The following is a 56,745-nucleotide window of genomic DNA, read 5'->3' as shown; positions in this document are numbered from 1 at the left end:
TGCTGAGAGTGATATACGCCCCGTCAGCAATCACATCGAATTTAGCGCCGCCGACGAAGAGCACAGCGATATCAATGGTTGGAAAACGGTCCGCGATTTCGCGCACGATATCGAGCTCGGAGTTGTCACCGCTGATGTACACCGTCGGCATGCCCTCCGCTTCGAGAACAAAGCCGATGACCGGACCAAGCGCGTCCCACACGCCCTCCGGGCCATGATGCGCCGGCACTGCCGTGATCTTCATCTGCCTGCCATCGGGAAGCGCCACGGTATGAACGTCGTAGTCGCTGATCCCCAGGACGTTGGGGCCAAAGCTCTCCGCGGCCTCCGTCGTTGTGAGGGCAAGCGGCACCATCGTGAGAAAACCCCGACCGGCCACGTCCAGATTGTCGATGTGCTCGTGGGAAGCGAGAGCCAGGTCAACTTGACCAAGCTCCTCGGGGGTGGCGCTCGGGCCGAGCTTCTTGGTAACGGGCCCGGCAATTGGGTGGTGGTAGACCTGGGGAGAATCAAAGGTCGGGTCAGTGATCATCCGGTAGCCGGCGATCTCGAGGAGCAGGGTCGGTCCTCCAACGAGGGTTACTTTGACGTCGTCCATAATTTCAGTCCTATCGGTTGGTGCGCCTGATTACGAGAAGTTCAGCTTTTGCTCATCATCTGAGCCGTGATGTCTTCCGCCCCGTGCAGGACGTAGACGAGCTTGCCCTCATCGTCGAACGCCGGGGCGTTCAGGGGCTGGAACCAGCGGGGCTCGAAAATTCCGTCCGAGTTCTCAATGTCATAGCGAACAGGCGGAAGAATGTCGATTTCTCCGGTCTCGACAACACGCTCGATGGAGCTTCGCAGAATCTCTGTTCCCTTCGCATCAGGGTTGTCCGGGTTGTCCGGAAAAGCGTCAAGGATATCCATGCCGACGATTCCCTCACGGCTCTTTCCCGTAGATGCAAGGAACGAGTCAGTGGCGGCGACAATCGTCCTGTCAGGGGCGACGATGATGTATTGGTTCGGCAGACTTTCGAAGATTCTCTGGAAGTCGGGGTTACGTGCATCTGAGGATGACACTTTCGGTTCCTTTCCTGATAAGCGACGTTTTCGCGTCTCGTAATGCCATTGGAGCAGCTGGCCGCGCCCCTAACTAGTGCAAGACATGGACCGGAACGTCCAGTTGCCTCGACCACGAAGCCGCGGGTGACCGTCAGCCTGGGCCATCTACGGCGAGGTGTCCCAGGCCAACTAGAGGCCGAAGGCGGTTCCGTGACCGTGTTCGAACACGAGGTTGGTCTGGGTGCCTGCGACGGCAGGATTCGAAGACAAGTGGTCCAGCACGAATTGACGGATGTGCTCAGTGTTTTTGGCCGTGATGTGGATCAAGAAATCGTCGGCACCGCCCAGTACGAAGAACTGCTTAATTTCGGGAAGGTCCCGCAACTCGTTACCGAAGGCGTTCATGAGGTGACGGGCACCAGGCCTAAGCCGCACGCTCACCAGGGCCTGGAGAGGCAAACCCATGGCTTCGGGTGCGACTTCGACGGTGAACCGCTTGATCACCCCCGACTCCTTGAGCGCCTTAAGGCGCGCAAGACAGGTTGACGGCGCAAGCCCCAGGGCTTCCGACAACGACTGATTGGTACGCCTCGAATTCTTGGACAACAGACCCAGAAGCCTCTGGTCGACTTCGTCCAGAGTCACCTGCTGCAGTTTCTGCGGGTCGGACACCATGTAACGCTCCTCACAACGCAGGAAGTGGCCAATAACTCCTATTTTGCCGCAGATTCTGCACGCAAAGTTGGATGTTTCGCAGTTTCTGTCATTCTTTTGCTCACAAACGTCAATCCCCTCAGAAAGCGTGAGCATGATCATCTCCGTCCCCAAGGAAATCAAGAACAACGAGTTCCGCGTGGCCATCACGGCTGCCGGCGTGCATGAATTCAAAGCAAACGGCCACGACGTGCTCGTGGAAACCGGTGCCGGCGCCGGTTCCGGCATTAGCGATCAGGAGTACGCACTCGCCGGAGCTGAGATCGTTCAGACTGCAGACGAGGTCTGGGCCCGAGCCGACATGGTGATGAAGGTTAAGGAACCCGTGGCGTCCGAATACCGCCACTTCCGCGAGGGACTGCTCCTTTTCACCTACCTTCACCTTGCCGCGGAGCCGGCACTCACTCAGGCGCTTGTCGACTCCGGCGTCACGGCCATCGCTTATGAGACGGTCCAGGAAGGCCGGGCGCTGCCGCTGCTCGCACCCATGTCCGAAGTGGCCGGCCGGCTCTCCGTTCAGGTCGGCGCGACCTCCCTTATGGCGCCCGCCGGCGGCAAAGGCGTGCTGCTCGGCGGCGTACCCGGCGTCCGCCCCGCGAAAGTGGTGGTCCTCGGTGCAGGTGTTGCCGGCACCAACGCCGCCGCCATGGCGCTGGGCCTCGGTGCCGACGTCACCATCCTGGACATCAACATCAACCGCCTGCGCGAACTCGACGCCCAGTACCAGGGCCGGCTCAAAACCGTGGCGTCGAACTCGTACGAGATCGAAAAGTCAGTGATCGATGCTGATCTCGTCATCGGCTCCGTTCTGATTCCGGGAGCGAAGGCTCCCAAGCTCGTCACCAACGACCTCGTGGCCCGGATGAAGCCCGGCTCGGTCCTGGTGGACATCGCGGTGGACCAGGGCGGCTGCTTCGAGGACACGCACCCCACCACGCATCAGGAACCCACGTACAAGGTTCACGAGACGATCTTCTACTGCGTGGCCAACATGCCCGGCGCTGTCCCGAACACCTCCACCTACGCGCTGACCAACGTCACGCTCCGCTACGCGGTTGCTTTGGCCAACTACGGCGTCAAGGGTGCTTTCGACCGGCTCCCCGCTTTGGCGGGCGGTCTGAACGTGGCGGCGGGAAAGGTCACCCACAAGTCTGTCAGCGATGCCCATGGACATGACCTCGCCGACTGGCAGGACCTCGTAACGGTTTAAAACAACGGCTGTGCCTGCCCGAGAGAAGGCAGGCACAGCCCGCTCCGCTCCATAGGAAGGGGACAGCATCAAATGGCATTTCACCTGCAACCCAAATGGCAGCCGCTGGTTGGCCAACTGGTCATCGTGAAACTTCTGGATAAGGAGATCCGCCGCGGAGTTGTCGATGCAGTAACCGACGATGATCAAATCCTGTGGCTCGACAGTGACGGCGCCGAGCCCCGCCGTCTCTTTCACCGGGCAGACGGTTTCAGGGTATGGGTCGACTATAGATGGGAAACCGACAGGGCCAGCCTCTGCCCTGGCTTCCAGCATGCTGCTGCACCATGAGGTGCGAACACTCCGCTGCGCCTGGACGCGTACAGCTTCCGGAACAGCTGCATGACGATAATGACTTAGCAAGAGCGATTACTCGGCTGCGCTCTGAAACAGTCCAGGATGAAGCGTCAGGCGTTCTTGTCACCTGGCACGGCCCCTGGTCCTACACCCTTGAGCTCAGCCACCAGATTCCTCCTGGACTCGTCTACGAGTGCGTCGCCCCTGAACAACTGAACTTCTCAGACTGATTCAGGACTCGTCTGACTGATCGAGCCCATCAGCGCCCCTCCCCTGGCGTTGGCGCGCCGACGGCGCCTCCAGCAGGCTGTCAACCTCAATGACGAGCCGACCGCGGTGTCCATCGTCCCCTCACGGATGGGCGCCAGGCACACAGCCGGCGCGAACGCTGTGCCAGCGGTACATGTCGATCATCTGTGCCGGCGCGAAAATGGTGGAAGAGGCGGTAAGCCGCTCCCATTCCTGGTGTGTCGGGAGCGGGACCCCGCCGGCCGTGTGCAACCTGGCAACGCGAAGGAACCCATGATGTCCGAACCTACTGTGGAAAGAGCAGATCTCGGCATGGCCTGGGCGGTGAAAGAGAGCTTTGTACAGTACGTGCAGTCTATGCGCGATGGACGCATACTCGTGCGCGAGGGTGCTGCCGTGACAAATACCCGGCAGTTCTATTTCCCGTTCAGAAGCCTGGATCATTCTGACGGGCACAACTTTGTGCTCCAGTTCGGTGGAGAGGCCCGCTTCCTCGCCCATCACGGGCTTATGTCGGTCTCGATTTGCAACCCAAAAATAATAGTCGGGCCCGACGGGGCATGCTTGTCCATCGAACAAGGAAACGAGATTGTGCACCTCGCCCATCTCGACTTGCCGGCGGTGTCCGTGGAAGACGGCATCAATATGTGGGCAAATGTCCCGGTAGCTCTGACCAGCGCAGGAGCGGCTGTTTTCGCAGATAGCTATTCAGCCGGAGAAACACTGGCTCCGCTGACCATGAGGGCACCATCCTTTGTGGAGGTATCCTGAACCCGTTCTGGGGTGAACTGGCGGTACCAGCTGGGACAAGGTCCTGGGCCTAGACATGAAGACGCCGTGCTTTGCCCCCGCTCCGTGCTGGTGGATCCGGGCACGAGGTACTGGCAAGGACCTGTTCCTGCCCGCAGACTCAATGAGTCCAGGGGCAGGAATCGCTGCATTGGCTAGTGTCCAACGTCCACCCCGCGGCCGCAGCGCCACCACGCACTGTTGGTTACTGAGTAGCCACCGTTGCCGTGGTTCGGACCAGGTGGGCGAAGCGTCGCGCCATCGCCTCGGTATGCTCCCTCACGATCTGGTCTTGTTTCTCGAATGCTTTCATTCCGCGGCCGGCCCGCTCCACGGCAACCGTGTCATTCTCATTGACTAGGGACAACCACTGGCGGTAGACCACCGGCGAGATCTCCGGGTGAAACTGAACTCCCCATGACATCTCGCCTACTCGAAAAGCCTGATGCGGATACTGGGCCGTCATCCCGAGCCATACTGCTGACGGCGGGAGTTGGTCGATCATGTCCCCATGCATGGCGCCTGCGAAGAAGGGATCCGGCAATCCGGCCATCAAGGGATCCTCGGCAGCATCGGGCCGTAATGCCACCTCGACGACCCCCGCTTCGAGGCCTTGGTCTCCTCTGGCCACGGTCCCGCCGAACGTCTGTGCCATCAACTGAGCTCCAAGGCAGATCCCTAGTGTCGGTTTCCTCTGGGTGGCGGCGGCCGCCATGAGGCGCCGGATGTCGGTAAGCCAGTGATAGGCATGGTCGTCCAATGAGCTCATGTCTCCGCCAAGAACCACCAGGGCGTCCTCCTGAATCACGTCCGGGATCACGTCACCACTGAAAGGCTGGATAATTCTGGTGGTTATTCCCTCATCGTGCAGCCAAACACCGAGCCGGTCCAGTGGGCAGTGGAAATCTGGCTGTATGACGAGTGCCTGCAGGGTACCGGTACCTCGGGGCAGGTTTGGCTGATTGGTCATTCTCGAATTCCTTATCGGGCGGTCAGGGTTTCAGCATGCGAAACCTGGGTTGTGAAGGGACGGTGGCATCCTGTGTGGTTAAGCCGGACACCGAAGCCCCATGGCCTTTAGTCCCCGGACCCAGGCGGACAACTTCAACGTAGCGAACAGCATGGCCGGGGTCGCAGTGCCGGTTGCACATTAAGATCCGAATGTGTGTGCCACAGCCTGGTGATCTTGGGATCATCCGAATATTTCCTCAGCGGACCCCGGCCGCTGTTGCCGTCATTGAAGAACAGTGCGGTGGCCTTCGCGCATAGCCAGTCGCGCAGCGATGCCCGTGGGCAGCCAGTCGCCGGCTTCTTCGAATGAATGACCGATGAGCTGCTCTACGCGCTGGAGCCGTTGCCGGAGTGTGTTGCGGTGGATGTGCAGCTTGGAGACCGTGTCGGCAATGGATCCTTTATTGGACAGGAGCATGGCGACGGTTTCGGCCAGCTGGGTTCCATTTTCCGCGTCGTAGCGCATGAGGGACCTGAGTTCGGCGAGCACGTCCCTGATCTCTGCAGACATCCCCTCCCCAACAAGGGGCAGTTCCTGCAGGTGTTCTATGTCGCTGAAAGAGGTGACCCGTCTCCCGGATGTCCTGCCTACCAGTTCTGTCCAGGCCAGTGCGGTTTCGGCGTCTGAGAGCGCTGGATGCAGAGAGGCGACGTCCCGCGCCAGGGGACCTACGCCGGCGAAAGCTGAGACGCCACGGTGTTCGTCGAGGTCAGAAAGAGTCGTCTCCAGCTTCGCCTTGATCTCTTCTCCGGAGCCGGAAGGGGTATCGATAAAGAGCAGGCTGAGGGGGCCTTCCGTGAAGACCAGGGATCGGGGGCCGGCCAGTTCCTGAAGGTAGGGGGCGATGCGTCTGGACACCGCGTCAGAGTCGAATTTCAGCCGTTTCACTCGCACCAGGACCGGCAGAGTGCGGCCCTTTGACCAGCCTGATTCCTCGAGAATGCGGGCGAATGTGCTCGTGCCGACGCTTCGGAGCAGGCGTGAAGCATGGGATGAGCCGACGGACTCCAGTTCTACTGCTTCAAAGAGGGCGGCCAGCTGAGAGCAAATGGCGCTGAGCCGATCGAGCTCTCTGGTGGAATAGCGGCGTGGACGATAGCACGTGACGATGCCCCGGGTGCTCGTCAGGCCAAAGGAGACAGATATCCGCTCGTGTCCGGCGAAGTTGGATTCAATGAATTCGGACGTTGCTGTTCGTGAGTGAGTGGTTCTAACTACGATTCCGCTTCGCTCGCCCTTGTCCATTGCGATGGCGGTGGGCGGCGATGTGGCTGCACCTCGCCCGAAATATTCAATGACGCAGCCGTCGGAGCTCATGTGCTTAAGAATCGCCTGGGTGGCCACTTGGGCGCATTGCAGGACGGAAGTGGCGGAGTTGATCGGGAAATCGACAAGGAAGTGCGCTGCTGCGGATTGGCGCCGCAAGTCATCAACTGTCTCAGCCTGCAGCAGGCCGCTGGCAAGCAGCACTCCCACCTCGTCAGCAATCAGCTTTGACTCCCAGGTGAAGGTTTCCTCCTCATATGACCAGAGGCTGAACACGCCAAGGAGGGTCCCGGTCGGTGCCACGATCGGGACAACCAGCATCGAATTGAAATCGTCTTCCTGCAGTTCGCTGATGCTGGCGAACCTCGGGTCCTGCTGAATGTTCTTGTTTAGGACAACCGACTGTTTGGTGAGCCCTGCCCAGCCAGTTACACCTTCGCCGAGGCGAAGGGTGATTCGTCCCATTTGCTGGCTTTGCACTCCAGGGGTGCCTGCGCGCATGACAAGGACTTGTTCCTGTTCATCCCACAGGTAGACGAAAACCCCTGCTGAGTTTGTTGCCCTGGCTACCAAGTCCACTGCTCTTTGAGCAAGCGCGAGTGGATCGGGTCCTTCCATCATGAGCTGCGTGAGCTCGGACAGGGTGTCTGCGCGAAGCTCTGCTATTTGGAGTTTGTGGCGATAGCCAGCGGGCAGGACCTCACTCGGTTGCGGGGCCGCAGGCTCAGCAGGGGGTTTCATCGTTTCAGCTTAGAAGGCTCATGCCCATGGAGGCCCGGCTGAACTGCCTTGGCGCGTTGACGCCGATCCAAGCCACGTCCTCCGCCGCAGATCCAATCCGGTACAAGGCGGCGTTGCGTTCCTCCGCAGCGTATACCTGTACAAGTTCACCTGCCGGCGGAAGCATTCCGTGCACCTGTACCTTTCGGCCGAACTGCTCCGTCCACCCGTACGGAGCCTGTTCCAGTTCGCTGGAGTCGAAGCCTGCAAAGTATTCAGCCAAGGCTGCGCCATGACGTTGGGCCTGGGTCCAACTCTCGAACCGCCGAAAGGTTCCGTCCTCAGCCCGCCGGGCCGAAACGTCTCCGATAGCGAAGATCCCGTCGGCGATTTCACCACTGGTCAGCAGGGCTTTCCCGTCCGCAGTGCAACGGACTCCGTTGGAAATGTCGAGCTCGCTGTAGGTCAGCCATTCGGTGTGGGGGCGTGCGCCGACAGCGCTGATAACCAGGTCCGCGTGCAGGTCCAGGCCGCTGACCCGGACCGTCCACTGCGCATCCGTTTTCTGAATGGATTCCACAGCAACCCCAAAATGAGTTACGACACCGGCCTGATGCATCCATGCCTTCGCTTCCTCACCCAGATGTCCTGAAAAGAAGCGCTGCATTGGTTGCGGAGCCAAATCCACTACCGTGACGGCAAGCCCACGCTGGGCGAGTGTAGATGCCAGTTCCGCACCAATGGTTCCGGCGCCGATGATGATCGCACTGGAAGCTCCTGCATCCACGGCGCTGCGCAGGGCAAGGGCGTCCTGCGCGGTTCTTAGGCTGAGAACGCCCGCTGGCTCGTTCGGCAGCCGGATTGAGCCGGCTCCTGTGGAGATGACGACGGCGTCAGCGGCTACTTCTCCGAGCTTGTCCGTCAGGACAGTCCGCTTGTCGGTGAGCAGCCCGATGGCCTTTGCCTTGAGGATCGGCGTAGCCTCCGGCCACCACTCGGCCGGTTCGACGGGACCGGTGCCAAGAAGGAATTGCTTGGACAGCGGGGGCCGGTCGTAGGGCGCGTTCGGGTCTGAATCAATGACGATAAATTCGCCTGCAAAGCCCAGCTCGCGGCTGCGTTCAATCAGCATCGCCGAAGCAACCGAAGCGCCAATGACCGCAACCCGGTCTGGCAGATGTGTCACGATGCCGAAACCTCTGATGCTTTCTCGCCGGCCTCGGCCGTTTCCCGTTCAAGGATCGCCCGTTCGGGGCAGTTCCGGATGGCCTTGCGGACGTTGGGTTCATCGCCGCTGTTTTCGCGGCCAGGAATAACGTGCGCGTAGCCTTCCTCGTCGATCTCAAAGGTTTCGGGTGCCAGAGCCCAGCACCGGGCGTGGCCTTGGCAACGCCCTCCGTCGACCCAAAGTTCTCCCATGGTGATCAAGCTCCAATCTTGAGGGTAAGCGGGCCGACGCCGTGCCACGGTTCGTCGTCGTTTGCCCGTTCGAAGTGAGGGACAGCCTTCAGGAATTCCTCCATGGCGATAACCATTTCGGCGCGGCCAAGGTTCGAGCCGAGGCACCGGTGGATCCCTCCGCCGAAGGCCAGGTGGCGGTTGTCTTCACGGTCGATCTTGATGTCGTTGGGTTCTTCGTAGACCTCCGGGTCACGGTTGCCCGCGCCGAAGACGAGCACAACGCGTTCGCCAGCCTTGATTTCCTGGCCCCGGACAACTGTGTCCTTCTTCGCGGTGCGGGCCATGGCCTGGACCGGGGAGAGGGTCCGCAGGAATTCTTCGGCTGCGGTGGGGATCAGGTCCGGGTCTTCCCGCAACTGCTGCTGGGCCTGCGGGTTGCCGGCCAGGTACCAGAGGGCGGAACGGATCGCCCAGGCGGTCGTGTCGAGCCCGGCCAGGAAGAGGAGGTAGCAGTACGACAGCAGCTCTTCCCGCGTGAGCTTCCGGCCTTTTACTTCCGCTTTCAGGAGCTGGGTGATCAGGTCATTGCTGGCGTCCGCTTCCGGTCCGGCCTTTTCCCGTTCGTCGAGAAGGCGGTCGAAGTAGTCGTTGAGTTCGCGTCCGGCCGCGTATGCGGTTTCCGGATGCGCGGTCCGCTCATAGATGATTTCGTCGATCCACCGGTCGAAGATTGGCCAGTCCTGTTCCGGATATCCGGCCAGGCGGCTGAAGATAATGGTCGGCATCGGGCGGGCAAGCTTTGCCGAGACATCAACGACGTCTCCGGCTGTGAGGACTTCCTGGCACAGCTGCTGGGCGGTCTCCCGCATTCCGGGTGTCAGCTTTGAGATGTTCATGGGGGTGAACATCGGCAGCAGGATTTTGCGGAAGTCAGCGTGGGTCGGGGGATCGATGTCGATAGGAATGAGGGGGACGTCAGTGCCGAACGCCGGGAGGAGCATTGAGGGTCCGACAGCGAAGGTGTCGGGGTCCTGCTCGGCGTTGAAGATATCTTCGCTCTTGGTGATGTACCAAAAGCCTCCATACTTGTTACTGTGCCCGACAGGTCCGTTGGCTAGGATGTCCTGGTATTCGTCGAAAATGTTGTCGAGCGACCGTCCGTGGAAGTCAAAGTCTGACTTGTTGTGGCTGAGTCCCCGCTCAGTTTCTGTGCTCATGAGAATTGCTCCTGAAGTGGTTTCTGTGACTGTGCGTACGCTGCGGCCTTCTCCACGAGATCGACGAAGAGGGCCTTCTGGGCTTCGTGGTAGTCGACCATGTGCTCGGGATGCCATTGGACTCCGATGAGGCGGGCATCGTCGGCTTCAATTGCTTCGATAACGTCGCCTTCCCGTCCCACGACACGAAGGCCTGTTCCGAGCTTTCCCAAGCCCTGGTGGTGGTAGCTGTTCACGGGAATGGTCAGGTCTTTGGCGATCCGGGCAAGTTCGGAACCGGGCTCCAGTTGTACCTGGTGCCATGGTTCATGAGAGGGATGGTCCTGCCAGTGCCCCCTGTCCGGGCTTACTTCCTGGACGAGGTTTCCGCCTCGAATAACGTTGACTAGCTGCATCCCCCGGCAAGTGGCCAGGATGGGCAGGCCGCGGAGCATGGCCTCGTTGTAAAGCTCGATTTCGAAGTCGTCCCTGATGTCGCACACGTCATAGACCGTCTCGGCCGGGTCCTCCCCATACAGCCGGGGGCTGATGTCACCGCCGCCGGTGAGGATCAGCCCGTCGAATCCTTCAAGCGCCGCATCGGGGATCGTTGCCGTGGACGGAAGAATGGCGGGACGGCCGCCTGCGGCAAGCACGCCGTTGGCGTAGGCCATGTTCTGGACCGTTGAAGGCATCGGGCCAAAGGCGGTATCGACGGTCTGCCGGGCCGCGGAAATGGCAATAAGGGGCGCCCGCATGTCAGTAAACCAGCCAACCGCCGTCGACGTGGATGGTGGTACCGGTCACCCAGCTGGCCTCGTCGCTGGCCAGGAACGCGACTGCGTTGGCAACGTCGGAGGGCCGTCCGATTCGTCCGAGCGGCGTGCGGTCGAGCAGGAACTTCACGGCGTCCTGGTTCTCCAGCACGGACTTGGTGAATGGGGTCTCGATGAAGCCGGGGGCGACAGCGTTGACGCGGATTTTGGAAGCTGCGGTTTCGATGGCCAAAGCCTTCGTGAACATAAGAAGTGCACCCTTGGATGCGTTGTAGTGGACCTGGGGGTGTCCGCTGCTGGCGATGACGATGTGGGCCTCGACAGAGGTGATGTTGACGATGGCACTGGTTGAATCGTCGCCCCGGGCGGCAGCGCCCTTCTCCAGCAGCGGCCGTGCGGCCTGGCTGACCAGGAACGGTCCGGTGGAGTTCACGGCGAAGACCTGGTCCCATTCCGCTACGCTCACGTCGTCGAAGTTGCTGCCCTTGACGATTCCTGCGTTGTTGACGAGGGTGTCGAGCCGGCCGAATTTTGCGTCGATCTCGGCCATGCCGCTGCGGACCGAGGCTTCGTCGGCGACGTCCATAACAACAGGCACCATTTCCGGGTGCTGGCCGATCAGACGTTCGAGCGCGGCCTCGTCACGGTCCAGGGCTACGACGGTGGCGCCCTCCTTGAGGAGCTTTTCTGCGATGGCAAGGCCGTTTCCGGACGCGGCTCCGGTGACTGCAGCTATCTTTCCGGGGTGAGTGGTCATTGGGTGCTTCTTTCTGAGTATTTAAAAAATGGAAATGGAGCTCTTAGCGCTGCACTCTGCGCTAGATGCGTTCCAGGTAACGTGCGATCTCGAAGTCGGTGACGCTGGTCTGAAGCTTGCGGAGCTCCCAGCGCCTCGTCTGGACGTAGTGGGTCACGAAGGTTTCGCCGAAGTACGCCTTGGCGACCTCGCTTTTTTCGAACTGTTCGATGGCCTGGTCGAGTGTTCCGGGCAGCTGCTTTACCTGGTGTCCTTCCTCCAGGGCGTAGGCGTTTCCTTCCACCCGCTTCGGGGCGGTCAGTTCCTGCTCCACGCCGTGCAGGCCGGCAGCGATGTTAGCGGCGATGACCAGGTAAGGATTGGCGTCAGCGCCCGGTACCCGGTTTTCAATGCGTGCGGCGCTGCTCTTTGACGGGATGGACCTGATGGCGACCGTTCGGTTGTCCAGGCCCCAGGTGGCGCTGGATCCGGCCCACTGCCCGCCTTCGGTCCGCTTGTAAGAGTTGATGGTGGGCAGGTAGAGGGCCGTGAGCTCCGGTGCCGTCTCGACGACGCCGGCCAGGTAGTTGTATCCGATGGCGCTCAGTTCGCCGGGCTCCTCGGCATTGGCGAAGGCGGACTTGCCCGACTGCGGATCCCAAAGGCTCTGGTGCATGTGCCCGGAGGAGCCGGCCCACTCCGGGTTGATCTTGGCCATGAATGATGCCGTGTAGCCGGCCTCAGCTGCAACCTCCTTGACGGTTGCCTTTAGCCGGAGGGCGTTGTCCGCGGCTGCGAGAGCATCCGAATAGTGGATGTTCATCTCGAACTGGCCCGGACCGTTTTCACTGTTGCTGGCCTCGATGAAAATGCCCTGCTCAGACAGGCGGCGTCGGATCTCACCGATGAGGAACTCGGTGCCTGTGTCCCTGACGAGGCTGTAGGTGTGACTGCCCGCCGTGATGGGGGTCAGGTCGCGCCAGTCCTTGGCGGCAAGGTCCGTCGGGGTGCCTTTGAGCAGGTAGAACTCGAACTCGTAGGCGCAGACTGGCGAGTATCCAAGGTCTTCGGCTTTCTGCACGACTCGCTTGAGAATGCTCCGGGGACAGATTGCCGCAGGCTCGCCCGACATCTCGTAGGCGTCGCAAATGACGGAAGCCACGCCGGGTTCCCCCGGAACGACCTTCAGGGTACTGAGATCGGGGAGGAGCGTCACGTCAGGGTAACCCGTGTCCCACCCCGTGTAGCTGAGATCAGAAATGATTTCGTCCTGAATGTCCCAGCCGAAGATGATGTTGCAGATATTCGTTCCGCGCTCAGCGACGCTTTCCAGGAAGTACCTGGCAGGGATGCGCTTGCCGCGCCATACGCCGTCCAGGTCCACGACGCCCACTTTGAACGTTTTGATGTCGTTGTCGGAGACGAACTTTTGCAGTTCGTCATGCGCTGACGCGGCTGAGGATTGATCCTGCATGTCGATGGCCTCGAGTTCGTGGAGGTCCTCCGGGACCTGTGTGATGGGATTCACTATGTACCTCTTATCCTCATTGATATTGGTTACTAAAAACACTAAGAGCGGGGTCCTTTTGGCGTATGTGCAAGGTGCACATCATGATTGCCGGCTACATGCATTCGGTAAGCCAGGTCACATTCCTGTGCGGTAGGCAGGCCAAGGCTTTTCCGTGTTCTGCCCAGTACCCAGGACACGAAAGCCATGGTGCTGGGCAGGTCGAGCGGGGCCTAGTAGACGTCCTTGACGTAACGCCCTTCGCTCTTCAGGGACTGCAGGTAATCGTGCGCCTTTTCGGGGGTCATTGCGCCGTGGCTTCTGAGCACCGCCAGCAGGGCTTCGTCGATGTCAGGTGCTATTTGTTTGCCGCCGCACACATAGACCGAGGCTCCACCCGATAGCCAGGCAAAGATGTCTTCTCCTTCTTCGCGGATCCGGTCCTGGACATAGACCTTGCCCTGTTGATCCCGGGAGAAAGCCACGCTGAGGCGGTTCAGCACGCCGTTGCTTTGCAGTTCTTCCATTTCCTCCTGATAAAGCCAGGAAGGCTTTTCATGGCGGTCCCCGAAGAACAGCCAGTTTCGTCCCCGGGCTTGTGAGACTTCGCGGTCACGGAGGAAGCCACGGAACGGGGCAACTCCGACGCCCGGACCGACCATGATCACGTCAGCTGAGTTGTCGTGGGGCAGGTGGAACTCGTGCGCCGGCAGCGGGAAGACTTTTATGGTTGTCTTGGTCTGCGCGGCGGACTGGAGGAATCCGCTGCATGCACCCGAGTGCCGGCGGCCGGCGGTCTCGTATTGCACAGTGGAGACCGTCAAGTGGACGCGGTCGCCGTCAGCGAGGGGACTGGAGGCAATGGAGTACGACCGGTGCTGCAGGGGCCTCAGCATTGAGAGGAACTCGCCGGGATCGACATCCGTTGTCCGGGTTTCCTGCAGCACGTCCAGCATGTCCCGTCCCCACAGCCAGTCTTCCAGCGCATTGCGGTCACCGGACTCGACCAGGTTCCGCACGGGATGATCCGGGGCGAGATTTTCGACGAGCCAGGCCACGATGCCCAGATGGGGCAGCCGAAGCTCATAGTCGTTTTGAAGCGTCTCGCGTACGGTCTTGCCGTCTTCACCGAATACCTCGCTGCCCGCGAGGCCAAGGAATCCGAGGAGGTCTTCCACGAGTTCGATGGAGTTGGTGGGGATTACGGCAAGTGAGTCACCTGGCCGGTAGTTGCGGCTGTCGCCGCTGACCTCAAGCTCATAGTGCCAGACCTCTTTTTCGGACTCTGGAGCGCTGAGGAGGCGGGCCTCGACGACGGTGGCAGTGTCAGGTTCCCGGCGAGTGCCTTTAGGCTGCTCGGCGGGGTTTGCTCCTGGAACAGTGGAGTCTTCCGGGTTGTTGTCTCGCTTCTTGGGAACAACTGTCTTGAAGGTCTCAAGCATGCCCCTGATCCACTTGCCTGACGTCAGGTCATAGTCGACATCGCAGTCGAGGCGGTCAAGGATTCTCTTGCCGCCGAGTTCGCCAAGGCGCTCGTCAAGATCGCTGCCGGCTTTGCAGAAGTCTTCGTACATGGAGTCGCCAATGGCAAGGACTGCGAAGGGAACGTCCTTGAAGAGGTCTGAACCGGCGCTTTGAAGCTGGTCCCAAAACGGTTGCGCATTGTCCGGCATGTGGCCGTTGTCGTGTGTGGCGGTAACGATCAACAGGCGGTCCTTGCGTGCCGCATCTTGCGGGGTCAGCATGTCCAGGCTCATAAGCTCGGCTGCGTAACCCTGGCCGTTTGCCTTGTCCACGATCTTGGACGCAAGGAACTCAGCGTTCCCGGTCTGGCTGCCGTAGAGGACGCTGAGGGTCTGCACGGCGGTACCTGTCTCACTGGATACTTCGGATGAGGTGCCTTGGTTGGTCCGAACCAGCTCCCCTGTGTCAGTTGTCACGGTTCTGTCCTTACAAATACGGTCTTGAGTTCGGTGTATGCCTCGATGGCAGCCTGGCCCAGTCCGCGGCCGATGCCTGACTGTTTGAAGCCGCCATAAGGTGTCTGGATTCGAATGGATGAGTTTGAGTTGACCGACAGAGTCCCGGACTCAAGTGCCCGCGCCGTCCGCAGGGCCTGTCCGACATCGTTGGTCCAGATGGAGCCGCTCAGGCCGTAAATTGAGCTGTTGGCCAGCGCGATGGCTTCCTCTTCGGTGTCGAAGGGAATCACCGAGGCGATGGGGCCGAAAATTTCATCGGTTGCCACCCGGCTCTTGGGGTCCGGGGCGATGACGATTCTGGGCGCCATCCAGAAGCCGGGGCCATCCGGTGCTTCACCGGCGGTGACGACGTTGAGACCGTTTTCGAGGAAGCTGGAAACGGTGTCGCGGTGGGCAGCCGATACCAGAGGTCCCAGATTGGTCTTGCCGTCCAGCGGGTTACCGATTTTCAGTGCACGCGTAGTCTCGATGAATCCCTCAACGAACTCGTCGAAGATTCCCCGCTGCACGAGAAAGCGGCTGCGTGCACAGCAGTCCTGGCCCGTGTTGTCGAAGACCGACATCGGGGCTGCCTGCAGACACTTGGCGAGGTCAACGTCGTTGTAGACGATACTGGCGGACTTCCCGCCGAGCTCAAGAGAAACCCTTTTCATCGTCGTTGAAGCCGCCTGGACGATGGACCGGCCGACCTCGGTGGAACCAGTAAAACTTATCTTGCTAACATCCGGGTGTTCAGCGAGGGCATTGCCGATCCGGGCGCCCGAACCAGTGAGAACCTGAAGCGCGTCCCCGACGACGCCCAGTTCCTTCACGATCTCACCAAATCGGACAGTTGACAGGGGGGTAAGGGCCGCGGGTTTCACAATTACCGAATTACCGCTGGCCAGAGCCGGGGCGATACTCCAGGATGCGATAGGCAGAGGGAAGTTCCACGGGGCAATTACGGCCACAACACCCAGCGGCTCGCGGAAAGTCATGCTGACGCCGCCGTCGACCGGAATGGTGTCCCCGAGGATCTTGTCCACCGTTCCGGCGTAGTACTTGAAGCACTCGGCGACACCAAGAACTTCCTGTCGGGCCGCCGCCAATGGCTTACCAACGTCGGTGGATTCGAGCAAGGCCAGTTCGTCGCTGTGAGCGATGACAGCATCGGCAATAGCCCAGAGGGCATCACGGCGTTCAGCCAGTGGCTTGCGGATCCAGGCGCGCTGGGCGGCCCCTGCGCGTTCGACCGCTGCATTTACGTCCGGCAGGTCGTAGGCGGGCACCTCGCCTATCTGTTCTTCTGTAGCGGGGTTGTAGACCGAAATAACGCTGCTCATAATCGGGTGCTCCTTCAGGAGAAGTGGGGTTCATCGAAAATTTCCTAGTCCCGTATGGACTCTGGGAAGCTCCGTTAGTTCCGACAATGCCTGAGGAAACTGCGGCCAGCGAGTGCTGGGAGCACCACGATAAGTAGCTGTATGTGCGCGGTGCACATTCCATAAACTCCTCGTTCATAGGACCGCGTCCATTCTTTTGCCAGCGAATAGCTGTGCATCAAGACCATGCGCAGGACGGATGTATGTGCAGGCTCAACACCGCAAACTCTGGGGCAACTCCTACGCTGTAATCCAACTCACAGTGACGTTCGGCAAGGGGGCCGGCCCGATTGTGGGTTCCGCGATGCCGCTCAATTCCGCCTTGTCGAAGGCATCGCGATGACACTCAGCTTCTACGTCCAGGAGGGACGAATGGCAACTAAAGATGTTAAATTTGAGCCGGTGGATGCGGGACCCAACGGAATCTTGAGCCCAGACCGCTTGCTCAGCAGGGGCCTGGGAGTCCGGTCGATTGTGTTCATGGTTGTGGCGGGAGCTGCGCCCATGACAGCTGTCGTGGCTGGCTGGCCTGTTGTCGTTTCTGCATCGGGAAGCACGGGCGGTCCGCTGTTCTTCCTTATCGCGACCGCTATTCTGTTTCTGTTTGCCGTTGGTTTTACGAGGATGACGCCCTTTGTAAAAAATGCTGGAGCGTTCTATTCCTACATCCAAACGGGGCTGGGCCGAGGTGTTGGCATGGGGGCTGCCACCTTTGCGCTCGGAACATACTTGCTGCTGTTTCTTGCGCTGTGTTCATACCTGGGGTCAGCGGCCCAGACCACGGTTCACGATCTGGGCGGTCCGGAACTTCCTTGGTGGCTGTGCAGTCTGGTGCTGATGGCAACCTGCGGTGCTCTTGCGTACCGGGACGTCGAGCTATCCGCCAAGGTGCTGGGCGTGGTCCTGGTCATCGAAACAGTCGTTCTGCTGGCAGTAAACATCGGGGTGATTGTCCACGGCGGCGCGGAAGGGTTGAGTGCTGACTCGCTGTCCCCCGCGCGTTTGGGTGAAGGTGTCCCGCCTCTGGGCGTCATGTTTGCCTTCTTCTCATTCATCGGCTTTGAGGCCACCGCCGTCTTCCGGAACGAAGCACGTGACCCCGACCGCACTATCCCGCGGGCAACCTATATCGCCGTTATCGGCGTCGGCATCTTCTACACTTTCACTGCCTGGGCACTCCAGGCGGGAGTCGGAAGCAGCCAGATAGTCGAAGTCGCGACGAACGACCCCACCAGCATTGTTGTAGGGCTCGCGGGACAGTACGTGTCCCCGCTCCTTGCCACCCTGCTCCAGGTTTTCCTCATCACCAGCCTTTTCGCCTGCATCCTCACCTTCCAGAACGTACTGACCCGGTACCTCTTTACCCTTGGTACGCAAGGTGTTCTTCCGTCTGGACTTGGTGCAATCCACCCACGTCACCACGCTCCATCCAGGGCAGCCTTGATCGTCTCGGTAGTTGCGATAGCACTGCTTGGTGTCGAGGCGATCATCGGGCTCGACCCGGTAACGCAGGCCTACACCTGGTTCTCAGGCTCGGCCACATTGGGCATCGTTGTTCTGATGGCTCTCACGTCACTCGCGGTGATCGTGTTCTTCCGGAGGAATGCACACAACAAGAAGGTCTGGGGCACGTTGCTGGCCCCCGCGCTTGCCCTTCTCGGACTCGGGGGAATTGTCTTTCTGGTCCTTCAGAACTTCGGGCTTCTCGTCGGCGGCGACTTGGCGGCGGGAATACTGTTGACGCTCATGGCTGCACTCTTCCTGGGCGGCGTGACTACCGCGCTGGTTATGCGATCCAAGCGGCCGGCGACGTATGCCGCACTGATCCCGGCAGGTTCCAGCAGCGAAGAAAGTTCCGCAGGGATTTAGGAACAAAGACTCATCTCCGTAGCCGCCGTCGCACGAGCCTTCTTGGGAACGACGGTAATGGTGGCCGGCTGCGCAAGGCGCGGCCGGCCACTCGCGCCCATGGACAAAAGATCTTCCAGAGATTTCCCTACCCGTCACTGCAGATAGTGAGCTGCGAGAGCAGCTGCCGATATTTAGGAGCTTCCCATTTCCGACAGCGCACTGTTGAAGCAAATCATCGACAAGAAGTACCCGACAGTTGCCTACGGCGAAGGCATCTTCCTGTATGACACGGAAGGGCGCCAGTACCTGGATGGTTCAAGCGGCGCCATGACCGCCAGCATTGGTCACGGCGTGGACGAAATTGCGGAGGCGGTGAAAGAACAGTGCCGCCGCGTAGCTTTTACGTATAGAACCCAGTTCACCAACCTGCCCGCTGAAGAACTCGCCCGCCGGCTCACCGACATCGCTCCCGGGGACCTCGATATGGCGTTTTTCGTTAATAGCGGGTCCGAAGCATCCGAATACGCCATCCGCACCGCAGTGAGCTACTGGCGCGAAAGGGGGCTCCCAGGCAAAGTCAAAATCCTTGGCAGGACCATCAGCTATCACGGCATGACAATGGGCGCCCTGTCGATGTCCGGGCATGCAGCACGCCGCCCCGATTACGGATCCTTGCTCCATGCGTTCTCCTTCGCCCCGCCGGCCTACGCCTACCGCTTCGCCCTGCCAGGCGAGAGCGAGGAAGTGTACGCTGCGCGGGCTGCGAAAGCCTTCGAAGACGCCATTCAGAACGAGGACCCCGGCACAGTCGCGGCAGTCATGGTCGAACCAATCGTAGGAGCCGCCGGCGGGGTCCTGACGCCGCCGGCCGGCTACTTCGCCCGCCTTCGCGACATTTGTGATCGGCTGGACGTGCTGCTGATCATCGATGAGGTCATCACGGGAATGGGGCGCACGGGCGACTGGTTCGCGAGTTCCTACGAGGACGTCGTGCCGGACCTTCTTCTTATCGGCAAAGGAATGAGTGCCGGATACTCCCCTGTTGCTGGCGTCCTGCTGCGGAGCCACATCGTCGAGGCGCTCAGAGAGGGCAGCGGCGTCGCTCCGTTCGGGCACACCTTCTCGGGGAACCCACTGGGGGCAGCGACCTGCCTGGCGGTCCTGGACTTCATGGAACGCGAGGATATCCTCGCGAACGTCCGGCAACGGGGGAAGCAGCTTGAAGAGGGTCTGCTCTCCCTGACAACAAGGTACCGCTGCATCGCCGACGTCCGTGGGCGGGGCCTGCTTTGGGGCTTCGAGTTCGTTATGGACCAGGAAAGCAAGCAGGCACCCGATCCTGCGCTGGGAGCGGCTGGCCTATTCGTCGATGAATGCCTGGACCAAGGGCTCATTGTCTACCCTGCCGGGATCGCCCCGCTGAACAATGCCGTGATTCTGTCCCCGCCCTTGGTGATCACCGAAGAGGAGACACGGGAACTGCTGGTGAAGCTGGAAAAAGCCCTCCGCGCCATGGAACGTCACGTTAAGCGCTGGGCCGCTGTAGGTGAGAACCGGCATGGATCCCGAGTTGGAACCGGAAGCTGACACTGATCCCGGCCGTTCCAACGTCCGCGCTGGTCAGGTTGCACATAGTGGTCGTAAAGGCTGTTCCGTCCACACACTTTTGAAACTCGACCAGGGCTGAAGATGGTCGAAGCGACCCATCTGCCAGCACCTCAACCACCAAGGAAGCCAAGTGACTACACCGATTCTTGCCGCCGTGCTGGAAAAGCCCGGAGCCCCTCTTCAGATCCGCGAACTGCTGCTTGATGACCCGGAGGACAATGAGGTTCTCATCCGGACCGAGCGAGTGGGCCTTTGCCATAGCGATCTGCACTATCTGAAGGGTCGCTGGATATCTCCCTGCCGGTGGTCCTCGGGCATGAAGTCGCAGGCATTGTCGAGCGCGTCGGTTCTGCAGTCACAAGAATTAAGACTGGTGAAAGGGTCGTGGCAACGGTCACCCCCTCCTGCGGGGCATGCCGCAACTGCATAAGCGGGCGCCCGACCCAGTGCGAACGAGTCGACTCGATGCGTGAGCGGCAGCGACCCAGGCTGCTCTCACCTGATGGATCAAGCGTTGAGTCGCTCGGCGGTATAGGCGCTTTTGCAGAGGCCTTCCTCGTGAAGGAGGCATCCGTTGCAGTGGTCGGCTCGGATCTGCCTCCCCAGGTGGCGTGTCTTCTCGGTTGCTGCATTAGTACAGGAGTCTGCGCGATTATTCACGGCGCAAAGGTAGGGCCAGAGGATACTGTTGCCGTAATCGGTTGCGGCGGTGTCGGAATAGCGGCCATTCAAGGTGCCAGGCTGGCTGGGGCACGACGAATCATTGCCATTGACGCTGTGCCGGCGAAGCTGGAGCTCGCCCGTAACTTCGGTGCCACGGACACTGTTGTCTCATCATCCGACCCGACAGAAACACTCATCCAGGTCCGATCACTTCTCCCCCAAGGTGTCAGCCATGCAATCGAGGCGGTGGGCCGCAGCCAGACAGCGGAACTCGCCTTTTCGCTCCTGCGCCCGAACGGAACTGCCACCATCCTCGGTCTCATGCCCACAGGGTCCGAACTGCGTATCCCCGCAGATGCACTCGTATACGGCGACCGACACCTGCAAGGCGCCTACATGGGAGCGAACAGGTTCCTCAGCGACGTCGACATGTTCACGGACCACTACCTGAACAACCGACTGGATCTCGATGCAATGGTCACCAAGGAACTGCCCTTCGAACGTATCAACGAGGGATTCGAAGCGATGTCGGAAGCCTCGACGATCCGAGTTGTGCTGAACATGACCGACAGGCAACTGTGATCCGGACAACTTTGAAGACCGTTTGGCAGCTGACTGTCAGGCCGATCACGATCTGATCTTGCGCCACGGCCAGCGCCGGAACGAAAGCTGCGCACTGTGGCGCTGCAAATCCTCCCGAACATAAACGGTCAAACGTCAATGCCCAGCCCCTGCCGTCGCTGGTCCTGGACGACAAAGACAACAACGAAAACCAGAGGAGCACCTTGAATGACTGCTGAAGGACTAGCACAACTGACCGCTAACACCCCCGACCTTGTCGAGCAACGCTCCTTTGTCGATGGCGCATGGCTGCAGCTCGACGAAAACGGCCGCTACCTTACCAACCCAAATACGGGCGAACCCCGGCAGCCGATGCGAAAGACCGGAAAGGCTGACGTCGAGTGCGCACTCGCCGCAGCGGCGACACTGCACGAGTCCGGGAAACTTGAAGACATCAAACTCCGGGACCGTCTTGAGCTCCTGACGAAGGTAGCCGCATCTCTGGATGCCCAGAGCGAAGAAATCGCGCTGCAGGACAGCATCAACACGGGAGTCCCTATCCGGACCACTCGCCTGATTGCAGGTGCACTTGGGGACAGAGTCCGGGGAACTATCGCTGAAGCGGAGCAGCTTGGCGAGTCGGAGACCCTTGACGGCGGTGACCGGTCTGTGGTCATCCTGCGCAAGCCCCTCGGCCCGGCCCTCATCGTTGGCCCCTGGAATGCTCCAACCTTCACCGTGGTAGGCAAGGTAGCGGCAGCAATGGCGGCTGGTTGCCCGGTCATCCTCAAACCCTCTGAGAACGCCCCCGGCGGTTGCCAGCTCTTCGCCGAATCGATCGTCGCCGCCATGACTGAACTCGACTACCCAAGCGCCGCGTTTCAACTGGTTCATGGGAATTCGGAGACAGGATCACTGCTGACCTCGGATCCCCGCATCGAGGCTCTTTCGTTTACAGGGGGCGACTCGGCAGGCCGAACGGTTGCGAAGGCTGCGGCGTCCAATCTGGCTGTCATGCAGATGGAGCTCGGATCCAACAATCCCGTGATCATTCTGGACGATGCCGATGTCAGCTCGGCGGCACAGTCCATTGTGCAGGGCATGACCCGTCTCAATGGCCAGTGGTGCGAGGCTCCCGGCAAGGTACTGGTTGACGAGTCGATTCACGACCGTTTCGTTGAAGCTATGAAGTTCGAACTCAGTAAGCTTCGGGTCGGAAATGCCTTGGATGAGACAACGCAAGTGGGCCCCCTGGCGTTTGAGCGACAGCGTGATGGTTTGAAAGCCGCAGTGAATCGACTCCTCGAACTGGGGGGAACGCTGGTCACTGGCGGCGACCTACCCGATCTTGACGGCTGGTTCCTGGCACCGGGGATGATCGTCGGATGTCCCGCCGGAGCCGCCACGGAAGAACTCTTCGGGCCACTGGTCACGGTACATCCCGTGCATTCCGTTGAAGAGGCGCTTAGCCATGCAAACGGACCGGCAACCGGTCTTGATGCCTACGTATTCGGCGGTGACGAAACACGGGCCATCGACGTGGCATCCCGTATTCGTGCCGGGGAGGTCCGCATCAACGGCACGTTCATGAGCGACCTGGCCGGCAATTCGCGGCAGAGTTTCTGGGGTACCAGCGGTATTGGAGGCCACGGTCCCCAGTACGGCGTTCGCTTCTTTACCGGCGACCGCGTGGTTGGCGTGGACAGGACGGATTTCCCGCTCTAGGCGCCATATGCGACCCCAACAAGCGTAAGCGAGGCCCTGCGAGACCTGCGACAAACATCCCGGAACGTGACGCGTGCCTAAGACGGGGGCCTCCGCGTCCTCTCGGGCAAGCAGCAGGCCAGGGCCTGGCAACATGAGACGAGAAAGTCCTTCAATGACAGATACTTCAACGACAGGTACGGTGCGGTTTTCGCCGCTGAGTTTCCTTGAGGGCGCCGCAGCGGCGATCCCGGCCTTTGGAAGCGACCTGGTCGATTTCCGTAGGGAAATGCACGCCGATCCTGAAGTCGGCCTGTATCTGCCCCGCAGCCAAGCCCGGGTCCTTGAGGCACTCAAGGGACTCGACCTCGAAATAAGCCTGGGGAAAGCGGCCTCGTCCGTGGTTGCGGTACTCCGGGGCGGGGCCACCCAGTCCCCCGTTGGGAGCCGTCCTGCTGTACTGCTTAGAGGGGACATGGACGCCCTTCCTGTGGCAGAAAAAACGGGTATACCCTTTGCCTCGACCAATGGCGCAATGCATGCCTGCGGTCATGACCTGCATACAGCGGGCCTGATTGGTGCCGCCCGCCTGCTCTCGTCCGTACGTGACAACCTGACCGGCGACGTCATCTTCATGTTCCAACCGGGGGAGGAAGGACATGACGGGGCCCGCATCATGCTGGAGGAAGGCGTTCTTAACGCAGCCGGCAGGCGACCGGATGCTGCCTACGCCCTGCATGTCGTTTCAGACATGCCGTCAGGCGTGTTCACCACCCGGGCCGGTTCCTACATGGCAGCCTTCGGAGATCTGTCCGTCAAGGTTATCGGGCGTGGTGGGCACGGTTCGCGCCCCTTCCAGACTCTGGACCCCATACAAGTAGCTGCTGAAATGCTTGGCGCGCTACAGACGTACATCACCCGGCGATTCAACGTTTTTGATCCCGTGGTCCTGTCCGTGGGCCAATTCCATGGCGGTTCCGCCTCTAACGTCATACCTGATTCGGCGGAATTCAGGGCAAGCGTCAGATCTTTCAGCCCCGGTGTCGAAGCACGGCTCGCACAGGAGTTGCCGGATCTCGTCCGGCAACTGGCGGCCGCTCATCAACTGACAGCCGACGCAACGTTCACTCCAGTTATGCCGGCCACCGTCAATCACGACAGTGACGCGGAACTCTGGGGCAGGACCGCCCGGACGTTCTTCGGAGAGCACCGGTTCGTGCCCAGCCCGTCCCCCAGGACCGGCTCTGACGATTTCTCCCGTGTCCTCGTGGAGGTCCCCGGAGCGTACGGGCACCTCGGAGCAGGGTCTCCAGATATCGACCCCATGGAGTGGGCTCCCATGCACTCACCCAGGGCAGTGTTTGACGACAGTATCCTCGTCGATCAGGCACAATTCATGGCGGGTGTGGCGCTTGGAAAGCTCCAGGAGTTGGAGGTGCGGGGAAGGCTCGGAGGGCCTCCCGAACGGCCACACCTCACTTGAAGCAGTGGACCTAGCAGTACCGGTCTCGACGCCCATGGATGGCACTTCACCACTATCAGGTTGCCGAAGCTCCGGACCTGACGCTCCAGGATCAAACAGATCCTCAATTCTTTGTAGGACAAGCCTCCCTAGAACTTAACCACATGTGCGGGTTGGAGGCGATTGCGATTTCTGACGACTCGACTGCTTAAGGGATACCCCTGGAACTAGTTGAGCGATAACTACGGCCGGCGCCGCCGGTCAACCAAGCTGAAGGAGGATTTGTGTCCCACCCTGAGCATCTCTTGATTTCGAACGTTGCGCTCCCAGTGATGGGAATAAACCTGAGCCAGAGACCAACACCTCCGCTTTCCATCGAGGTTACTGTAAGGCGGCCCCAAAACAGGGACGAAAAACTAAGCCGTGCAGTCAGCAACCTGATACCGGTCGCTTTGGAACGCAGGCAAGGAATCCTCGTCATTCAACGTGATTACGGCGAGTACACCGTTCGAGTCGACCCCGAAGTTCCATGCGGCACGACTCTCGAATCCCGTCGTCCCGACTCCGCAAGGCAACAACAAAAGCCCACCCTGGATCCCACAGACTTTCAGATTAGAGAACCTGAAGCTGTATACCTTGTCCTTTGAGATACACCCGAACCTGACGTCAGGCAGCAAGGAAAAGAACGTCAGAATAGGGTCGGAAGGCGGTTCCTGCACATGCTCCCCGAACAATCTCAGATTCAAACCTGACAACCAGCGCTGCTGTTCAGCTTGCGCGGGCGGGTGACTGGCAGATATGCAACAGCCTGTTGCCCGATTGTCCAGAGAGTGTCTGGACGATCAGTTCCGCTGCCCACAGCCGGGGACAATCCTCATGGGTTACCCACCGCTACTACTGCCGAGGGAGCTCCCCAATGGCTCCCGATTCCAGCCGTGGATAACCCGGATTGCCCCCAACTGTGGATAGCTCGCAGGGGCACGCGTCTAGCGGAAATTGCTGATTTGAGCCCGGCGCAGCGGCATCAGGCAAACGAAACCGCCCGCTGATCAACACAAGACAGCAGGTCGCGGACTGCCGCTAGGCAGGCAGTGCCCGCACGTCGGGGAACCAACCCGTTGGAGCCTTTTTTGGTTCCAGGTGTTCAGGGTCCCGGTGTTCTTTCATGTCGCAGTTGTAGAACGGCCCTTGGGGATCCAGGAGCACCCGCATGTGGTGGTCCGCGTGGTCTTTCCACCAGACGCTCATGCCGGTCGCTGGATCCAACCGTAGGTGCTCCCAAGCTCTCCAGAGCGCTGCTACACGGGAGACTGCCTCCGGATGGAAATACCATTCGATGCACCACTTGGCCGATTTTCCTGTGACGCTGCGAACATAGGTGGGCAGCAGCTGCTCATGGAGGAATTCTTCGGCGGATCCGTAGACGAGCTCCGGTGTCCTCTCCGCATCCTGGGCCTCCGTAGCTGGTGGGAGTGTGTCCGTGTCGTACAGGTCGAAGTCATTCGCCATGAGACCAGGTCCTTCCTACTTTGTAACCCAGGGGTTAGCCACCGGCTCCGCGGGCGCCGAAAGGGCCGGCTCTTCGGGGCGCGGGCTGTATTTCTTGATGGAGGTCTCCACGGCAACCTTGTGGGGTCCGGTGTACCAGGGCATGGTCCGCACCAGGGTGGCGGGCGCACCGGAGGCGAGCACCACTGCGCGGCCGCGGTCCAGCTCGGCGAGGTTGGAGACGTCGAAGATTCGTTCCTTGGCTTCCTGTCGGGAGCGGCTGGAACCGGACTTACCCGAGGATGTAGAGACGTTGATGTAGCTGTAGTCCCCGATCAGGTCGGACAGGGCGCGGAGGAATCCTTCTTCGGCGACGCCGCCGCCGTAGACCTTGATGTTCGCTGCTGACCAGATTTTCCGCATGTTCGCCTCTCCCCACAGCTCCACGCCTTGGGACCAGGACTGCAGGATGCCCATGACGATCAGGCCTTTGGAGCCGTAGTGGCTGAACTGGTCCGGCAGCCCGGCCCACCGGACAACGTTGGCCAGCTCGTCGAGAGCGAACAAGGCCGGCTTGGGAAGCCGGCCGCCGTTGCGTTCGGCGCGTTCCTCCATTGCCTCGGCAATCGCCACGGTCAGGGCCGTGGTCAGAGGGGCGGCGGATCCGGCACCTTCCTTGGAGAGGATGTAGATGGTCTCCTGTGACGCGGCGAAGGCGTGCGGGTTGAACTGGCGGCGGGTATCCGTGGCCACGGTCACCCCGCCCGTGGGGGCGACCCACCGCAGCGTGTTCCGGCTTTTGAGGCACTGAATCATTTTCTCGGCGGTACCGAAGATGCCGTCACGCTGCTTGTCAGCCAGCTCCAGCGTGGATTCCAGTCCCTTGTACTGCAGCTCGTAGTCGTACTGCTTGAGGATGTTGATCGGTTCCCGGTTCACCTGCTCGGTCACCCACAGATACACCTGCGTTATCGGTAGCTCCCCGAGAGCGGCGGCGAGGAAGTAGGAGGACAGAATGTCCTCTGCCTTGGGGTCGAAGTAGGCGTCAGGCTTTGACCCAGGCACGCGGGAGCCCACGGAGAAATGCTGCGTGAGCTTGTAGGCCTTCTCTTCGTCGGTGACGTACGATAGCGGGTTCCACCACCAGTCCGGCTCTTCCTGGGCGATCTTCTGCGGATCGAACACCCACACCGGCGCGGTGCGCTCACGGACTCCACGGGTACCGTCCACGACGTCGCGCTTATTCGACGTCGACACCACCGCACCGGGTGCGTCCAGGATGGCCGGCATGACCCGTGAGGTTGATTTACCGGTCCGAGGCCCCCAGATGTCGAGGCTGAGGTCTTCCCAGGACTGAATGAACTTCTGCCCTGTGGAGACGACCTTGCCGACGACGATGCCTGGCGTGTCCGTCACGCCCAGACGCTCAGCGGTCGCTTTTGCTCCCTTCTCGGAGAACGCGGCCAACGCCTTGCCGCGGCCCAGGTAGCGTGCGGCCTTGTCGACCCGGGCACGCTTGGACGCACCTTGCCGCCACGCCACGAGCACGACGATGGCCAACGCCAGGACGAGCCCGGCCATGACGCAGACAACGATGGTGGCTTCCGTGGGCCACGGCACGCGGCCTTTGATCAGACCTGCGATCAGATCGATCGGGTGCGCCGGCGGGGCGGCGATGCCAGCCATCCACGAGCCGACGTGCAGGGCGGCGTAGGTGCCGCCGACGAAGACGACGAGGAAGCCGATGGCCAGCCAGACCAGCAGGGCATCACCGACGCCGATTCCTTTGCGGTTGGGTGCGCTCATTCTGATGCTCCTTCACTGTGCAGGGCCGGGGCCGCCGGTTCAAGCAGGGCTTTGGCTGTGGTGCTCCATTTGGCATTGGTGTCGTTGATGCCTTCGGGGCCTTTCTCCAGGGATGTGAGTCCGACCTGGACGGGGATTCCGGGACGGCCGCCGACCTTGATGAGGAACTTTCCCCGGCCCGGGGGCTCAGCATCGACGCCGCGGGAGTCCCACGCGGGCGGGTCCTGCCAGCCGATTAGCTTTTGTTGCTCCTGGCGCGAGAGCGGGATGGCGGAGGTCAACTGGGGCATTTCCGAGGCGGGCAGGCCGCCGCAGATCACCATGCCGGAGCGTTCGACGAATCCGCGGGCTTTCATCCGGTCCTCTTCGGCCGGTAAAGCCAGCAGGTCGGACATGGTGTGGGAGATCATGATCTGTCCGACGCCGACGGAGCGGTTGAGCCGGGTCAGGGCGTCCACCCGGTCCACCATGCCTTTCCCGGCCCGCAGGGCCCGCCACAGTTCGTCCAGGACGACGAAGTAGTTCCTGCGCGGTTCAAGCCCGGCGTCGGCCAGGGCATTGGCGACGTTGACGGTGCCGAAGCCGTAGGACCAGCACGCCAGCAGTACCGCGGCCTGCAGGTCCGTTTCGGTCTCATCAATGCTGGAGACGTCAAAGACCACGGCACGGTCGCGCACCATCGGCTCGGAGGTTTGCCGGGAGAAGATTTCCCCGAGCTTCCCGCCTCCGGTCAGACCCAACAGGGTGGCCTCCAAGGCGCGGGTCTCCCTCAGGTAGACAGACTTGTCTCCCCGGTCCAGGGCGACCTGACGCAGCTCATCCGGTGCGGACACGATCACGTCCAGCAGGTCCTTCAGCACCGGAACTCCGTCAAAGCGCTCATCGAGGACCCGCAGGGCGCGGTCCAGGATCGTCTGTTCCTGGTCGGTGGGCGGGCTGTTCCGGCTGATCGTGATCAGCGAGACGACCATGGTCAGGCGGCGGCCATGAGCATCGGCACGGACGCGTGCCCCGTCCTCAGGATGGCCGTTCTCCTCGAGGAGCTGGGCTGCCTCGACAGCCTGGCCGGGGTCCAGGATGTTCAGGTACCCGACCCCACGGCCAAGCCGGATGACCTGCCCGCCGAGCGCACGGACGGCTTTGACATGTTCACCTTTGAGGTCTCCCAGGATCAACGGGTGGACCCCTTGGGCGGAGAGTCCGATGAACATGCGACGCACGACCGTGGATTTGCCGAGCCCTGGTTTTCCGAGGATGAAGGCGGAGGGGTTGGAGATCAGGCGGGCGCGCTGGAACCAGCTGATCGGGTCGCAGCAGACCGTGGCCTGGGTTTCCTCATGGCGTCCCAGCGGGACACCGATCATGGGCGAGGACGCACCGGAGGAGAACGGCCACAACCCGCACACCTGCACGGTGGTTCCCCGGTACTCCTTCACGGACGGGACGAGCCGGGCCATGCCCCCGCCACGGCCGGACCAGCCACGAGCACCCGGACCAACTTCACGCGACTGCTTCCCCGTCCTTTTCTGCTCAGGCTTGACTGGGGTAGCGCCAGGATTTTTGTGTCGGGAGAAGAGTTTCAGACCGGCCATTACAGGGCATCCCTAATCCCGGACGGGACCATGCTGTGCTGGGGCAGCACCAGCCCCAAGGGCAGGGACGCGGCAAACGCGGTGTCCTGGGCCCCGTAGGCCCGGCGCAGCAACACCCGCGCGGTGCCGGAGGTCTGCTCGACAGCCGCGACGGCATCAGAGAGCCGCTCCCTATCGGTCACGGTGGCGGTGACGACCATGCCGAAGTTCACCAGCCCGGCGCCTTGGGCTTCTTCCTGCGCGGTCTGCGCCGCTGAACGGGCGTCAACCAGGGCACGGGCGGAGGGGCGGTTTCCGGAGGTGATGCGGACGTTGGCGTTGTTCTGGTCTCGCTCGACGACGGCCGCGGCGCGTGCCGAGTCCATCGGACGGTACAGCAGCGAGACGCGTTTGCGGTCAATGTCTCCGTGCGGGGCCAGCAGGCGGGACAGGACCGAGGAGTTCACTGACCCGCGCGGGGCGGCGGTCATGGTCCAGGAGACCGAGTACGCGGAATCGTGCCGGTAGTCATCCCAGCTGGCCTGTGTCGCGGTGGGGCCGGCTTCGCCCCAGGTCAAGGATACCGGGGAACCGGCGGCGTGGGCTTCATCGATGATCAGTGCCGCCGGCGGGTCGTAGGCGATCCGGACGACCTCGCAGAGTTCCTGGGCCGTCATCGGCCGGGCGATCCCGGCGCCGGTGGACTGCAGCCGTGCTGAGAGGCCCGGGATCCGGGAGGCCAGGTCGCGGGCCACGTCTTCCGGGGTCCGTTTCTTGGCCCCGGCCCGGATGGCGGCGTTGAAGGTCAGGGACACCCAGGCCCGTACCGTGGCTGATCCTTCCGGGTACGTGTCCACGACCTCGTGCAGCATGTCGCGGGCGAACTCGGGGGCGTCTGGGTCGATGTTCATCATGACTTCGTTCCGCAGCCGGTACCCGGAGTCAGGCGCGGTCTCGACCGTGACGGCTGCGGCGTCCAGGCCTGCTTCGTCGGCCAAGGAGGCGAGCCAGCCGCCCCAGTTCGCCACCCAGGCATCGACCTGTTCCGGGTCAACGAGGGAGGCTCCGTCGGGTTCAGTCGAGAAAATCACGGTGAAGTGACCCGTGGCGGGGACGTGCAGCATGGCGAAGGGGCGCTTGTAGGAGTCGGTGAACTCGTACAGGGTGGACTTCGCTGCCAGACCGGGCAGCTGGTACATGCCCCACTCCGTGACGCCAAGAGGGCCGGAACGGTAAAGGTTCGTCCCGGAGGCCCGGGAGAGCTTGAACGCCGTCCGGGTGCCGAGGCGGTCTACGGCGGACTGGCCGTGCTTGTCCTTGACTGTCAGCAGCAAAGCCATGACACCGGCAAGGGCAAGGACGCCCAGGCCGGCGAGCAAGCCCCACAGCGCGAAGCTGACGATGCCCATCAGGAGCCCGGCAAAGACAATGGCGGTACCGATCGCCCCGAGGTTGGCCAGGCCAGCTGAGCGCGGTAGGCGCCAGTTGCCGTAGGACGGTTCCTTGTACTCGGTGTTAATTGCTGCCACTGGGGCCCTCCCCTGCTGAATCCTGCGCTGTCTTTTCAATTGCCTGCGACGTCCTGGACGCCAACTTCGCACCTGTGGCTACAGCCACTCCGGCGGGCCCAGCTGCCGCTGCACCGCCGCCGGCTCCTGCCGCTGATACCGCTCCGCTGGAGCCAGCGGCTGCTGTCGTTCCGGCGGTTGCTCCGGTACCTGCCTTGGCTGCTGCGTCAGTGCCGGCGGCACCGCCCGGTCCGCTGCTGCCCGGAGTGGGTTGCCCACCTCCGCCCCGGGGTCCGGCGGGTCCGTCGCTGCCCTTCGGCGAACTGCCGCCCCGCATGCTTTGGGTGTTTGACGTGCTCGATGACGATGCGGGAACGGGGGATGCATTGCCCCTGCCGCTCCCACCCCGGCCAAGCGAAACCGCACCGGTTGCGATCGCTCCCACAGCTGCTCCCGCCCCCGCGCCTCCACCAGAGGCAACCGCACCAACCATCGGGGTCACGAACCGCATCAACGCCGGCAACGCGAAAAGTGCCACGACCATCAGCGTGAATCCGGTGATGGGCTTCACCAGATTGGCGCTGCTGCTACTCCCCTTGCCCATCAGCAGGAACGCGACCGAATACACGATCGCAGCGGCTGGTTTGTAGAGGATGAAGGCGATCGTCCAGCCAACAGCCTTCTGGAACCACTGCCGGCCCATCTCCGTGTTCGTGAACGCGGCCGTGGTTGGGAGGACCCCGGCAAGGATCACCAACATGCCGCTGCGCACCACCATCAACACGACCTGAACCAGAGACGCGATCAGCCCGATCAAGCCCAGGACGATCAGGACGAACACCCCGACGCCGGTCTGGTTCGTCATCACAAGGATCTTCAGGGACTCTGCGAAACCCTTACCCTCGGTGGCACGATTGATCACCACCGCGGAGAAGGCATCAGCGGCGACCACCAGAATGGAGATGACGCCCAGACCGAGGCCGGAGACAAGCGTCAAGGTCAGCAGGGCCCGGAGCAGATCCTTCAGGGGCGCACCCCGCTGCTCCCAGATCAAGCGAATACCACCCAGGATGACCGCCAAGACAGCAAGGGCCAGAGTCCACGGCATCAGCTCACTGTTCACCACCGAAACAACGGGGCTTGCAGTTCCGTCCTGGCTGGCCAAGTTCACGGTTGGCATTGAAACCCAGAAGGTCGACAGCGTGGTCACCATCTGGCTCATTCCCTCCATGATGGCTTTGGCGAGGTTGTTGATGGCATCGTCTGCAATACCGGCGGCAACATTGCTCGCACCCTGCTGGGTCCAGCACAGAGCGTTCCAAACTTCGCACTCTTTCTCTGCCATGTCAGACGCCGGCCCAAGGGATGAATGAACTCAGGTCACTGATCTGGCGGACTGCATTTCCACCGGCGGCGGGGATGTCCATCTTCCAGTCGCCGTCTTCCCACAGCAGGGATGTCGAGAAAGCGCCGTATCCCCCGTCACTGCTCTTGATTGCTAGCTCTACGACCGCAGCTTTGGGCGTATACGAGTGGATGATGAAGCCGGCGATCTGTACCTTCGGAATGGTTCCCCCTCCGACGTCCTTCCCTTCCCTTATTGCCTGTACCGCTTTGTCCCGAGTGGGACTGTCAGCTGAGAGTTCCAGGTAAACCTGCTTCGCATAGCCATTGAACGAGGCAGCCCAGATGTTCGCCGTGGCATAGAGCGCTCCGGTGGGCGACTGCGCGAAGCAGGACCTCAGACCGTCCTTGCCTACCGTTCCCGGGCCTGCGGTGGTTGGGTCGGTTGGGACGGCCATGATTCCCACCAACTCCCACTTGGACTTCGGTGCGGTGCCCAGCGCTGTGTGGTTGCTGGCAGGGAGTCCGCAGACACTCTTGTCAGAGGCAGTAGACGTGCTGGGGCTTGCCGGGGCGGAGCTGGCCTGCGTGGGTGCTGGTTGGGCGTTTCCCTGTTCTTTGGGGAGCAGGAAGATGACGACTGCTGCTGCGATCAGCGCCACCACCAGCGCGGCCGCGATGATGAAACCGGGTTTGGTGAACGGATTGCTGTTGGTGGTGTTCTCTGGTGACTGGCTCACGATGAACCTCCCGTTGTCGGTGCTGGTTTAGACGAAGGCGCGGACGATACCTGAGGAGCCGGTGATGATGATGCAGCCCATCAGGACCCAGCCGAGTTTGGCGATTGATTCGCCGCCTTCTCCACGACGGAGCTGGATGACCATGCCGATGCCGACGATGATCACGCCAAGGACGCCAAGGACGAGGCCGATACCGGAGGCCCAGTTCAGGACGGTGAGCAGTCCGCCGGCTTCGGCGGGCACGACAGGGGTCGGGTTGGGGATGACGCTCGCGGCAAGAGCGGAGAAGGAGTTCATGGTGAGACCTTTCAGTGGTTAGTGCTTTGGGTTGGGTTCCGTAGCCAGAGCAGCTACGTCGGTGATGAAGCGTTGATATTCCTTGCCCGGTGGTGTCGTCGTGGAGTCGCCGTGCCGCCATGCCTCGACCCAGGGGAGGATCCAGAGGCGCGGTGCTCCCCCGCCGATAATCGCTGCGAAGTCACGCAGCGCCTTGGGGGTCTTTCCTGGTGCATCTGCCAGAACGGCGAGGCCGATAAGTTCAACCTTGGGTGTTGCTCCTGATGCCCATTGGGTCAGGGCGCTTTGCGCGCTGGTGAGGCCACGCATATCGTTGCGGCAAACCAGCAGCACCCGGGGCTTGCTGCCGTCCTGCATAACAGGCCAGCAGTGCCCGGCAGGGCGTGCCCAGCCGATCAGGTCCGCGGTGCGGCTTTCACCCGCTCCCCCGTGGCTACCAACAATCCACAACAGCGTGGACCCGGACACTACGCGGTTGGCCAGCCGGTCCGCGGTGTCCGGTTCGACCATGCCCCTCAGCGGTGTGCTGATCGCGGCAGCTGGCGGGACGTGCACCTCGGGTGTTTCCTCGTCGTCGCTTTCGGCTGGGCTGGTGATCCAGGGGTTCAGAGACAGTTGCATCGTTCCTCCTTTCCGTCGTTCGCTGTTGGGTGTCTAAAAGCCCTTGGCGACGGCGGCCGCGGCGGCCAGCCATGCCCGCTGGGTCGCGGGCTGCAGGGCTTCATAGCGGATGGGGCCGTTGACCAGGGCCGGGTCGTAAGGAATCCGGACGACAGTACGGACGAATGGCTCGAAACCGTCTGCGATCCGCTGCGCCTCAGCCTTTGCCCGCTTCAGGGCATCCCCAGTCATGCTGCGCTTGGCGTCGGTGGACTCGGAGACGATCACGACGGCGTTGCGTGCCAGCTCGGCGTCGTGGCCGCCACGGGATTCGAGAGTTTGCAGGGTCAGCCGGGCTGCTTCCGCTCGATCCTCGATGGCGGTGACCGGGACGACGAGCTGGTTGGTGTGGTCGATCATCCGGCGCCAGTTGGCCGCACGGGCGGTGTTGCCGGAGTCCATGATGACCAGCCGGTAGTAGCGGGTGAGGACCTGGTGGGCGATGTCCACTTCCTCGGCGGTGACTTCGTGGTCGCCTTCTTCGTTTTCGTCTGAGCGCAGCACGTCGAACTTGTCGGCCGTCTGGTGGTGGACGAACTTGGCGATCTCGGCCGCGTTCGTGGACGGTGACAGCAGCTCGGTGGAGGAATCGATCAGGTCCAGGACGCTGCGGTCGTGGGCGCCCTTCTCGGTCCTCCAGCCCAGGGTGCCCTGGGACTCGTTGTTGTCCCAGGCGACGGTCGCGGCCCCGCTGTAGCGGGCAAGGATTGCCGAGAGCATCACCACCGTGGGTGTCTTGTTCGCCCCGCCCTTGCGGTTGACCACGGCGATGGTCCGCGGACCGGGCCAGTGCTGGCTGACGGTCCGAATATCCTCCCGCTCGGATAGTTCTTCCGCTGAGGGGTCCATTCGGAAGCCCATCCGGGTCAGGGCTCCGCGCCAGCCCTGCGTGGCTGGTTCCAGCACCGGGGCGCTGACCAGGAAGGAAGTCTCCTTCAAACTCCGCCGGGTCACCGGAGCATCAGCCTCAACAGCTTGCTGCGGTGCCTCGCTAGCAGGGGCAGCTTCTTCGGCCGCCAGAGTATCCACGGCCAGAGGCGGCCAGGTCTGCCGTTCAACCACGGGCTGGGCCGGCTCTGGTTTCACCAGAGGCCCTGCGGCGGGAGCGGTGTCGCTAATCTTCGGGGCGGCCGCTACGGATGCGCCGGTGCGGCGGCGGGCGGGCCGCGGTTCGTAGGAGACGGATTCGACGTTCCCGTCTGGGTGGACGATCAGTTCGCCGTGGCCTTCGGGATCTTCAATGCGGACGCGGACGGGGCGCTGCAGCGTCCTGGCTTCGGCCACGACCAGTGCCAGAGCGTTGTCGCGCAAATCCTGCAGCGTCTCCCCTGCAGGGACGACGCGGGAGTTTCCTGCGACGGTGACCTCGGCGGTGCCGTTGTCGCTGATGATGGCCTTGATGTTCGGGAAGGCCAGGACATCGCTTGGTGTGGTGCTCATAAATCTGATTCCTTACGTTGACGGAGTGAGTGAGGCACGTACGGTTAGGACGCGGGCGGGGTGAGCCGGTTGACTTTCCACGGGGCTTCCGTGCCGGTGCGGAGCAGCTGCAGGGTGTAGGTGCCGGCATCGGTGGGAACGGCAGCCATGACGCCATAGCCATTGGCTTCATCGACCGTCAGCGTCGCGGGGCCGGTGACGCGGGTGGCGGGGACGTTGGCGGGGTCCACGGCTGAATAATCGGCTGTGGCCTGCGGAGTCAGCCAGCGGGCCAGATCGTTGGCCCACTGCTTGTCCTCCACGCCCGGGCGGGCGAAGTCCGTCATGGCCTTCTGCGCGGTCTCTACGGCGGCGTCCTTGCTGGCCTGATCCCAGCTGATGCCGATGGTGGCCGGGACGGTGCCGCCTGGAGCCTGCGGGCCGCTGCTCGCGCTTAGGGAAACCGGTGCAGAAGCGGCGGCTGCACTGGTCGCCGGCGCTGGTGTAGTGTTCGCTGCCGGCGCGCAGGCCGTGCACAGCAGAACCATCGCGGTCAGTGGCAGTGACTTCTTCACTTCTTCTCCTCTTGGGTGGGCAGGTACAGGAAGGCTGACGGGATCGTGTTGCTCACGGTGCGGGTGTAGTAGTTGTGGTCATCCGGCGGCGGGTTGCCGTTGTAGCCCTCTTCGACGTAGGTCCCGTCGTTCTTGACTTCCTTGACCACCGCCACGTGGCCGAAGGTGGGGTCTGACCCGCCGACGCCTGGCGCGTACCAGACGACCGCACCGACCCGGGGCGTGCTGCCGGTGGGCCAGCCCTTGGCGTCCCATCCGGCCTTCCACGTCACCGCGGAACCGAGGCCCTGCCCGTCCGGGCGGAAGTTCCCGTTCAGGAACTTGAACGGGGCACTGGTGGACCCCATCTGCTGGTTGACCCGCCACAGGGCGAAGTCCACGCACTCGCGGTAAAACATGCCCAACGGCGAGGCGGCCGCGGAACCTGCCCCTACCTGCAACCAAGTCGGAGAGTCCTTCCACGGGTAGTCATCCCCCGCACCGGACTTCCCTGGGATGGCGCAGTCACTGCCCTCGAGGGAGAAGCTCCCGCCCGAGAGCGCCTGGACGAGCTCGACGGCCTCAGGCCAATACTTCTGGTAGTGGTACGGGTCCGCGTTCCGCTGGACCTTGTTCCCGGCGATAGTCGGCTCCAACAGCTCCCAACCCGGTACAGCCTGCAGCGCCTTGATGAAATTGGTGGCACTGATCGTTGGATCCATGCGATCCGCGTAGGAGCCCCACGCGCCGTTGTCGCGCTGCTGAAACAACCCACGGGAATCCGGGCCGGGACCGTCGCCGTAGTCCAGCACACGCAGTCCCGACTCCCCTAGAGCCACCATGACGCTGATGGTCTGGCCCTTCACGGAGAGGTTCAGCGCCTTACCGGCGCCCATCACAGCGGCAGCGTTCTTCAACTGCTCCGCGCTGTATCCCTCCACGTTCGTGTTTCCGTCCAGGGCCACAGCTGCCGGGCCACAGTCGGCCGCCGCAGGTTTCGCAGGATTCAGCAGAAGGATGAATGAGAAGACCAGCCCGAAAAGCAGCCCGGGAATGACGATCAAGGCCACAAGCACCAACGACTTCCGTTGGTTCATCGTGTGGTCCGTTCTCTGACGAACGACCTTAGGTCTTGCATGACCGTTCCCTCCCCCGTGTGCCGAAACTCGCGTCTTCGACTAGGCGTCCTGGCCAAGATGCCGGGGGTGCGTACCTGATGGGCCGAACCCCTACCCGGCTAAACTCGGCCAAGAAGCTAAAATAAAGATAGATACCAAATATTGAGTATTTGAAAATATTTAACTATTGGTAGCAGTTTAGCAGGTTCATTGTCATGCGTCCTGTCACGTCAAGGAGTGTTTGTGCCCGTCTCAGCCAAAGAGTTCAAGAGCTGGCTGGACGCTGCGTCCATCAGCACTTCCCCGGCTGCCCTCAGTGCACTGACGGGCCTTAACCGCGGAACCCTGGGAAACCAGCTGCGGAGAGGGAACGTGGCTGAATCGACGGTTGTCGCCGTAGCACGGGCAGCCGGGTTAGGGGTGCTTCAAGCTCTCACGGCCTTCGATGGATATCGCGACGTTCTCTCCCGGCCCGTGGAACCGTCCGCTGCCGAAGTTTTGAGCCAGGTCCACCACGCGGATCTCATGGGAGAGCTGCAATTCCGGACCTCAAAGACCCATTACCCCCGCGAACTCAGAAGCCACATTCCACTCATTGAATTTCCGCACGATGGTTCTCACCGTGCCTGGGTGGACGCCCTGGATCCGGGAGACCTACGACACCGCATGGCCGCGGAATCGGGAATGGCATTGACGTACATCATCACGTCCCTCACGGAGAACCGTCTCTCGCCGCACCTTGCCGTAGCGGCGTCCCGGGCGACCGGAGGGTCTTTCGCCTCAGGACTCGTCGTTGTCGGCCTGATAACGCCGGCAGAAGGCGGCTGGCAGGTGCGTGCACGCGAAGACGAACTGCTGGAGGTTTCCGACGACGCCCTTGTGGAGCTGATTTCAGCGCGCATTAACCTCCTGCAGCGCCGAGTGAAACAGCGCAAAGAGGCCCGGGAATACGCAGAGAAGATGACGGAGCTCCTGGGATGAAGGTGCTGGCCGTTGTACCCACTCTGATGCTCATTCTCTTGGGGAGCCTGACGTTCAAACGCCTCAATGCCCCTACTACGGGATATCAGCATGCACTCAAGGGAAAAGGCAGAAACGTCGCGCTGTCAGGAATATTCCTCACACTGGCTTACCTGCTTCTTGTACCACCCGTGTATTACGCAGTCGACTCCATCATGCCCATCACGAACGCGACGGACTTGCTTTCGAAATACTGCGCTCTGGTCGCCGTGGCGTTTCTTGGAGGCCACCTCAGCCAGGCCTACGGTTCAACGTTCGCCAGACGCTGGACTGTAGGCATGCCCGGTGCGGTCATGCTTGGCCTCACCGCTACAGGCCTCCTGTTGACGGTTCTGGCCACGGACGGCCCGGCCCCCTCCCCACAACTGCTTGATTATGCAGCGCAGCCCAGCGTCCGCCTTAACACCTGGCTGGTCCTGATCTATGTTGCCTACGTCGTAACACCCCTGATTCGGCCGGCCTACTTGGACGCCCGTCGGAACCCTTTGGCCATTGGGAAAGTGGCGTCTGGGATGATCGCGGGAGGCTTCACGCTGTCCTTGCTGCGGGCCGGTAGCTATCCCGCGGAATGGTATGGGTCCAAAGACCTCGCCTATGTGTACATGCTCATCTCCTACGCCTCGACCGCCTTGGTCGTTATTGGCCTTGCGCTGTTTGCATATGCGCGACGCCAGAAAAAGCCAGAACGTGAGCTGGGATCCGCCCTGTCGATCGACTAGAAGGACGCTATGACGACTCCCCAACAGGCAAAGACAGCCGTGCAGAAGGTACTGGCAGAGGTCCCACGTGAGCACGAGGCGGCGTACCAGGTCATCTACGCCGCAGTCCGTGTCTGTGTGGAGGCTGGCATGGAGCGGAAGGCGGCCGCGAGATTTCTCGGCATCTCACGTTGGCGCATCGACAAACAAGGCCGTTACTTCCGCTCGCTCAGAGCTACCCGGGATCTGTTCCGCGGGGCTTTTAGCGCTACCTCCGCGCAGACGGCCGCCGGGCCCGTCGATGAGATAGTGCGGCGGGCATGGTCGTGACATGCAGGCTCGACCCATATCCAAAATTTTTGGAGTTTATGACATATTGGAGTCATGGACTTTTCACCACGTGTCATGAGGGCCCGCGAAGCCACGGTATGGACGCCGAGCAAGATTAAGCTCGACACACCCGCGCGGATCCCTGCGTATGCATTCGTCGCGTGACACGTTAAAGCCATGAGTGCACAACCAGGACGCGTCCGTCACCCTGACGGCATAGATCTGGTGCTCCTGCAGGGCCGAGTGAGGCCGGAGCGCCGCAAAGCCATAAACAGCGCAGCTGCGAACTCTGGCCGGTCAGTCGGCCTTTACCTTGAGGACCTGGTCCTCTACTTGGAGAAGAACGGCGGACTGCCGGTCTTCCCCAAGATAAACCGACAAGCTGAGGAGCTGCCTATACAGGCCGCTTCTTAAACGAAAGACCCCGCACTAGGTGCGGGGCTTCCGAAATCCTTCCATCACCGTCTCTGTTTGGCGACTGTGCCGGCGATGGATACCAGAACCTTCCCGCGAGGGACGGTCCCTTTGTGTTCCCTTCAAACTGAAAGGTCTTGTCCCCCTTATGGTACCGGACCCTGCCCGGGCGTCAACGCACGTCCCGGCCCGAGTTGTGCCCTGCGGCGAGCAGGGAAAGGCCACGCCGAGAATCCCCGGCTATGTGGCGGTGCAGGGCTTGCCTGGCGTCTGGAAGCAGCGCGACCACGCGCTACTAGGCGAGCATTCGAAACGCACCGAAGCCCCCCGGCGCCTTAACCGGATGGTGGAGCGGAACGAGGAAAACGTCCTTCGCGCCGTCCCTGAGGGCAGCTGCGCGCTGACGATGGACTTCGACTGGCTGGAAGCTATCCGCCAACACCCCAAGCTCACTTGGCGCAGATCCGACTTCCGCCGAAACCTCCTCGCCGTGGCCTCGCTTTTACTTCTGGGCTTCGACTTCAATAGCCACACGGTGACCCCGGGCAACGCCTACCTGTTGGCCTCAGCCGGTATCGGCCAAGGCACCCTGGGGCGCATCAAACGCTGGCTGATGCGCCACGGATTCCTCGCCATCGTCGCTGGCGGCCGCTCAGCGATCTACACCCCCAAAAACTGCAGCGGAGAGACCAACCTCTTCAAGGTTGGCGAACGCGAAGAACGGATGGCCGACAGGGCCGTCTACGTCCTCTGCCGTCCCGCCACCGAAGAGGAACTGGCCAGGTTCGGTGAAGAAGAAGTCCAGCGCATGGAATCCAAGTGCAAACTGGATCCGCTTCTGGGCATGTTCGGATTCGCTGTGGACATAAATGGCAACCCTAACCTGTCCAAAGGAAAATCAACCCCCAAAGGCATAATGGCGTGGGCTTCGCCCACACTGAAATCCTATTTTGAGGCGGCCACTAAATGGGTGGCCGATATGACGGCCGCTCGTACAGATCTGCAATGGCCAGCTGATAAAACGACAAGCGCCAATGACAAGGCAACCCGCGACTTCAACGAGTTGCAAGCGGCCCGTACCGTCCAATGGAACTCACCGCCACTCCGTAAGCTGCGCTCACGCCACCTCGCCCGGATCCTGGCGCCCTTTTTCCGTGCCGGTTACACACCAAGCGATGTCCTGCACGCTCTCGACACCAAACCCGACGGCACCGAGCACCGTCACGATGGCTTCCACGGCGCGTTGAACCTTCCCGCGCTCCTGCAAAGCAGGCTCAACCACTGGCGGGTTAACGGCCAGCCTGTCTACAGCCGTCGGCAACGCGCCTTGCAGCGCTCCGAGGCGGCAAAAGCCCAAGCGAGGGCCGAAGCCCAGCGGATCCAGCAGCAAGCAGCTGAACGCCGCTCAGACACTGTGCGTGCGTCCTGGCGAACAAGGTTCGCTGATGACTACCAAAAGGGACTTCAGGAGGCTGCCGTACGCGGCACCACGCGCTGACGCCCAATGTGGACCGCTTTGAGATTTATCCTCCGGTCTCCACCCGGCCCACAGTAGGGACAGCGCAAAACCGAAGCACTTCCCCATGGTCCAGGCCTGGGGGTTGCCGTCTCCCCTACCGTCTCCGTTGGGTCTCTTTCAGCCGGGACGACACACATCTACCGTGCGGGCCGCGAGTGGGAGGGCACAGGAACCGTGGCGGCGTGGCCGGCTTCTTAGGCACCGGGGGGATCCCAGCGAGCTACTGGCGGGGATGACCACAACCAGAAACCGCACAAATCGAGTATTTCTCCTAGGGGGGCTTGAATAAAAGTTCCTAGGTGGACTAGAGTGGAAGTGTTAGCAGCCCAACGAGAGGAACTGAAAATGCTCACCGAAACCACCTATCCAAGCGGAAACACCGTCACCTTCGACCACGAAGACAAGTGGTTTCAGACCTTCGGAGCCGCCAACAACATCCTCAGCGGTGACTACGTGGCCGCCGGAGGAACCGGGCGCCAGCACTTCTGGATCGATAAGGAAAGCCTGCAGGCATACGTCCCCGCTGCCATCCGCCACGAATGAAGGAGCGCCGCCATGATCCGCAAGTGCATTGCCCTCGTCATCCCCGCGCGACTCAACGACGAAGTCACAGCCAACCGCCAAGACGTCCGCCACGGCACCCTTGAAGCGCTGTACGGACAGCTGGACTGCATCGTCAATGGGGACTGGCAGGTCTACCTCAGGGCTGACAGCCGGAACGTCCACCCCAACGTACGAGCAGGGCAACTACTTCGGGAGACAGGCCTCTACCTGCCCGAGGTAGCAGGCACCGCTGTTTACCTGGGACGCGCGGAACACGGCTGGGACACCGACGCCCCAACCCATCTGATCCGCGTCGCAGAAAAGTTATTCGACACCCGCCTAGCCGCAGTGGAATTCGTTTAGCCAACCCATGGTGGCCGGAAACCCCGGCCACCCCTCCCTAGGAGCCCGGAACCATGAGCATCACCGTCTACACCATTACCGATGAAACAGGCCGTGAGTGCGGTAACTGCACCGCCACCAAGAAGGCCATGGACCGCCAGAGAATCACCTACCAGGTAAAGGAGATGACAGAGATGGAGCGGGACATTTTCCGGCAGGCCGGCCACATGGCCGCGCCCGTCGTCGTCACCGATTCAGATTCATGGTCAGGCTTCCGCCCCGACAGAATTCTCACCCTCAAATGAGTATCTACTCATTTACTCAGTTGAGTATCAATCGCGAAAGGAAAGATCATGACGGAGTTAGCCGGCCAGCTCAACGAGGAATCCTGCTAGCACCCCTGCGATAAGTGCTCTAGGGGGACTAGCGTAGACACGGACAGCTGCCCGGGCCGCCAGGAAAGGACTCCCCCCACGCATGAAAAACAAACGTGAGTTTGAAGCAATCGCCCATAAAGAGGGCAAATGGTGGGAGATACGTATCCACCAGATCAACCAGGCAGCCCGCGCCAGCCGCGCAAAAGACATCCAGGACATCGCTGCTGACCTCGTGGCCACGACGCTCAACCTCGATCCAGAAGACGTAACGGTGCACGTCACCCTCAGGGCACCTGGAAACATCATGGAACGCTGGACCCAAGCCCGGAACGATCTGGAGAAGGCCCAAGAACTATCGACAAAGGGAGCCGCGGAATCCCGCGCCGTCATCGCCGAACTGAGCGAGGACTTCACCATCACCGAAGTGGCCCGCATGCTCGGCATCTCCACGCAACGCGTATCCCAGCTGAAAGCGAAGAAGGCACCCACCGCATAAGCCCGACATAGGCAGTCAGACCACAACCGTAGGCTGACTCAGAAATGCCCATCCCAGAGAGGAACGCACCATGGATGGCGAGACCCCCGAAGTGATCCGCGCGGCCGATGACGCCTACGAGGCCATTCGCTCAATCAACCACCTGACCATCACGCAGATCCACCCGGCCCCTACCGTTTATAGCGTCTTAGGAAATCTCAAGGGCCTAGGCCACATGCTGCCGCAGGCGTGCACGCAGCTCGCCAAATCCCTCGGCCGCTCTCTGGACGAATACGACGTGTACGAGGATGACGGCCGCGATCCCATTCAGAGCGTGGCCGCTGCTACTGACCATCTCACAAGGGCCGCGCAGTTGGCCGCCGAACTGGGCGCCGAGCTGGAGAAAGCGCAGAGCGCCATTTCCCGCCAAGGTTACAGGGACACGCCGCTCCCCTAGCCTCACTCAAGCACTCATTTACTCATGAAATACTCAAATGAGTATTAGCTCAAATACTCATTTGAGTATTTCGCGTAGAACAGGACGCCGCACATGAAAGTCATCGCAGTTCTCAATCAAAAAGGCGGGGCCGGCAAAACAACCATTGCCACGCATGTCGCCACGGCGCTTAGATTGGCCGGCCATACCGTACTGCTTGTGGACTCAGATCCTCAAGGCAGTGCGCGGGACTGGGCCGCAGCCCGCGAAGATCATCCCATGCCCGTAGTGGGGATGGACCGACCAACGATTGAACGGGACCTTAAGAGCATCGCCCCCGTGGACTTCGTCATCATCGACGGCGCCCCACAAGCCGCAGACCTAGCCGTGTCGGCCATCAAAGCCAGCGACTTTGCCCTCATCCCCGTGCAACCGTCGCCCTACGACATCTGGGCCACATCCGACCTCGTTGACCTGGTGAAGCAGCGAATCGAAATTACAGACGGAAAGCTGCAGGCAGCTTTTGTTGTCTCCCGCGCCATCACTGGAACGAACATCGGAAAAGAAGTCTCCGGGATCCTGGAAGGCTACAACCTTCCCGTTCTGCAATCCCGGGTGCACCAGCGGGTTGACTACCCAGGAACCGCAGCGGGGGGATCCACCATCCTGGAGGACTTCCCGGGGTCGCCCGGGGCCAGGGAGATCCAAGAGCTCACCAACGAACTCCTTACGCTTGTGAGTAAATGAGGAAATGAGTAAATGAGTAGCTTCTCTAAGCTGTCCACTGGGCGCCCCAGCCAGTCCGCCACAGCCAAAGCCAAACTGATGGAAAGCCTTAAGGATGAGGTTCCAGCTGAGCAGCTTCAGCGGGTGAACTTTGAAGTCCCCAGAAGTAAGCATGCCAAGCTCAAAATCCTCGCCGCCAAGCGCAACCAGAGCGTCAAGGAGTTCCTGACCGCCTACATAGATTCGTTTCCAGATGAGTAACTACTCATTTGAGTATTTGAGTGGGGAAGTGGATCCCAGAACACTATCTAGTTTTGCTTGGAAACGTGGGACTTGGCATGAATGATCGCATGACGCTGCCCATCTGGGAGAGCCTTGTCGCCGAAACCCAATTCGCCTCCGATCTGGCCTTGGCCGGGCTTCGTAGACTGTGCTCCGTCCCGACGGCTCCCGATTTGTTCCCCTGGGGCAGCAAAGATCAGAACTACGCACTTCACGTCGGGATGCACTCGTATTCGTCCGGGTTGGAGCGCCTGTGCAAGTTGGCTATCGCCTGCAACGGGTACGCGGTCGCTGGCGAGTTCCCGAGGCTGCGTGACTACTCCCACAAGATTGGGAACCTGCTCAACGCGGTTGAGGAGTTGCCGCTGCCTCAGTCGGGCCCCAGCGTCTCGCCGCGTAAGATGGGGTACCTCGTCCGCCCGCTGGACGCCCTCGACCCCGATGTCACGAACATGGTCGAGCGGTTCGCCAATGGGGCCGGCAGATACGAGCACCTAGATTCGCTTTCGAACGATGACACCGAGGTCAGTACGTACAAGGAATGGTCTGCACTTGCTGCAAGGGCTTCGGTCTCGGAAGACGTGCGCCGACTGATCTCGATCAAGGAACGAGCGGCCGACGCAATCCAATCTGAGCTGGTTGACAACGGGCTCCTATGGACTTCGCAGCGAGTGATACAGGACCTGGCTCTTGACCTGTACAAGCCGTCAGTCGGCGTAGTGATGAGCCTTTTCCGGAAGGTCCGGTGGGTGTCCGCAAGCCTTGATGTGGCCACTTGCTACACACGACAGGAACTGCCACTGCTGGGGGAGGTTGTCTCTCGTATCTTCATCCACACTTCCGCGGACTTCTTCAACTACCACATCGCCAGAATCGGGGACGAGGAAGCCGTGGGCGAAGAGCTCGAAGCGGCGCACGAACGGATTCGCTTACGTGAGGCGGAAGCGGACGATGAAGGCCCCCTGGCGCCATGAGCAAACTTATGTCTTAGTCCTTATCGTCCTGGCGAGGCGGTAGGTGGCGGTACAGCGTTGTTCGGGCCAGTCCCGTTTTGCTGACAATTTCCCGCATCGGGATGCCCTTCTCCCGCAGCATGGCGGCGTGTTCAAGCTTGTCAGGATCGACTACGGAAGGCCGGCCCGTCCGCCGGCCATGTGCCGTGGCCACCGCCCGCGCATGGGATGCCCGTTCGGACGCGTAAGTTCGTTCCATCTCTCCGAAAAGCGCCAGCATTACTACCGCCAGCTGCGCCATGGGGCTGTCCGGGTTCGATGTGTCGATTGGCAGGGGATCAGCCAGCGTCCGGACACCCACCCCGCGCCCTTTGAGCTCGTGCATTAGGTTCAGAGTGTCCCGCACCGTGCGCCCCAGCCGGTCCAAGGTATGCACAACGATCACGTCGCCGGCCCTTGCATGGTCCAACGCCCCCCGAAGGCCGGGCCGGTCCCTTGTGGCTCCGGACTTCTTATCAGCGAACACTTTGGTGATGCCGGCGACCGCCAGCGCATCCAGTTGCCGCCCTAGGTCCTGTTTGGCGGTTGAGACTCGCGCATATCCGATTTCCATCCGAGCACCGTACCGAAAGTTGCGTCTGTGACCTCCTTCTATGGCGGGCGTTTTGGCATAACATGCGGGACACGAAGATTACGCGGAACGGTGCGGATCAGATTGCTGGGGGAGTGTCCCACTGACAGGTGTCCTGATTCCAAGGAAGTGGGACGACGGTATGCGGCTGCGTCCTCTGGTAGTCAGTGGTGACTGAGAGAATCAGCTATGGCCTCAGTCGAATACATCCCTGCACGGCTCCGAAGCGCTTTTCGTGAGCAGGCGCGGGGGATTGTCGTCCATGACATCGAGAGAATGTGGCGGGATGAGGGCTTTGCGCCCGGGTCGGGTCAATCATTCAGCGGCGTGCGCATGTCCCTTTGGTCTGATTATGAGGCTTCGGTGCAGTGGTCAGACTGGGAGCACATTGTCAGAGTCCTTAGGGTCTATGAGGGGACTATTGCCCTGGCTACGCCGGATGATCGGGAAAAACTTGCTGGATTGCTGAGCCGTGAAGGGTTCCGACTGGTTAGTTCGGGTCGGATTGAATACATCGGTGCAGGCAACAGAATCACCGAAGTGACGCGGACTCGAATTTTGGAGCATTTGAAGAAGACACCCGGAGGAAGAAACTGGGCGGGTCGCTTTGATCCACCCGAGTTTCTGAAGAGACTCTACGACCTTGCGGCAATGCCCAGTGAAGACCCGCGATTCGAAAATGCCGAGCTGGAGGTTTGGCAACATTGTGTCAACAACGATGACTGGGACTTCGACTGGGTGTTCTACGATGCCAGGTTCGACCTGGCGACTGATGGCATGCTGTTGAGGTTCCTTGCAGAAATGCTGCATCCAGCAGTCCGGACTGACCCGGAAGACGTTGCTGCTCTTCTTGGCGGTTTAAACGATGCACTGAGACCGGATGGGTACGAGCTTTACGAGAAGTCCAGCATCAGCGGCCGACCCCTCTATGCATGGCGGAGCATTGCGGGATTCCATGGATCGGCACCCTTCCATCTCCTCCAAAACCGTCCAGCAATCACTGATCCCGCGGTCCTTCAAGAACACCTTGACCGGATAAAGAGGGTTATCGAAATTGACCCATCTGCGGCGATTGGTTCTTGTAAGGAGCTCATTGAATCTTTGTGCAAGCTCATTCTTGAATACAGCAGCGTGGAGTACACAAGGAACGATGACCTTCCTAAGCTCTACAAGAAAGTTGCCGCGTTGCTGGCCCTGAACGCGGAGTCGGTGGAGGAGAACGTTAGGGGAAGCGAGGCCAGCCATTTGGTTCTTCGAGCCCTAACGACAAGTGTGCAAGGCATAGCAGAGCTTCGTAACCAGCTGGGACTCGGACATGGACGAACGACCCGCAGCACTCTGCGACCTCGCCATGCACGCCTTGCTTTGAACAGCACGGTGACGGTCGCCGAATTCCTCCTTGACACATGGCACGCACGCATTGAAGCCGGGAAGATTCCGACACCGGGGGATGATCCTAGTACTGGCGCTTGTAAACAATAAGCAGGAGCCTCCGTTTTTGGAGGGAGCCTACGTCTGTGCCACTGGATAGGACAGTCCCACTAGGGAAGTGGAACGCTAGCGTGTTGGTCCAGTCCAAGTGGTGCCCGGTAAGTTTTGGAGATGCCTACCGAATTATCTGAAATTGCTGCGCTCCTGGGAATCGATCTTGGTACTGAACGGACTAAAGATCGACTCCTAACGGCCATCGATAGTGAACTCAAAGACCTGCAAGTGCCCCAGACCACAGCAGCGCAGCACGAACGGCAAGTTGCTCTCATGGCTGCGCGCGCCGAACTTAGAGGCCCAGGGAGCAGCCATACCGATCCGTCTACGGATTTAGTTCCTCTGTCGCTTGTCAGCCAGGTGGTGGCAGCCATGCAGGCAGGCGCAGTGAAGGATCAGATGGGCACGGCGCCCCGGCCGGACCCAACCCTGACTATGAGGACAAACGTCAAAGCCGCAGCGACCCAGGCGTCGGCTGATTTTTCAAAGGCTCGCTCATGGCCGTTTGCCACGGCAGGTGCACTATTGGTCTCGGTATACGGCCTCAGAACGTACTTCAACGTCGGTGATTTGCAGCTCCCCTCGGAACTCTTCTACCCGTTTCTAGGCATAGCAGCGTTCGCGATTGTTATTGGCTTTGGCCTGTCCACAGCGGCCCAGCGGCGAGCCACCCTTTTCTTGCGTAGGCTCTACGATCCAGACGTCCAGGAAGAGGCATTGAACCGTCTGAGCGACGAATCGGGAGACTTTTTCGGCAGCCATGGGGAGCGGGAGTTTGTTCGCCGCGACCACCATGGAAGGTCACCCCGGGCTGTGGACGATGGGGGTGGCATAATCGTCAACCGGCCCATGTACAGGGACGCTCTGCAGGCTACCGCTCACGGTGGACGCTCAGCCTTCATAAGTCTTCTGTCCACAGTAGACCTGGAGGCAGCGGCTGATGACGCCGCAGGTTTGGCTTTGGACCGTCTGAGCGATCTGAAGATAGTAGAGCCCGTCGTTTACCAGCGCCGCCAAGCATTCCGGCTCGTACCTGAGCAGGCCTTAGAACGAAGGTGACTACAACAGCCGATGGAGGATATTGGCGCGTCCCGTTTGTAAGAAAATGGAACACTCGCGTGGCGCACTTATGCACGTCAATGCAGGAGCTGGTTCCTGGTCATTCTGTAGGACCGCAAGCTGCTTCCTTCTCCGAGCCGGTTCACGAACACACGACGATGACGGAGCACAAAAAAAGCCTGCAGGCGCTTTTCGTCCTGCAGACCTTTTTAATCTCGTTGATGAGAGACCCTGTCCTCACCTTCTATGCCCACAACACTACACATGCGTAGGGCGTTATGACAACCATGTAGTACACGTAGATGGTGTGATGTCTACTTCATGGGTACAGAGCCCGATCTGGCAAGATACAGTCCATGGCAGACAGACGGCAGACTCGTGGCGCAATTATTGATTCTTTTCACCGCTCACGCCTAGAGCCGTATTTGAAGGCCTCGGCAGGTGATGAGAAGCTCGCCCTTTCGCTATATGGCTGGAATCTCCAGCTGACCTCAGCCTTTCAAGAACTGCTTAGCGTTACGGAAGTGGTCCTCCGGAACGCCATGGACGCCGAGCTACAGAAATGGAATTCTGCCGAGCTAAAGGTTGACCAGAGCTGGCTCCTGAAAGACCCGGCCGCCCCGCTTCGCAGCCTAAGCCAAGGGAAGAGGGTGGAAGCGCTTAAGCAGGCCAATTCGGCCAAGAAGAAGCGGGATGCGGCTCATTGGCGTCATGGCATGGATGTAACGCATGACGACGTCTTGGCGCAGGTGACGTTCGGACTTTGGAAGGACCTGCTACCCAACCACCTCAACAATGCTGCTGACAATAGAGAAAACCGAAATCGTCAACGGATGTGGAAAGAAGCGCTGGTGAACGCCTTTCCGAATGTTGTTGACCCTGACGGGGAAACGACCTTCTGGCGTGTGTACCGGCTTCATGGGCTGCGTAATCGCGTATCGCACATGGAGACACTGCTAGAGGTAGATGCAGCGGAACGGACTCGCGATGTATTCAACCTCGTCAATTCGATCAGCTCGCCCGTACATGACTGGTTGACCGGCCTGAATCGCGTTCCCGCGGTGATTAAGGCGCGTCCTTCAGCATAGGGGCTTGGACCGGGCACGCGGGGGTATGGAGAATCACTAGCTCCAATAGGACAGTAACGCCCTTAGACGTGTCGCCCAGAGGAGCCTCAGCTAGGCCCAACTTAGGAGATACGTGGCCGACTTCAATGCCCTGCTTGCGCAGGTCATACCTGTGCTGCTGCTCGCCGCCGCCTTTGAGTCACGATGGCTACAAAAGAAGCCAAGCAGGTATGGTGCGGGGGCCGGCCTCAAAGACGACAGCACTAATGAACCTGGCCGTCGTGTCCACTGGGACACAAATCCATTTCAATCCCCGGTGCTGTTGTTTTTCACCCTCTTCATTGGGTTGGGTGAGGCTCTGGCGCTTCTGGCTGTCTATCGGGGTACCAGTGAGCCATGGATGAACGCCTGTGTTCTGCTTGCAGGCTTTCTGGCGTTGTTCTTGGTGGTCTGGCCTCTGATGTCCCTGCACCTGAAGGACATCATCGAAACCCTTCGCCGCCAGGGGATTGACGGCATCACGATTGTCCTTCACATCATTGTGATCGGAACCCTCGCCTACCTCGCATATAAGGGAGTCGGCTGGCTGACGCCGGTTCAATCCGGCGGGAGATAACGCTGGGCCCTTTGCAGGCGCATAAGGTGGTCCGACAAACTCCTCCAGGACCATCACCTACTATCTGCCTCTCGCGCTGCCAGTAAGATCGATGCCTGTGTACGACGAAGCTTCCTCACTCTTCGAGATCGACGAGCCTGCCCCATCTCCAAACGTCATCGCACCGCTTCCGATCAAAGCAGAACAAATACAAGAGATCCGTGATGCCTTCGAGGAGGCCGGAGTGTCAGGTCAGGCCGATCGCAAGGCCCTGATCGAATCAGTTGTCGTTCGTGAAGTATCCAGCCTCCGGGAGCTTCAGGCAGTGGAGGTTCGGAGGATTCTTCAGCGCATCCACGGCCTGCGTGGATCCAAGCCAACACGCACGGGATCTGCCTGGGATAACCGCGAAGAAGACACCTGGATCGACAAGCTTTAGCGGCGTCTTTTCGCCATTGACTCCCTCCATTTCGACATGTCCTGTAAGCCCTGCCCCGAGGTCTGAACCACCCAAGCCGCGCGGGTAGGGTTGGAGTTGAGTTCGCGCCCGCGCAGTTTGCGTGTGACGCGGACTCACTCATGTCTCAGTAAGGATGGGGAAATGTCGCGGCTCACGGACCTTTTGCGCGCTGCCAAGCAGCTTGACGAGCAGCTTGGCAAAGATTTGGAAGACGAGATTCTTCCATTGCAGAAGCGACTGCCGTTCGGGCTCAATTTTGAAAGACATGCTCCCGAGGCCGTCGAACTCGCAGGACATAAGATCCGCAAGGGAAGCAAGGTACGGATCCTGCCTCCGAGAGGATCGACCGGTCGTGGTGACCAACGACTCTGGCGCGTCACAGAGCTAATTGGTGACGCCGCTGAGATCTCGCTCCTGGACAGTTCCGAGGGTGAGGTCTGCACCGTGCAGCGGGACGATCTCATTTTGGTGGCCGAATTTCGCGACTGGATCTACCCCGGGCTGCGCCCTGACGGAACAGTGGAGCGAGGCGGGGATAGGCCTTTCCACACAGTCATCAATGGCGAGAACTTTCATGTGCTCGAACAGCTGACTTTCACTCACGAAGAGGCTGTGGACGTGATCTACATTGATCCGCCTTACAACACAGGCGCCCGTGACTGGAAGTACAACAACGACTACGTCGAGGGCGATGACCTTTACCGGCATTCGAAATGGCTTGCGTTCATGGAGCGACGGCTCAAGCTGGCCAAGCGACTCCTCAAGCCCGAAAACTCTGTTCTGATCGTGACAATCGATGAGAAGGAATACTTGAGGCTCGGGCTGCTGCTGGAGCAGACGTTCGACGATGCACGTATCCAGATGATCTCTACCGTCATTAACCCCAAGGGAGTTTCGCGCGGCGATTCCTTCCGCCGCTCCGACGAGTACATCTTCTTCGTGATGCTGGGCGCGGCCGCCCCACAAAGGTTGGAACTTGGTGGGGAGTGGGGGTCGGGAAGCTTTGGCAATAGCGACACTGCAGCGAGCGACGACAATACCGAGCCCGCTTGGAGCTCCATGATGCGTCGCGGGTCGAACTCAGCTCGTGCGGATCGGCCGGGCCTCTTTTATCCAATCTATGTCGATCCTGCCACTGGCCGAATCGAGCAGGTCGGAGCACCCCTCAGCGCTGATAAGCACGAGGCCCCGGAAGTTCCTGGCCTCATCACTACTTTGCCACTGCGTCGGAATGGGTCAGAAGGCCGATGGCAGATAGGTCCAGAAGAACTCAGGTCCCGTCTCTCCCAGGGACGGGTGCGAATTGGCCGGAAAACCGCCTACGGCTACGTGATTAATTACCTCTCGGATGGGGCATATGCCGAGGTGTTGTCCGGCAGGTTTGAGATCAAGGGCCGAGCGGAAGACGGATCGATTCTAGCGACCAGAGTAGGTGTGCAATCTCGAGCTCAGGTTCCTTTCACTCAGTGGCGCACACCTTCGCACAATGCCTCTGAGTATGGCTCCACTCTTCTGACAGCATTCCTCCCCGGCAGGAAGTTTCCGTTCCCGAAGAGCCTTCATGCGGTCGAGGATGCACTCAGGCTCTTTGTCAGCGACAAGCCCGAAGCAGTTGTGCTCGACTTCTTTGCCGGCTCCGGAACCACTGCCCATGCTTTGATGCGGCTAAACCGGCAGGATGGCGGCAGCCGGCAATGCATTTCCGTGACGAACAACGAGGTTTCAGCTGAGGAGCAAGCACGGTTACGCAGGGAGAAACTGCGTCCAGGCGACGCCCGGTGGGAGCAATGGGGCATATGTGACTACATCACGAAGCCCAGAATTCTCGCAGCGATTACGGGTCGCACTCCAGATGGAGAGCCGATCAAGGGCGACTACAAGTTTGTCGATGAGTTTTCGATGGCTGACGGCTTCAACGAAAACGCCGCATTCTTCACACTCACTTACGAGTCACTGTGGCAGGTCAGCACTGACCGCGCGTTTGCGGCAATTGCTCCGATGCTTTGGCTGCGTGCTGGCGCAAGGGGGAGATGCATAGACGATCTCTCGCCAGGGTGGGCGGTTGCCGAGGCCTACGGCATCATCAAAGACCTTGACCGGTCAACCGAATTCATAGCTGCGCTTCAGCCCCAGGAGAGCCTCAGGATCGTCTTCATCGTTACGAACGACGAGGGCCGCTACCAGCAGATCGCAAACGAGATCCCCGGTGTTGAAACCGTCCGTCTTTATGAGGATTACCTCCGGAACTGCGAAAGCAATGGTGACTTCTAATGCGCTTCACTCTCAAGGACTACCAGGTGGACGCTGTCGGGGACACCTTGGCAGAGCTGACCGATGCACGCGAGTTCTACCACGGCGCGCGGAAGCGGGTTTCGTCGGTAGCACTCACAGCCACGACTGGTGCCGGCAAAACGGTGATGGCGGCAGGGGTTATTGAAGCGCTTTTTTGGGGGAGCGAGGACTTCGAAACCGTCCCTGATCCAGGTGCGGTCGTATTGTGGTTCAGCGACGATCCCTCATTGAACCAGCAGACCAGGTATCGCCTGGAGCAAGCTTCTGACCGACTCCGCAACCGGCTGGTCACGGTCGAACATCCGTTTAGATACCGGAAGCTGCAGCCCGGGCATGTGTACTTCCTCAATACCTCTAAGCTGTCACGGAATAGTCTGCTGGTACGGGGTCACGATGCTGCTGACGCCCTGCCGGGCATGGAATCAAACCCGGACACTGTGCCATTCACGTTTTGGGACACGCTGCGAAACACCATTGAGGATGAGAGCACCACGCTGTACATGGTGCTTGATGAGGCTCACCGAGGTATGGGACGGAGGGCATCATCTGACACGCCTACTATCGTGAAGCGTCTCATCAACGGTCACGGCTCCGTTCCGCCTGTTCCGATCGTTTGGGGTATCTCTGCGACGGTAAAGCGGTTCGAGGACTCCATGAGTGCTGCCGAAGTGCAGGACAACCGGGTGCATCTTCGGACCATTACCGTGGATCCTGTTCGGATTCAGGAGTCGGGGCTCCTCAAAGATGACATCGTCCTCGACTTCCCCGCAGAGACGGGAGACTTTAACACCGTTCTCCTGCGGCGCGGCGTTCGTAAGGTGAAGGAGATGTCGGCGGCCTGGGCGGCATACGCCGCCGCACAAAATGACCATGACCCCATTGCGCCCCTACTGGTTTTGCAAGTGCCGAACAAGCCTTCACCGACAGAGGTGGCCTCTGCCATTGATGTCATCCGGCATGAATGGCCCGAGATCGGCTCCGAGGCGTTCGCGCACGTCTTTGGTGAACATACTGCTCAAACTTTCGGTGCGCACAACGTCCCCTACATCTCACCGGAACGAGTGCAGGACGCTGCCTATATTCGGGTGATATTGGCTAAGGATGCCATCAGCACAGGTTGGGACTGTCCGCGTGCAGAGGTAATGGTTTCCTTCCGTCCAGCCGAGGATGAAACACACATCACCCAGCTTTTGGGCCGGATGATACGTACCCCTCTCGCGCGTCGAGTTGAGGGTGACGACGTCCTAAACAGTGTCGAGTGCATCCTTCCACGGTTTAACAAAGCCACGGCCAGCCGCGTGCTTGAGCAGATCATGGGCAATGACCTCAGCGAAACCGGAACTGGAACCGGTCAGCGTGTTCTGATCGACCCGCAGCTCATGAGGCCGAACGAAAGGGTTCCTGATTCGGTGTGGGCGCTGTTCGCCGAACTCCCTGCCGAAACGTTGCCCCGTAAGCATGCGAACCCAATGAAGCGCCTGACCTCTCTGGCTCATGCGCTGGCGGCGGATGGCTTGGTGCCGGAGGCGGGGCGGATAGCTCATGAGCGCCTGCACGGGGTCCTCAACGGGCTGTCTGCGCAGTACCGGAACGAGCTCGAGAAAGCCGAGTCGGACGTGCGGACTGTAGCCGGCGGCACTGTCCGCGGACACGCGCGCTACGGTCTAAGGGCCGACGAAACCTGGACTGAGGCGGCGGATGACCGCGCCATCCAGGAAGCATTCCGTCATGCCACACGAACAGTGACCCCAGACATCGCGCGCACCTACGTAGACCACCTTGCAGCAGACGCCGAGGACGAGGATGTTCTCCGTGACGCTCACGTACGCGTGGCAGGGCTCGCGATGCTGCCGCAGACCCGGCCATCGCTGGATGCGGCTGCCGATCTGCTCTCGTCGGAGTGGTTGGGCAAGCACCGCGTAGCCATCAAGACGCTGTCGGAGTCCCGTCAAAGCTTGTATGCGGAGATTACGGCCATGAGCACGGACCCTCAGCTGATTTCCATGGCGTTGCCCAAAAACCGACAGGAGGAAACGCGCCGGGCCGTGGGCGACGCAACCCAGATACTCGACCAGCGCCCGCTCCACCTGCTCTCGGACGAAGATGGCATGTTCCCAGTAGGGAAACTTAACCCCGACGAGATTCAGGTGCTCGATACCGAAATTCAACGCGGCGACCTACTCGCCTGGTATCGCAACCCTACCGGCGGCCGCGACTCGATGAGCATCGCCTATCAGGACGTCCACGGAGCCTGGAGGACACTCAGACCCGACTTCCTCTTCTTTGTCACCACTAGTCACGGTGTACGAGCCAGCATCGTCGATCCTCATGGGTCGTGGCTACCCGATGCACTGCCCAAGCTACGGGGCCTAGCGCGATTCGCAGAGGTCTACGGCGAGAGTTTTCATCGCATCGAGTCAATTTCTCGCATAGATGGAGAACTGCGTGTCCTCGACTTCACCTTGCCGGAAATACGGAAAATTGTCTTGGATGCGATAGATGCAGACTCTGCCTACCGCGAGTCTGCTGTGGCGTACTGATCTTAAGAGCACCGCAATATGCGGCGGGACGGACTGAGCATGGACCCCAAGTACCTTGAAGCACTTTTCGCTAAGTACCCCGAGCGGCTGACGCCTCAGCACCTCGAAGAACTCTTCGGGCTATCCCGAAACACTGTGTACCGGTGGCTCCAAAACGGAGTGATTCCTGCTTACCAGGTCGAGAAGACGTGGTTGATTGCCAGAGATCAGGTCAAGGATTGGGTCTGGGAAAACCGGAACACACTTAGGACGGGTCAGGCGCCGGAAGTGATCGAGGACCAGGCCCAGAGCGAAGCGGCTGAGCAGCTGTAAGGATGGCACATACAGAGTTGTCGGGACGGAATGGTTCCCAAAGAACGGAAGGCTAGAACGTGAGTGTCGATCCCCAGCGGATATCCCCTGAAGATCTCCGCACGCTGGTCACCGAAATACGTAACGGGAGCTCCCGGCGGAGCGGTTCGGAACCTGATCTTCGGGGTACACCGTGGGATCCTGCCGTAGCTGAACCGGACATGTCTTGGGACGATATCAGGGCGCAGATAGCGCGAGAACAGTTGGAAGTAGACGAAAAGTTGCGCTCGAAGGAGCCCATCTTCGTCATCACCGCAAGTGGATCTCGACGGGTTCACCTCGCCGAATGCTTTCATGTCCGGCATGTCCTTGACCGGAAGCAGGCCTGGGCACATGTGCTCAATGGCGACGGGGAACTAACGCTAAATCACCTGTCGCTGGTCTACGCTCAGCCACACATCCTCAGCAGGACGGAAGTAGAACAGCTAAATAGCTATGTCGCGTGCCAGGTTTGCTCTCCCACTCTGGACCACCAGCAAAAGCTTTGGAGATTCAACCCCAAACCCATGTTGGCAGTGAATCTAGGCCCAAAGCACATCGGACGGAATGTCACCACGCCTGAGGGCAAGGCGCTGGGGCAGCTGATAAGCCATCAGCGGATTGTCGCCGCTGGTGGCATCCGAAGCATCACTACAACGACTACCGGCAGCTTCGAAGGCGATGGGAATGAGAAGTACGTCGTTGCTCCTGCGGAAGCGTAACTGAGGCGATAAGCCGCTTACCCTTCCTTGGGCGCCGGCCCATCCGGCAATCCTTGAGCCGCTTCCTGCGTGACGCCCCTGATCGTGGCAGCAATCGCCCGAATCGCTTCAGGGTCCTCGCCCCAATGCCGCCCGTTTCGGCTGCAAGCACGAAGGGACGTCACATTGGACTCGCTAAGGGCCAGGTTGAGTTCAACCAATGCACCGTCTAGGTCTGCCTGCTCTGCAAGCGACAGCGGCGCAGGCTCAGCCGCGGCTACGGTGCCTGCCAAGGGCTCACCTCGAGTGCCCCGCTTGTTCAGTAGGTTCCAAAATCCCATGAGTCGGCCCTTCGTCGGAAAAATCATCCCACCAGGGAATATGGGGGCAAGACCGTGGCGGGACACTGCCACCGTACCAAGTTCGCTGGCGCCAGGTCAGCGCAGCCGGAATTCGTCACCGCGATGGACAGCTTCCGCCCAAGCACTCACGGTCACATCCGGTACAACGAACCTGATTGCTTCTGCCTCTCGCCTGATGGCCGCCGTGATCTGACGGATTGGCTGACCCTCAAGTGCGGCGATCTTCGCGTTCATCCGGGCCAAATCCAGCAAAGTCCTATCTCGATCCATGTCCATCCCTTTCGGTTTGTTCTGATGTGCCAATACGAACGTAGGTCTGGACTTCAAAAATGTGGGGGAGGGCTGCCGGGTTGCGCCGGCAGGTGACCAAGGTGCTCGCGGGCGAGCACTGTTGGGCGTCCTCTCCGCTTCGCTCCGTGGCCGGCTGTTGGGTGCTGCCGGTCCGTCGCAGAGCT

At 60.7% G+C, this 56,745-nt stretch carries 55 protein-coding genes (1 of these 55 only partly in view); 30 read left to right on the top strand and 25 right to left on the bottom strand.

The window, feature by feature from the left end:
• The 3 genes from AC3A4Z_RS22160 to AC3A4Z_RS22150 form a co-directional block, all read right to left on the bottom strand.
• A protein-coding gene (locus AC3A4Z_RS22160; RefSeq protein WP_079598570.1) for an MBL fold metallo-hydrolase crosses the window boundary here: on the bottom strand, nucleotides 1–598 show its 5' portion. It extends 182 nt beyond the left edge of the window; 598 of the gene's 780 nt are visible here — the first part of the coding sequence; its start codon is at nucleotides 596–598; its stop codon lies off the left edge, out of view.
• A gap of 41 nt (nucleotides 599–639) precedes the next feature.
• Nucleotides 640–1,062: a PAS domain S-box protein gene (locus AC3A4Z_RS22155; RefSeq protein WP_159636051.1), complete on the bottom strand. Its 423-nt coding sequence runs from the start codon at nucleotides 1,060–1,062 to the stop codon at nucleotides 640–642.
• A gap of 171 nt (nucleotides 1,063–1,233) precedes the next feature.
• On the bottom strand, nucleotides 1,234–1,719 hold the full coding sequence (locus AC3A4Z_RS22150; protein WP_166843131.1) for an Lrp/AsnC family transcriptional regulator: 486 nt from the start codon (nucleotides 1,717–1,719) through the stop codon (nucleotides 1,234–1,236).
• Between the two features lie 133 nt (nucleotides 1,720–1,852).
• Here AC3A4Z_RS22150 and ald point away from each other — a divergent pair, with 133 nt between their 5' ends.
• The 3 genes from ald (at nucleotide 1,853) to AC3A4Z_RS22135 (ending at nucleotide 4,324) form a co-directional block, all read left to right on the top strand.
• Nucleotides 1,853–2,968, top strand: coding sequence for an alanine dehydrogenase (gene ald, locus AC3A4Z_RS22145; RefSeq protein ID WP_159636054.1), 1,116 nt, complete (start codon nucleotides 1,853–1,855; stop codon nucleotides 2,966–2,968).
• Between the two features lie 72 nt (nucleotides 2,969–3,040).
• Nucleotides 3,041–3,298: a hypothetical protein gene (locus AC3A4Z_RS22140; RefSeq protein WP_159636057.1), complete on the top strand. Its 258-nt coding sequence runs from the start codon at nucleotides 3,041–3,043 to the stop codon at nucleotides 3,296–3,298.
• A gap of 528 nt (nucleotides 3,299–3,826) precedes the next feature.
• On the top strand, nucleotides 3,827–4,324 hold the full coding sequence (locus AC3A4Z_RS22135) for an HtaA domain-containing protein (protein ID WP_207597852.1): 498 nt from the start codon (nucleotides 3,827–3,829) through the stop codon (nucleotides 4,322–4,324).
• 223 nt (nucleotides 4,325–4,547) lie between these two features.
• Here AC3A4Z_RS22135 and AC3A4Z_RS22130 read toward each other — a convergent pair whose 3' ends face one another.
• The 10 genes from AC3A4Z_RS22130 to AC3A4Z_RS22085 form a co-directional block, all read right to left on the bottom strand.
• A complete protein-coding gene (locus tag AC3A4Z_RS22130; protein ID WP_419202639.1) occupies nucleotides 4,548–5,312 on the bottom strand; it encodes a type 1 glutamine amidotransferase in 765 nt (254 codons plus the stop codon).
• 264 nt (nucleotides 5,313–5,576) lie between these two features.
• Nucleotides 5,577–7,238: a helix-turn-helix domain-containing protein gene (locus tag AC3A4Z_RS22125; protein ID WP_498714393.1), complete on the bottom strand. Its 1,662-nt coding sequence runs from the start codon at nucleotides 7,236–7,238 to the stop codon at nucleotides 5,577–5,579.
• A gap of 127 nt (nucleotides 7,239–7,365) precedes the next feature.
• Entirely contained in the window at nucleotides 7,366–8,526 is a 1,161-nt protein-coding gene (locus AC3A4Z_RS22120; protein ID WP_419202637.1) for an NAD(P)/FAD-dependent oxidoreductase, read from the bottom strand.
• A complete protein-coding gene (locus AC3A4Z_RS22115) occupies nucleotides 8,523–8,759 on the bottom strand; it encodes a ferredoxin (RefSeq protein WP_142059642.1) in 237 nt (78 codons plus the stop codon). Before AC3A4Z_RS22115 ends, AC3A4Z_RS22120 begins: the two co-directional genes overlap by 4 nt.
• A gap of 5 nt (nucleotides 8,760–8,764) precedes the next feature.
• Nucleotides 8,765–9,958 carry a cytochrome P450 gene (locus AC3A4Z_RS22110; protein WP_056331965.1) on the bottom strand — a complete coding sequence of 398 codons (1,194 nt, stop codon included), beginning with the start codon at nucleotides 9,956–9,958 and terminating at the stop codon, nucleotides 8,765–8,767.
• Nucleotides 9,955–10,695 (bottom strand): gamma-glutamyl-gamma-aminobutyrate hydrolase family protein, encoded by a 741-nt coding sequence (locus AC3A4Z_RS22105; protein ID WP_419202636.1) that lies wholly within the window; start codon nucleotides 10,693–10,695, stop codon nucleotides 9,955–9,957. The genes AC3A4Z_RS22110 and AC3A4Z_RS22105 overlap by 4 nt, the downstream gene beginning before the upstream one ends.
• A gap of 1 nt (nucleotide 10,696) precedes the next feature.
• Complete coding sequence (locus AC3A4Z_RS22100; RefSeq protein ID WP_011777266.1) at nucleotides 10,697–11,470, bottom strand: SDR family NAD(P)-dependent oxidoreductase; 774 nt, start codon at nucleotides 11,468–11,470, stop codon at nucleotides 10,697–10,699.
• A gap of 61 nt (nucleotides 11,471–11,531) precedes the next feature.
• Complete coding sequence (locus tag AC3A4Z_RS22095; RefSeq protein WP_235008782.1) at nucleotides 11,532–12,977, bottom strand: glutamine synthetase family protein; 1,446 nt, start codon at nucleotides 12,975–12,977, stop codon at nucleotides 11,532–11,534.
• Between the two features lie 212 nt (nucleotides 12,978–13,189).
• A complete protein-coding gene (locus tag AC3A4Z_RS22090; RefSeq protein ID WP_056331969.1) occupies nucleotides 13,190–14,896 on the bottom strand; it encodes a diflavin oxidoreductase in 1,707 nt (568 codons plus the stop codon).
• Nucleotides 14,893–16,260, bottom strand: coding sequence for an aldehyde dehydrogenase family protein (locus AC3A4Z_RS22085; protein ID WP_419202635.1), 1,368 nt, complete (start codon nucleotides 16,258–16,260; stop codon nucleotides 14,893–14,895). The genes AC3A4Z_RS22090 and AC3A4Z_RS22085 overlap by 4 nt, the downstream gene beginning before the upstream one ends.
• Before the next feature lie 411 nt (nucleotides 16,261–16,671).
• On the opposite strand from AC3A4Z_RS22085, the gene AC3A4Z_RS22080 reads away from it, so the two are divergent.
• The 6 genes from AC3A4Z_RS22080 (at nucleotide 16,672) to AC3A4Z_RS22055 (ending at nucleotide 24,169) form a co-directional block, all read left to right on the top strand.
• Nucleotides 16,672–18,168, top strand: coding sequence for an APC family permease (locus AC3A4Z_RS22080; protein ID WP_056332060.1), 1,497 nt, complete (start codon nucleotides 16,672–16,674; stop codon nucleotides 18,166–18,168).
• A 204-nt stretch (nucleotides 18,169–18,372) separates the two neighbouring features.
• Nucleotides 18,373–19,737 (top strand): aminotransferase family protein, encoded by a 1,365-nt coding sequence (locus tag AC3A4Z_RS22075; RefSeq protein WP_419202633.1) that lies wholly within the window; start codon nucleotides 18,373–18,375, stop codon nucleotides 19,735–19,737.
• 151 nt (nucleotides 19,738–19,888) lie between these two features.
• Nucleotides 19,889–20,188, top strand: coding sequence for a hypothetical protein (locus AC3A4Z_RS22070; RefSeq protein WP_498714404.1), 300 nt, complete (start codon nucleotides 19,889–19,891; stop codon nucleotides 20,186–20,188).
• Nucleotides 20,089–21,003: a zinc-binding dehydrogenase gene (locus AC3A4Z_RS22065; protein WP_498714402.1), complete on the top strand. Its 915-nt coding sequence runs from the start codon at nucleotides 20,089–20,091 to the stop codon at nucleotides 21,001–21,003. Before AC3A4Z_RS22070 ends, AC3A4Z_RS22065 begins: the two co-directional genes overlap by 100 nt.
• A gap of 207 nt (nucleotides 21,004–21,210) precedes the next feature.
• Complete coding sequence (locus AC3A4Z_RS22060; RefSeq protein ID WP_419202631.1) at nucleotides 21,211–22,707, top strand: aldehyde dehydrogenase family protein; 1,497 nt, start codon at nucleotides 21,211–21,213, stop codon at nucleotides 22,705–22,707.
• A gap of 154 nt (nucleotides 22,708–22,861) precedes the next feature.
• Entirely contained in the window at nucleotides 22,862–24,169 is a 1,308-nt protein-coding gene (locus tag AC3A4Z_RS22055) for a M20 metallopeptidase family protein (RefSeq protein WP_419202630.1), read from the top strand.
• A 1,059-nt stretch (nucleotides 24,170–25,228) separates the two neighbouring features.
• On the opposite strand, the gene AC3A4Z_RS22050 is transcribed toward AC3A4Z_RS22055, so the two are convergent.
• The 11 genes from AC3A4Z_RS22050 to AC3A4Z_RS22000 are packed head-to-tail and all read right to left on the bottom strand — an operon-like array spanning nucleotide 25,229 to nucleotide 36,632.
• Nucleotides 25,229–25,657: a DUF4913 domain-containing protein gene (locus AC3A4Z_RS22050; protein ID WP_207597861.1), complete on the bottom strand. Its 429-nt coding sequence runs from the start codon at nucleotides 25,655–25,657 to the stop codon at nucleotides 25,229–25,231.
• Nucleotides 25,658–25,672: 15 nt separating this feature from the next.
• Entirely contained in the window at nucleotides 25,673–27,442 is a 1,770-nt protein-coding gene (locus AC3A4Z_RS22045) for a type IV secretory system conjugative DNA transfer family protein (protein WP_207597862.1), read from the bottom strand.
• A complete protein-coding gene (locus tag AC3A4Z_RS22040) occupies nucleotides 27,439–29,034 on the bottom strand; it encodes a putative type IV secretion/conjugal transfer ATPase (protein WP_207597818.1) in 1,596 nt (531 codons plus the stop codon). Before AC3A4Z_RS22040 ends, AC3A4Z_RS22045 begins: the two co-directional genes overlap by 4 nt.
• A complete protein-coding gene (locus AC3A4Z_RS22035) occupies nucleotides 29,034–30,542 on the bottom strand; it encodes an SCO6880 family protein (protein WP_419202629.1) in 1,509 nt (502 codons plus the stop codon). Before AC3A4Z_RS22035 ends, AC3A4Z_RS22040 begins: the two co-directional genes overlap by 1 nt.
• Nucleotides 30,529–31,866, bottom strand: coding sequence for a TrbL/VirB6 family protein (locus tag AC3A4Z_RS22030; RefSeq protein WP_207597820.1), 1,338 nt, complete (start codon nucleotides 31,864–31,866; stop codon nucleotides 30,529–30,531). Before AC3A4Z_RS22030 ends, AC3A4Z_RS22035 begins: the two co-directional genes overlap by 14 nt.
• A 1-nt stretch (nucleotide 31,867) precedes the next feature.
• Nucleotides 31,868–32,605, bottom strand: a complete 738-nt coding sequence (locus tag AC3A4Z_RS22025) for a DUF8175 domain-containg protein (protein ID WP_207597821.1) — start codon at nucleotides 32,603–32,605, stop codon at nucleotides 31,868–31,870.
• A 27-nt stretch (nucleotides 32,606–32,632) separates the two neighbouring features.
• Nucleotides 32,633–32,902, bottom strand: coding sequence for a hypothetical protein (locus tag AC3A4Z_RS22020; protein ID WP_207597822.1), 270 nt, complete (start codon nucleotides 32,900–32,902; stop codon nucleotides 32,633–32,635).
• An 18-nt stretch (nucleotides 32,903–32,920) separates the two neighbouring features.
• A complete protein-coding gene (locus AC3A4Z_RS22015) occupies nucleotides 32,921–33,523 on the bottom strand; it encodes a DUF6668 family protein (protein ID WP_207597823.1) in 603 nt (200 codons plus the stop codon).
• Nucleotides 33,524–33,556: 33 nt separating this feature from the next.
• Nucleotides 33,557–35,002 (bottom strand): chromosome partitioning protein ParA, encoded by a 1,446-nt coding sequence (locus AC3A4Z_RS22010; protein WP_207597824.1) that lies wholly within the window; start codon nucleotides 35,000–35,002, stop codon nucleotides 33,557–33,559.
• A 44-nt stretch (nucleotides 35,003–35,046) separates the two neighbouring features.
• Nucleotides 35,047–35,556 (bottom strand): hypothetical protein, encoded by a 510-nt coding sequence (locus tag AC3A4Z_RS22005; protein ID WP_207597825.1) that lies wholly within the window; start codon nucleotides 35,554–35,556, stop codon nucleotides 35,047–35,049.
• Nucleotides 35,553–36,632, bottom strand: coding sequence for a CHAP domain-containing protein (locus tag AC3A4Z_RS22000; RefSeq protein ID WP_207597826.1), 1,080 nt, complete (start codon nucleotides 36,630–36,632; stop codon nucleotides 35,553–35,555). The genes AC3A4Z_RS22005 and AC3A4Z_RS22000 overlap by 4 nt, the downstream gene beginning before the upstream one ends.
• Before the next feature lie 264 nt (nucleotides 36,633–36,896).
• On the opposite strand from AC3A4Z_RS22000, the gene AC3A4Z_RS21995 reads away from it, so the two are divergent.
• The 12 genes from AC3A4Z_RS21995 to AC3A4Z_RS21940 all read left to right on the top strand — a co-directional run bounded on the left by AC3A4Z_RS21995 (nucleotide 36,897) and on the right by AC3A4Z_RS21940 (nucleotide 44,789).
• Complete coding sequence (locus AC3A4Z_RS21995) at nucleotides 36,897–37,634, top strand: hypothetical protein (RefSeq protein WP_207597827.1); 738 nt, start codon at nucleotides 36,897–36,899, stop codon at nucleotides 37,632–37,634.
• Nucleotides 37,631–38,392 carry a hypothetical protein gene (locus AC3A4Z_RS21990; protein WP_207597828.1) on the top strand — a complete coding sequence of 254 codons (762 nt, stop codon included), beginning with the start codon at nucleotides 37,631–37,633 and terminating at the stop codon, nucleotides 38,390–38,392. The genes AC3A4Z_RS21995 and AC3A4Z_RS21990 overlap by 4 nt, the downstream gene beginning before the upstream one ends.
• A 9-nt stretch (nucleotides 38,393–38,401) precedes the next feature.
• Nucleotides 38,402–38,701, top strand: a complete 300-nt coding sequence (locus tag AC3A4Z_RS21985; protein ID WP_207597829.1) for a hypothetical protein — start codon at nucleotides 38,402–38,404, stop codon at nucleotides 38,699–38,701.
• Between the two features lie 658 nt (nucleotides 38,702–39,359).
• The gene (locus AC3A4Z_RS21980) at nucleotides 39,360–40,613 is read left to right on the top strand and encodes a hypothetical protein (RefSeq protein ID WP_498714379.1); all 1,254 of its coding nucleotides are present in this window, start codon (nucleotides 39,360–39,362) and stop codon (nucleotides 40,611–40,613) included.
• A gap of 366 nt (nucleotides 40,614–40,979) precedes the next feature.
• On the top strand, nucleotides 40,980–41,177 hold the full coding sequence (locus AC3A4Z_RS21975; protein ID WP_207597831.1) for a hypothetical protein: 198 nt from the start codon (nucleotides 40,980–40,982) through the stop codon (nucleotides 41,175–41,177).
• Nucleotides 41,178–41,189: 12 nt separating this feature from the next.
• Complete coding sequence (locus tag AC3A4Z_RS21970; RefSeq protein WP_419202628.1) at nucleotides 41,190–41,540, top strand: hypothetical protein; 351 nt, start codon at nucleotides 41,190–41,192, stop codon at nucleotides 41,538–41,540.
• A gap of 53 nt (nucleotides 41,541–41,593) precedes the next feature.
• Complete coding sequence (locus AC3A4Z_RS21965; protein ID WP_207597833.1) at nucleotides 41,594–41,824, top strand: glutaredoxin domain-containing protein; 231 nt, start codon at nucleotides 41,594–41,596, stop codon at nucleotides 41,822–41,824.
• Between the two features lie 172 nt (nucleotides 41,825–41,996).
• Nucleotides 41,997–42,392 carry a sigma-70 family RNA polymerase sigma factor gene (locus AC3A4Z_RS21960; RefSeq protein WP_207597834.1) on the top strand — a complete coding sequence of 132 codons (396 nt, stop codon included), beginning with the start codon at nucleotides 41,997–41,999 and terminating at the stop codon, nucleotides 42,390–42,392.
• Between the two features lie 70 nt (nucleotides 42,393–42,462).
• Complete coding sequence (locus AC3A4Z_RS21955) at nucleotides 42,463–42,828, top strand: hypothetical protein (protein ID WP_207597835.1); 366 nt, start codon at nucleotides 42,463–42,465, stop codon at nucleotides 42,826–42,828.
• A 93-nt stretch (nucleotides 42,829–42,921) separates the two neighbouring features.
• Entirely contained in the window at nucleotides 42,922–43,554 is a 633-nt protein-coding gene (parA, locus tag AC3A4Z_RS21950) for a ParA family partition ATPase (protein WP_069695459.1), read from the top strand.
• A 12-nt stretch (nucleotides 43,555–43,566) separates the two neighbouring features.
• The gene (locus AC3A4Z_RS21945; protein WP_045732620.1) at nucleotides 43,567–43,794 is read left to right on the top strand and encodes a hypothetical protein; all 228 of its coding nucleotides are present in this window, start codon (nucleotides 43,567–43,569) and stop codon (nucleotides 43,792–43,794) included.
• A gap of 89 nt (nucleotides 43,795–43,883) precedes the next feature.
• Nucleotides 43,884–44,789 (top strand): hypothetical protein, encoded by a 906-nt coding sequence (locus AC3A4Z_RS21940; protein WP_207597836.1) that lies wholly within the window; start codon nucleotides 43,884–43,886, stop codon nucleotides 44,787–44,789.
• Nucleotides 44,790–44,802: 13 nt separating this feature from the next.
• Here the strand turns inward: AC3A4Z_RS21940 and AC3A4Z_RS21935 are convergent, their stop codons facing one another.
• A complete protein-coding gene (locus AC3A4Z_RS21935) occupies nucleotides 44,803–45,381 on the bottom strand; it encodes a recombinase family protein (protein WP_207597837.1) in 579 nt (192 codons plus the stop codon).
• Nucleotides 45,382–45,588: 207 nt separating this feature from the next.
• On the opposite strand from AC3A4Z_RS21935, the gene AC3A4Z_RS21930 reads away from it, so the two are divergent.
• From AC3A4Z_RS21930 to AC3A4Z_RS21890, 9 genes are all read left to right on the top strand, one after another.
• Nucleotides 45,589–46,881: an abortive infection family protein gene (locus tag AC3A4Z_RS21930; RefSeq protein WP_207597838.1), complete on the top strand. Its 1,293-nt coding sequence runs from the start codon at nucleotides 45,589–45,591 to the stop codon at nucleotides 46,879–46,881.
• A gap of 120 nt (nucleotides 46,882–47,001) precedes the next feature.
• The gene (locus AC3A4Z_RS21925) at nucleotides 47,002–47,943 is read left to right on the top strand and encodes a hypothetical protein (RefSeq protein WP_207597839.1); all 942 of its coding nucleotides are present in this window, start codon (nucleotides 47,002–47,004) and stop codon (nucleotides 47,941–47,943) included.
• 356 nt (nucleotides 47,944–48,299) lie between these two features.
• Nucleotides 48,300–49,031, top strand: coding sequence for a hypothetical protein (locus AC3A4Z_RS21920; RefSeq protein ID WP_242703680.1), 732 nt, complete (start codon nucleotides 48,300–48,302; stop codon nucleotides 49,029–49,031).
• Nucleotides 49,032–49,143: 112 nt separating this feature from the next.
• Entirely contained in the window at nucleotides 49,144–49,626 is a 483-nt protein-coding gene (locus AC3A4Z_RS21915) for a hypothetical protein (protein ID WP_207597840.1), read from the top strand.
• A gap of 97 nt (nucleotides 49,627–49,723) precedes the next feature.
• Nucleotides 49,724–50,044 (top strand): hypothetical protein, encoded by a 321-nt coding sequence (locus tag AC3A4Z_RS21910; protein ID WP_498714372.1) that lies wholly within the window; start codon nucleotides 49,724–49,726, stop codon nucleotides 50,042–50,044.
• Nucleotides 50,045–50,206: 162 nt separating this feature from the next.
• Nucleotides 50,207–52,336 (top strand): site-specific DNA-methyltransferase, encoded by a 2,130-nt coding sequence (locus tag AC3A4Z_RS21905; RefSeq protein WP_207597842.1) that lies wholly within the window; start codon nucleotides 50,207–50,209, stop codon nucleotides 52,334–52,336.
• Nucleotides 52,336–54,897 carry a DEAD/DEAH box helicase gene (locus AC3A4Z_RS21900; protein ID WP_207597843.1) on the top strand — a complete coding sequence of 854 codons (2,562 nt, stop codon included), beginning with the start codon at nucleotides 52,336–52,338 and terminating at the stop codon, nucleotides 54,895–54,897. The genes AC3A4Z_RS21905 and AC3A4Z_RS21900 overlap by 1 nt, the downstream gene beginning before the upstream one ends.
• Before the next feature lie 39 nt (nucleotides 54,898–54,936).
• Nucleotides 54,937–55,209 (top strand): helix-turn-helix domain-containing protein, encoded by a 273-nt coding sequence (locus AC3A4Z_RS21895; RefSeq protein WP_242703682.1) that lies wholly within the window; start codon nucleotides 54,937–54,939, stop codon nucleotides 55,207–55,209.
• 59 nt (nucleotides 55,210–55,268) lie between these two features.
• Nucleotides 55,269–55,949 (top strand): hypothetical protein, encoded by a 681-nt coding sequence (locus AC3A4Z_RS21890; protein WP_207597845.1) that lies wholly within the window; start codon nucleotides 55,269–55,271, stop codon nucleotides 55,947–55,949.
• Nucleotides 55,950–56,745: the final 796 nt, after the last annotated feature.

It is taken from the genome of Arthrobacter sp. Soil_C_49, assembly GCF_057656635.1.
This window is presented reverse-complemented; position numbering and strand designations above follow the sequence as displayed.

Bases quoted from the DNA above. Each gene is read 5' to 3' on its own strand.
- AC3A4Z_RS22150 (WP_166843131.1), bottom strand. From the start codon at position 1,719: ATGGTGTCCGACCCGCAGAAACTGCAGCAGGTGACTCTGGACGAAGTC.
- ald (WP_159636054.1), top strand. From the start codon at position 1,853: ATGATCATCTCCGTCCCCAAGGAAATCAAGAACAACGAGTTCCGCGTG.
- AC3A4Z_RS22140 (WP_159636057.1), top strand. From the start codon at position 3,041: ATGGCATTTCACCTGCAACCCAAATGGCAGCCGCTGGTTGGCCAACTG.
- AC3A4Z_RS22135 (WP_207597852.1), top strand. From the start codon at position 3,827: ATGATGTCCGAACCTACTGTGGAAAGAGCAGATCTCGGCATGGCCTGG.
- AC3A4Z_RS22130 (WP_419202639.1), bottom strand. From the start codon at position 5,312: ATGACCAATCAGCCAAACCTGCCCCGAGGTACCGGTACCCTGCAGGCA.
- AC3A4Z_RS22125 (WP_498714393.1), bottom strand. From the start codon at position 7,238: ATGGAAGGACCCGATCCACTCGCGCTTGCTCAAAGAGCAGTGGACTTG.
- AC3A4Z_RS22115 (WP_142059642.1), bottom strand. From the start codon at position 8,759: ATGGGAGAACTTTGGGTCGACGGAGGGCGTTGCCAAGGCCACGCCCGG.
- AC3A4Z_RS22110 (WP_056331965.1), bottom strand. From the start codon at position 9,958: ATGAGCACAGAAACTGAGCGGGGACTCAGCCACAACAAGTCAGACTTT.
- AC3A4Z_RS22105 (WP_419202636.1), bottom strand. From the start codon at position 10,695: ATGCGGGCGCCCCTTATTGCCATTTCCGCGGCCCGGCAGACCGTCGAT.
- AC3A4Z_RS22100 (WP_011777266.1), bottom strand. From the start codon at position 11,470: ATGACCACTCACCCCGGAAAGATAGCTGCAGTCACCGGAGCCGCGTCC.
- AC3A4Z_RS22085 (WP_419202635.1), bottom strand. From the start codon at position 16,260: ATGAGCAGCGTTATTTCGGTCTACAACCCCGCTACAGAAGAACAGATA.
- AC3A4Z_RS22080 (WP_056332060.1), top strand. From the start codon at position 16,672: ATGGCAACTAAAGATGTTAAATTTGAGCCGGTGGATGCGGGACCCAAC.
- AC3A4Z_RS22060 (WP_419202631.1), top strand. From the start codon at position 21,211: ATGACTGCTGAAGGACTAGCACAACTGACCGCTAACACCCCCGACCTT.
- AC3A4Z_RS22055 (WP_419202630.1), top strand. From the start codon at position 22,862: ATGACAGATACTTCAACGACAGGTACGGTGCGGTTTTCGCCGCTGAGT.
- AC3A4Z_RS22050 (WP_207597861.1), bottom strand. From the start codon at position 25,657: ATGGCGAATGACTTCGACCTGTACGACACGGACACACTCCCACCAGCT.
- AC3A4Z_RS22045 (WP_207597862.1), bottom strand. From the start codon at position 27,442: ATGAGCGCACCCAACCGCAAAGGAATCGGCGTCGGTGATGCCCTGCTG.
- AC3A4Z_RS22040 (WP_207597818.1), bottom strand. From the start codon at position 29,034: ATGGCCGGTCTGAAACTCTTCTCCCGACACAAAAATCCTGGCGCTACC.
- AC3A4Z_RS22030 (WP_207597820.1), bottom strand. From the start codon at position 31,866: ATGGCAGAGAAAGAGTGCGAAGTTTGGAACGCTCTGTGCTGGACCCAG.
- AC3A4Z_RS22020 (WP_207597822.1), bottom strand. From the start codon at position 32,902: ATGAACTCCTTCTCCGCTCTTGCCGCGAGCGTCATCCCCAACCCGACC.
- AC3A4Z_RS22015 (WP_207597823.1), bottom strand. From the start codon at position 33,523: ATGCAACTGTCTCTGAACCCCTGGATCACCAGCCCAGCCGAAAGCGAC.
- AC3A4Z_RS22010 (WP_207597824.1), bottom strand. From the start codon at position 35,002: ATGAGCACCACACCAAGCGATGTCCTGGCCTTCCCGAACATCAAGGCC.
- AC3A4Z_RS22000 (WP_207597826.1), bottom strand. From the start codon at position 36,632: ATGAACCAACGGAAGTCGTTGGTGCTTGTGGCCTTGATCGTCATTCCC.
- AC3A4Z_RS21990 (WP_207597828.1), top strand. From the start codon at position 37,631: ATGAAGGTGCTGGCCGTTGTACCCACTCTGATGCTCATTCTCTTGGGG.
- AC3A4Z_RS21985 (WP_207597829.1), top strand. From the start codon at position 38,402: ATGACGACTCCCCAACAGGCAAAGACAGCCGTGCAGAAGGTACTGGCA.
- AC3A4Z_RS21975 (WP_207597831.1), top strand. From the start codon at position 40,980: ATGCTCACCGAAACCACCTATCCAAGCGGAAACACCGTCACCTTCGAC.
- AC3A4Z_RS21970 (WP_419202628.1), top strand. From the start codon at position 41,190: ATGATCCGCAAGTGCATTGCCCTCGTCATCCCCGCGCGACTCAACGAC.
- AC3A4Z_RS21965 (WP_207597833.1), top strand. From the start codon at position 41,594: ATGAGCATCACCGTCTACACCATTACCGATGAAACAGGCCGTGAGTGC.
- AC3A4Z_RS21960 (WP_207597834.1), top strand. From the start codon at position 41,997: ATGAAAAACAAACGTGAGTTTGAAGCAATCGCCCATAAAGAGGGCAAA.
- AC3A4Z_RS21955 (WP_207597835.1), top strand. From the start codon at position 42,463: ATGGATGGCGAGACCCCCGAAGTGATCCGCGCGGCCGATGACGCCTAC.
- parA (WP_069695459.1), top strand. From the start codon at position 42,922: ATGAAAGTCATCGCAGTTCTCAATCAAAAAGGCGGGGCCGGCAAAACA.
- AC3A4Z_RS21945 (WP_045732620.1), top strand. From the start codon at position 43,567: ATGAGTAGCTTCTCTAAGCTGTCCACTGGGCGCCCCAGCCAGTCCGCC.
- AC3A4Z_RS21940 (WP_207597836.1), top strand. From the start codon at position 43,884: ATGACGCTGCCCATCTGGGAGAGCCTTGTCGCCGAAACCCAATTCGCC.
- AC3A4Z_RS21935 (WP_207597837.1), bottom strand. From the start codon at position 45,381: ATGGAAATCGGATATGCGCGAGTCTCAACCGCCAAACAGGACCTAGGG.
- AC3A4Z_RS21930 (WP_207597838.1), top strand. From the start codon at position 45,589: ATGGCCTCAGTCGAATACATCCCTGCACGGCTCCGAAGCGCTTTTCGT.
- AC3A4Z_RS21925 (WP_207597839.1), top strand. From the start codon at position 47,002: ATGCCTACCGAATTATCTGAAATTGCTGCGCTCCTGGGAATCGATCTT.
- AC3A4Z_RS21920 (WP_242703680.1), top strand. From the start codon at position 48,300: ATGGCAGACAGACGGCAGACTCGTGGCGCAATTATTGATTCTTTTCAC.
- AC3A4Z_RS21905 (WP_207597842.1), top strand. From the start codon at position 50,207: ATGTCGCGGCTCACGGACCTTTTGCGCGCTGCCAAGCAGCTTGACGAG.
- AC3A4Z_RS21900 (WP_207597843.1), top strand. From the start codon at position 52,336: ATGCGCTTCACTCTCAAGGACTACCAGGTGGACGCTGTCGGGGACACC.
- AC3A4Z_RS21895 (WP_242703682.1), top strand. From the start codon at position 54,937: ATGGACCCCAAGTACCTTGAAGCACTTTTCGCTAAGTACCCCGAGCGG.